We start from the raw sequence: 55,400 nt of genomic DNA, 5'->3' as shown, positions 1-55,400 counted from the left end.
GCCGCAGCGCTCCATCACGCTCATCGCCGCCGTGCTGATGCTCGCCGTCGGCTTCTATGGCGGCTATTTCGGCGCCGGCATGGGCTTCATGCTGCTTGCCGTGCTGGCAGCGACGTTCGGCGGCCAGCTGCACCAGGCGAATGCCCGCAAGAATCTGTTCGCCGTCTGCATCAACACTGTCGCCGTCGTGCCGCTCCTGATGTCCGGCTACGTCGACCTGCTCGCCGCGCCGCTGGTTCTCATCGGCGGCCTGGTGGGCGGCTATGCCGGCGGCCACGTCATCCGGAGGGTGCCCGACTGGCTGCTGCGCCTCGTCGTCGCCGGGCTCGGTCTCGTGCTGACCGCCGTCTTCCTGCTCCGCTGAACCAAGACCAACGACCCGCCCGCAAAGGGCCGGGCGCCCAGACTGGAACCGAAAGGGGGAACCGACCATGGCAGAGGCCGAACCCACGCGCCTGATCCTCAACGGCACGCCCGTCGAGGTGCGGGCCGATCCGGAAACACCGCTCCTCTACGTGCTGCGTGGCGAACTCGACGCGAAGGCGGCCCGCTACGGGTGCGGCGCGGGTCTGTGCGGCGCCTGCACCGTGGTGGTGGACGGCAAGGCCGCGTTCTCCTGCGACGTGCCGCTGCACGTGGTGGCGGGGGCCAGCATCGAGACGGTGGAAGGCCTTGCGGCGCAGCAGCCGCCGCACCCGCTGGTGACGTCGGTCATCGAGCGCCAGGCGGCGCAGTGTGGCTACTGCCTGCCGGGCATTGTCATGGCGGCGAAAGCCTTTCTCGACGAAAGCCCGAACGCCAGCCGGGCCGAGATCGCCGCGGCGCTGGACGGCAATCTCTGCCGCTGCGGCACCCACCACCGCATCCTCGACGCCATAGAGGATGCCGCCGCCCGGATGACGGAGGCCGCCCGATGAAGACCCCGCCGCCGCTTGCCAAGGCCCCGCTGATTTCCGACTGGGTGCGGTTTGCGCCCGACCGCCGGCTGCAGGTCTTCTCCGGCCGGGTGGAGCTGGGCCAGGGCAACATGACCGCGCTCGCCCAGATCGCCGCCGACGAGCTGGACGTGGATCCGGCATGCGTCGCCATCACCGGTGCCGATACCACCCGCACGCCGGACGAGGGCTTCACGTCGGGCAGCATGTCCATCGTCCAGGGGGGCATGGCGATCCGCTTCGCCGCGTCCGCCGCCCGCGCCGTGCTGCTCGCCGAGGCGGCGAAGCTGTTGCAGCAGGACGTCGAGACGCTCTCCATCGAGGCGGGAACGGTGCGCCGCGACGGGCCGGACGCCGATCTCGATCTCTGGGACCTTGCCGCCGGCGCCGATCTGGACGTGCCGGTGCTCGATCACGCCCGGCCGAAGCCGCCGGAGGCGCGCCGGATTGCGGGCGCCTCGCTGCCGCGCATCGACATCGCCGAACGCGTCACCGGGCATCCGTTCGTGCACGATCTCGCGCCCGACGGCCTGCTCCACGGCCGGCCGGTGCATCCGCCGGCGCTGTCCGCGCGGCTCGTCGCCCTCGACCTCGACGGGCTGAAGGCCCGGCCGGGCGTGGTGGCGGTGGTGCGCGACGGCTCCTTCGTGGGGGTGGTCGCGGAGACCGAGCACGCCGCCATCCTGGCGGCGCGCTGGGCCGCCAACCGGGCCGAATGGGCGCTGGACGGCGACGCGCCGGCCGATCCGGTCGCCGCCATCGGGGCCTCCGACGAGCCCGCCGAGACCGTCCACGAGGCCGGGGCGGATCCGGGATCGGTCGCCGGCACCGTCTACGAGACGGCCGTCACCCGCCAGTATCTGAGCCACGGCTCCATCGGGCCGTCGGCGGCGCTGGCGGAGTGGAGCGGCGACCGGCTCACCATCTGGTCCCATACCCAGGGGCCGTACCCGCTCAAGGAGGCGATCGCCATGGCGCTCGACCTCGATGCGGGCGCGATCGACGTGATCCATCATCCGGGCTCGGGCTGCTATGGCCACAACGGCGCCGACGACGTGGCGCTGGATGCGGCGCTGATGGCGCGGGCGGTGCCCGGCCGGCCGGTGCTGGTGGTTTGGAGCCGGGCCGACGAGTTCCGTTCGTCGCCGCTGGGACCGGGCATGCAGACCCGGGTGCGCGCGGTCGTCGGCGAGGACCGCCGGATCGCGGCGATGGATGTGGTCGCCAACTCGGCGCCGCATGGCAACCGGCCCGGCCGCAACGGTTCGCCGAACCTGCGCGCCGCCGCCTACCTCGAACACCCCAAGCCGCCGGCGCGTTCGCGCGACGTGCCGCTCGCCAACGGCGGCGGGACCGACCGCAACGCGGTGCCGGGCTACGCGATCCCGAATCTCCGGATCGCCAAGCGGGTCGTGCACGCGGTGCCGTACCGGACCTCGTCGATGCGGGCGCTCGGCGGCCATCTGAACGTCTATGCGCTGGAAACGCTGATGGACGACATCGCCGCGGAGATCGGCGAGGACCCGGTCGCCTTCCGCCTGGCGCACCTGGACGACGCAAGGGCCCGGGCGGTGGTGGAGGCGGCGGTCGCGGAGACCGGCGGCGCGTTCGGATCCGAGGCGGGCGAGGGAGCCGGCTGGGGGCTCGGCTACGCCCGCTACAAGAACACCGCCGCCTACTGCGCCATCGCCACGCGGGTGGAGGTGGAGGAGGACGTGCGGGTGACCGACGTGTTCGCGGCCATCGATCCCGGCGAGGCCATCAACCCGGACGGCATCATCAACCAGACGGAGGGCGGCATCATCCAGGCGGCGAGCTGGACGCTGAAGGAGGCGCTGCGCTTCGACGGGCTGGCGGTGGCGACGGAGACCTGGCTCGACTACCCGATCCTCACCTTTTCCGAGGTGCCGAGGATCACGGTGCGGGTCATCCCGCGGCCCGAGGAGCCGCCGCTCGGCTGTGCCGAGGCGGCCCAGGGGCCGATGGCGGCGGCCCTCGGCAACGCCGTCTTCCAGGCGCTGGGGGCACGGGTGCGCGACCTGCCGCTCACCCGCGACGCCATCGTCACTGCGCTGTCTAGCTAGGGAGACCCGGATGGACCTCAAGATCCTCAGCGGCGGCGCCGCCAACGGGCTGGTGACCCGGCTCACCCCCGCCTTCACCGAGGCGACCGGCATGGGCATCGGCGGCGACTTTGGCGCCGTCGGCGGCATGCGTGACCGGGTCGTCGCGGGCGAGCCGGTCGATGCCATCATCCTGACGCGCACGATCGTCGACGCGCTCGCCCTCGGGGGGCACGTCGATCCGGCGACCATCGCCGATGTGGGCCGGGTGGCGACGGCGATCGCCGTGCGCGAGGGCGACACAGTGCCGGACGTCGCCAGCCCGGAGGCGCTGAAGGCGGCGCTTCTCGCGGCGGACGCGGTCTACGTTCCGGACACGGTGAAATCCACCGCCGGCATCCACTTCGCCGGGGTGCTGGACGCCCTCGGTGTCGCGGATGTCCTGGCCGACCGCATCCGGGGCTTTCCCAACGGCCAGACGGCCATGGCCGCCATGGCGGCGGGAGAGGACCGCAATCCGATCGGCTGCACCCAGATCACCGAGATCGTGAACACGCCAGGGGTGGTGTCATGCGGCGCGCTGCCGGAGCCGCACGGGCTGGCGACAGTCTACACCGCGGCCGTTGCGCTGCGGGGCGAGGCGGGCGATGCGGCGCGAACCCTGATCGCGCTGCTCACCGCTCCGGAGAACGCCAACGCCCGCTCCGCCGCCGGCTTCGCCTGACGGCGCGCGCCGTCCGTTCCCTCGGCTCAGGCGATCTGGACGTCGATGCCGGCGCGCGCGACCGATTCGCCGAGCGTTCCTGAGGGCTTGCGGTCGCAGACGATGCCGGCCAATGCGCCAAGCGGTTCGACGGTCGCCACCAGGTGGCGGTCGAACTTGGAGTGGTCGATCAGCAGGAAGGTCTCGCGGGACTGTCCGATCATCCGGCGCTTCACAGCGACCGCCGACCGGTTCGCGTCCGAGATGCCCTGAACGCTCAGGCCGCTGGCCCCGATGAAGGCGCGATTGGCGTTGTACCGCGACAGGAAGTCCAGCGTTTCCGGTCCGTAGACCGCTGCTTCCAGAGGCTGGAAATCCCCCGGGCAGAGGATGATCTGGATCGAGCCGTTCTGCCCCAGTGTGGCGGCGATGGCGACGCTGTTGGTGAGAACGGTGAGGTCTTGACCGGCGACGGCGAGCGCCATCGCGAACTGGTGGGTCGTCGAGCCCGCGTCGACCATCAGGACCTCGCCGGGCCGGACCATCGCGGCGGCGCGTTCGCCTATCCGTGCACGCTCCTCGATGTAGGCCTGGTTGCGCTCGCTGAACGGGGCCTGCGCGCCCATCGGAATGGCCGATGCGCCGCCGTAGGCGCGGCTGATCAGCCCCTCGCTGCTCAACGCCTCAACGTCTCGGCGCACGGTTTCCGTCGAGACGCCGAAGTTCGCGGCCAGCTCGGAGATGCGGACGTGCGGGTGGCGTTCGAGCTCCCGCAGGATCCGTTCGCGGCGCGCCGCCTTGCCGAGCCGCGGCATCACGCGCCCTTCGCCCGGAGGATCGCTTCCGCGACCGTCGCGAAGCCCTGGCCGCCGCTCTGCACGGTTATCCATTTCGGCTGATCCGGCGAGAGGTGGGCAAAGTCAGCAAAGTTGGCGACCGCTATGCTGTTGTCGAAGTAGGCGAACATGGGCGCATCGTTCGGACTGTCGCCAACGAAGGCGATGCGGTCGGAGGCCGTGTCCATGACGACGCCGTACCGGTCCGCGAGAAGCCGACGCGTCATCACCAGCTTGTCGTACTGGCCATACCAACCATTCACATGGATGGATGACACTTTGGCGACAGCACCGGCTGCCTCGAAACACGCCACGATGCGGGTGATCTCCGCCTCGGTCAGGAGGTCGCCGTCCTCTGCGAAGTCGATGGCGAGATCTGCCTCCCGGAAGGGCTGGTCGGCCGAGATCCGGGCCCGGGGCACCCGCTCGAGGATCGTCCGCGAAAGGCCGTCGAGCCGCATTCGGTCCGTACGCCGGTCCGCATCGGGCTTGTGAAAGACCCGTGTCATGCCGCCTGCCGGCTCGCAGGCGAAGTAGAAGGCGCCGTTCTCGCCGACCACGGCATCCACCGGCCAGAGCCGGGCAATCAGGTCGCACCAGCCGGCGGGCCGGCCGGTGATCGGAATGACCTTGAGGCCGGCCGCCTGCAGCCGCTCCAGGGCCTCGTAGGCAACGGCAGGAAGGCGGCCGGACGTGGTCAGTGTGTCGTCGATGTCGGTAAGCACGAAATCGAGCCGGGCCAGCCGCTCCAGTTCGATCCGGTCGAACGAGCGGGGGGCGCCCCGAATATCCGTGTCCCCGGCCGAAGCCGCCGTCTGGATATCCGAAATCGACACGCGCGCCTCCCAGGATCGGTCTGTCTTGTTGTGTGTGTAATCCCACATTTCGGGAGGGAGTGACAACTTTTTCGAGGTGATTTTATTGCTAAGTGCCACAAAACATGGCTACGGTCGGTTGAGGTCACGGACGGGCAACGTCCCGGATCGGAATGGGCCAACGACGGCCTTGAAGCGGAGGAAAACCGATGACAGCTGAGACAATCGACACCCGAATTGCGCGCGCGCTCGCCGGCACGGCGATCGGTCTTGCCACGGCCCTGGCCGTTTCCACCTCGGCGTTCGCCCAGGCTGCGGACTGTGCCCAGCGCGGCGATCTCGACCAGATGTTTTGTGATGCCAACGGCGACCTGGTGGCCGACACGCCGACCGATCCCGACAAGCTGGTCGATCCCGACACGCTCGTGTTCGCCTACACGCCCGTCGAGGATCCGGCGATCTATGCCGACATCTGGGAGCCCTTCATCGAGCACCTGCAGGACGTGACCGGCAAGAAGGTCCAGTTCTTCGCGGTGCAGTCAAACTCGGCCGAGGTCGAGGCCATGCGCTCCGGCCGGCTGCATATCGCCGGCTTCTCCACCGGCCCGACGCCGTTCGCCGTCAACCTGGCCGGCGCGGTGCCGTTCGCCATCATGGGTTCCGAGGATGGAACCTTCGGCTACAAGCTGCAGGTCTACACCCGCAAGGATTCCGGCATCGACGAGATGGCCGACCTGAAGGGCAAGCGCATCGCGCACACCTCGCCGACCTCAAACTCGGGCAACCTGGCGCCGCGCGCGCTGTTCCCGAAGCTCGGTGTCACGCCCGAGGAGGATTACGAAGTCACCTATTCGGGTTCGCACGACCAGTCGATGCTGGGCGTGGTGGCCGGCGACTACGATGCGGCCCCGGTCGCGTCCGAGGTGGTCGACCGGATGGCCGAGCGTGATCTCTACGATCCGGAAGAGGTGAAGATCGTCTGGGAGTCGGATCCGTTCCCGACCACCTCCTACACCTACGCCTACAACCTGGATCCGGAGCTGGCGGAGAAGATCAAGGAAGCCTTCTTCACATTCGACTTCGCCGGCACCGCGCTTGGCGAGGAATTCAGCGGGGTCAGCAAGTTCGTGCCGGTGACCTACCAGAAGGACTGGGCGGTGATCCGCGACATCCAGGAAGCCAACGGCGTTGAGTACACGCCGCAGGGCCTGGCGAAGGAATAGCCCCCCAACAGACTGCGCGGCGCGGCGAATTCGCCGCGCCGACGCGGACCTGGAGTTCTTGCCGATGTTGAAGATCTCGAAGCTCGTGAAGCGCTACGGGAACGGGGATCCCGTTCTCAAGGAACTCGATCTGGAGGTGCCGGGCGAAAGCGTGGTCTCCATCATCGGGGCCTCCGGCGCCGGCAAGAGCACCCTTCTGCGCTGTATCAACCGACTGGTGGAGCCGACGTCCGGCACCATCGAGCTGAACGGCGTGGAGCTGACTCGCTTGCGCGGCCGCGAGCTGCGCATGGCGCGCCGGCGGATCGGCATGATCTTCCAGAGCTTCAACCTGGTCGACCGCCTGACCGTTATGGAGAACGTCCAGTCCGGCCGCCTCGGCTATCTGCCGCTGTGGCGCGCCGCCTTCCGTCGCTACCCGCGCGAGGACATCCGCCGCGCCTACGAGCTGATGGAACGCGTCGGCATCGCGCATTACGCCAACAAGCGGGCCGACGAACTTTCCGGTGGCGAGCGCCAGCGCGTCGGCGTGGTCCGCGCGCTTATGCAGAATCCGGAAATCCTGCTTGCCGACGAGCCGACCGCGTCGCTGGACCCGAAGACGTCGGAGCAGATCATGGATCTCCTGCGCGCCCTGTCGCGGGAGTACGAGTTGCCGGTTCTCATCAACATCCACAATGTCACCGAAGCCAAGCAGTACACCGACCGCATCGTCGGCATGCGCTACGGCCGGATCATGTTCGACGACGTGCCGGACGCGCTGGATGCCGACGCGATGGAGCAGATCTACGCCGGCGTGCCGGCGGAAGAGCGCGGCGAAGGCGCCGATCCCCAGATGATGGCGGCGGCGGGATGAGCGCGACACCCGACACCTGGCGCAAGCCGCCGATGATCGCCAACCCGCTGCTGCGGTACGGGTTGCTCCTTGCGGTCGTGGTCTACGTCGTCTGGGCGGTCTCCATCATGCCGTTCGACTGGGAACGCGTGTCCCAGGGGCTGGTGCGCGCCCAGCGCATCTTCTCCGGCGCTTTCCCGCCCAGCTTCGCCCGCAGCGGCCTGCTCATCGACGGTTTCCTGGAAAGCCTGAAAATCGCCATCCTGGCAACGGTCGGCGGCGTGCTGCTGTCGGTCCCGATCGCCTTCATGGCGGCGAAAAACCTCGCCCCGGTACCGATTTTCATGCTGGGCCGCGGCATCATCATCGTGGCGCGCAGCTTCCACCCGGTGATCGTGGCGATCATCTTCGTGAAGGCGGTCGGTTTCGGCCCGTTTGCCGGCGTGCTGACGCTGATCGTCTATTCCATCGGCTTCGTGGCGAAGATGCTCGCGGAGCGCATCGAGGAGATCGATCGCGGCCAGGTCGAGGCGATGCGCTCGGTCGGCGCGCGCTACCTGCCGACGCTGATCTACGGTGTGTTCCCCCAGATCATGCCGCGGCTGGTCGGTCTCGGCATCTACCAGCTCGACAGCAACCTGCGCGCCTCCGCCGTCGTCGGCATCGTCGGCGCCGGCGGCATCGGAGCGACGCTCGCCAACGCCTTCGGCCGATACGACTACGACTTCGCTCTCGCCATCACCATCGTCATCGTCGCGGTCATCCTCGTCAGCGAAGGCATCAGCGGCCAGATCAGGAAGCGGGTATGGTAAGTCTCGACACCACCCCCGAGGATTGGGCCCGCTACACCCCGCGCCAGCGCCTGCAACGCTTCGCGATCTTCCTGATCTGCGGCCTCGCCGTGTTCTGGTCGCTGGCCTCCATCGACGTGATCTGGGCCTGGGTCTGGACCGCGCCGCAACAGATGGGTGACCTGTTCGGTCGGATGATTCCGCCCGACACCCGTAACCTGGGCACGATTCTGTGGGTGCTGGTGGAGACGGTGAACATCGCGACGCTGGCTACTGCCGTGGCGGTCATCCTGTCGCTGCCGGTCGCCTACATCTCGGCGCAAAACACCACTCCCAATCGGGCAACGCTCTGGCTGGGCCGGTTTATTCTCGTCTCCAGCCGGTCGGTGAACACGATCATCTGGGCTCTGCTGTTCGTGGCCATTTTCGGCCCGGGCATCGTCGCCGGCATCGTCGCCATCATGTTCCGCTCCATCGGCTTCATCGGGAAGCTGCTGGGCGAGGCGATCGAGGAAATCGACCGCCGTCCGGTGGAGGCGCTGGAAGCCACCGGCGCGTCACGTTTCAAGGTTATCCTGTATGCGATCGTGCCTCAGGTCATGCCGACCTTCTGGGCGGTGAGCATTCTGCGCTGGGACATCAACCTGCGGGAATCGACCGTTCTCGGCCTGGTCGGGGCCGGTGGCATCGGCATCATCCTCCAGGGGGCGATCGACACGTTCAACTGGCCGGAGGCCGCGACCGTCCTTCTCGCGATCCTGGCTCTGGTCATCGTGGGCGAAGTCGTCTCCGCCTTCCTGCGCAAACGCATCATCTGACGAACCGGGCCCTCATGACGGACACAGCGACACGTCCGACCCCCGATGTCGACATCCTCGTGATCGGGGGCGGGATCAACGGCTGCGGTATCGCGCGCGACGCGGCGGGGCGCGGCTGGTCGGTGCTCCTGTGCGAGATGAACGATCTCGCCAGCGGCACCTCCTCCTGGTCGACGAAGCTCATCCATGGCGGGCTGCGCTACCTGGAATATTACGAGTTCCGGCTGGTGCGCGAGGCGCTGATGGAGCGCGAGGTGCTGTGGGCCGTGGCGCCGCACATCATCCGGCCGCTGCGCTTCGTGCTGCCGCACCACGCCGGCCTGCGCCCGAGCTGGCTCTTGCGCCTGGGCCTGTTCCTCTACGATCATCTCGGCGGGCGGAAGAAGCTGCCGGCGACCCGCACGCTCAACCTGCGGGCCGACCCGGTCGGCAAGCCGCTGAAGGGCGACTACGCAAAGGGGTTTGAATATTCCGACTGCTGGGTGGACGACGCCCGGCTGGTGGTGCTCAACGCCCGCTCCGCCCGGGAGAAGGGCGCGGAGATCCGCACCAGGACCCGCGTCACCGGCCTGCACCGCCGCGACGGGCTCTGGGACGTGGAGCTCGTCAACGCCGACGGCACGCAGGAAACGGTCACCGCGCGGCTCGTCGTCAATGCCGGCGGGCCATGGGTCGACCGGGTGATCGCGTCGTCCTCCCATGCCGAGGCGCACAACGTCCGGCTGGTCCAGGGCAGCCACATCGTGGTGCCGAAGCTTTACGAGCACGACCGCTGCTACATCTTCCAGAATGCCGACGGGCGGATCATCTTCGCCATTCCCTACGAGGGCGAGTTCACGCTGATCGGCACCACCGACCGGGACTATTCGGGCGACCCGGCCAAGGTGGCCATCACCGAGGAAGAGACGGCCTATCTCTGCGAAGCGGCGGGCGAGTATTTCACACGGACGATCACGCCGGACGACGTGGTGTGGACCTATTCGGGCGTCCGGCCGCTCTATGACGACGGGGCCAGCGAGGCCCAGGCGGCGACCCGCGACTACGTGCTGAAGGTGGATGGCGGCGACGGTGTGCCGCCGCTCATCAACATCTTCGGCGGCAAGATCACGACCTATCGGCGGCTGGCGGAATCGGCGCTGGAGAAGGTCGGGGAAGCCCTTGGCGAGACGCGCGGCGCCCCTTGGACGGAGGGTGCGACGCTGCCGGGCGGCGACTTCCCGGTGGACGGGATCGAGGCGCTGACCGACGCGATCTGCCGCGAGCATGCCGCACTGCCGCGCGCGCTGGTCTCCCGGCTGGTGCACGCCTACGGCACCGACACCCGCGCCATCCTGGACGGGGTGCGCACGGTCGACGATCTGGGGCGACTGTTCGGCGCGGGACTGAGCGCGCGCGAAATCGCCTGGCTGCGGGAAGAGGAATGGGCGGTGAGCGCCGAGGACATCGCCTGGCGCCGCTCCAAGCTCGGCCTGCACATGACGGCGGACGAGCTGGCCGAGCTCAGGGCGGCGATGGACCAGGCTGCTCCGGCGGCGACACGGTCGGCGGGCTGAGGGCGACGGCGATCAGCCGGCGACCGGCAGGTTCTCCCGGAAGATGATGTCCATGGCGACAGCCGGCTGGACCTCGCCCGCGTCGCCGGTGCCGTCCGGCCCGGCGAGCAACGCCAGAACCGCCGACAGGACGGCGTCCGGGCTGGAGTTGATGACGGCATCCATGGTGCCGTCGACCAGCCGGGCGCGGGTGTCCGGCGTGAAGCCGTGGCCGATGAAGATGACATCGCTGGCCCGGCCCTTTTCCCTCAGCGCCCGGGCGATGCCGTCCGACGAGCCACCGACATTGTAGATGCCGACCAGGTCGGGGGTCTGGTCGATGATCGACACGGTGTGGCGGTAGTTCTCGTCGCGGTCGTCGTGACCCTCGCGCACGCCGACCACCGACAGCTGCGGGAACTGCTCCTGGACGAGGCTGAGGAAGCCGACCTCGCGTTCGAAATGGGCGCGGTAGCGGCGGCTGCCGGCCACGAGCGCGACGCTGCCCTTCGCGCCGCCCGCGAAGCGGCCCATGAGATAGCCCGCCGTCCGGCCCGCCGCCTGGTTGTCGAGACCGACATAGGCGACCCGGCTGGTGCTGGAGATGTCGGAGACGATGGTCACGACGCGCTTGCCGGCGGCGCTCACCTCTTCCACCGCCTCGCGCACGATCGGGTGTTCGATGGCCATGAAGGCGATGCCGTCGGCCCAGGCGGCATGGCGGCGCAGGGCGGCCGCAAGCGCCTCGGCGTCGAAGGACTCGATGAAGTAGCAGCGGATCTTCGCCTGGTCGCGGGAGCGGCCGTCGGACAGCGCGCGGGCCTTGTCGCCGAGAAGCCGGAGATAGGGGTTGGTGCCGGTGGGCAGCAGCAGCACGATGTTGGCCGGCCGTGGCTGGGCGATGCGCCGGTACTCGGCATCGGTCAGGTAGCCGAGGGCGCGGGCCTCGTCGAGCACCCGGCTGACGGTGGTGTCCTTCACGCCCTTGCGCCGGTTGAGAACGCGATCCACGGTCGCCGGCGACACGCCGGCCGCCGCAGCGATGTCGGCCATCAGGGGGCGATTGTGCGCCGCACTGTCGCGGAGGCTTCCGCCATTTCGTGATGACACGTCAAAACCCATCATAAAATCGACTTTGACGGATCAAAGGGCGGTTCGTAGCCTTATGTCAACCGGGCTTTCGCTCAGAGGTGCCCGTGGACGGAAAATCAAAAACCATCATGGGAGGATCCGAGATGATCGATCGTTCGAAGGCCGGTTCCCTGGCCGCCCTGACCCGTCGTGCCGCCCTGTCGCTGGGGGTCGCGGCCGCTGCCCTCGTGGCACTGCCGGCGCTGTCGGAGGCCCAGTCGCTGACGCTGCGCTACGGCCACAACAACGAGCCGGCCAGCGTCGCCGGCGCCCAGGCCGACTGGTTCGCCGAGGCGGTGGCCAAGCATTCCAACGGCGACATCAAGGTCGAGGTCTTCCCGAATTCGCAGCTCGGCAAGCTGCAGGAGCTGGCCCAGGCGGTCTCGCTCGGCACCATCGCGATCTCGCACAACACCGCCGGTGCGCTCGGCTCGCTCTACGAGCCCTTCGCCGCCCTCGACACCCCGTATCTCTACCGCGACGTCGACCATCTGATGAAGGTGATGGACGTGAACTCGCCGGTCATGCAGGAGCTCAACGAGGGCCTGATCGACGCGGCCAACGTGCGGGTTCTCTACGCCCACTATTTCGGCACCCGCCAGCTTACCGCCAACCAGGAGGTGAAGTCGCCGGAGGACCTCGCCGGCGTGAAGATCCGCGCGGTGCCGTTCCCGATCTACACCACCGCCGTTGAAGGCATGGGCGCCGTCGCCGTGCCCGTCGACTGGTCGGAAGTGCCGACCGCGCTGGCCACCGGCGTCGTCGCCGGCCAGGAGAACCCGGTCAACGTCATCCTGTCGGTGAAGCTCTACGAGGTTCAGGACTACCTCATGCAGACGGGCCACATGTCCAATGCCGAGGTGATCGTCATGAACGAGGACACCTGGCAGAGCCTGACCGACGAGCAGCGGGCGGCCATCGAGGCGGCGGCCCAGGAGACCCGCGAGCGGGCGACCAAGGCGATCCTGGACAACGAGGCGGCTGAGACGGACGCGCTGCGCGAGAAGGGCATGACGGTCATCGGTCCCGACGAGGGGCTCGACATCGCCGCGTTCCGCGCCTCGGTCGACGAACTGGTGGACGAGCGCTTCGGCGAGAAGTACGGCGAGCTCTACGAGCAGATCCGGGCCGTCAAGTAAGGCCCCCGCCACCGCTTCCAGACCGGAACCTCCCATGTCGACACGCACCGGCCGTCAGGCGGCGAGGACACTCCTCGACCGCCTGGCCACTCTCTGCCTGATCGCCGCGATCGTCTTCCTGGCGATGACGGCGGGACTGATCGTGCTGCAGGTCGTGTGCCGCAACTTCTTCGACATGGGGCTGCCCTGGGCGGACGAGCTCGCCCGGTTCAGCGGGGTTTCGCTGGTCTATCTGGCCGTGCCGACCCTCGCCCTTCGCGGCAGGCACATCTCCGTGGACCTCGTGCCCAACGCGCTGCCGCGTCTGCCGCGGCGCGTTGTGCTCGCGGTCAACGAGCTCGCCGTCTTCGCGTTCTGCGCGCTCACCCTCTACGGCTTCCACGGCTTCCTGGAGCGAGCCGCGAAGTTCACAACATCGGCCATGGGCATGCCCAACTGGATCTTCTATGCGCCGCCGCTGATCGGGATCGTGCTGCTTTCGGCGGCATCGATCGCGCGGTTCATCGATTGCGTGTCCGGACGCATGCCGGAGATCGGCGGGAGCGCCCAGCCATGAGCGTCATTCTCCTGGTCTGCTTCGCGGTGACGCTGGTCATGGGCGTGCCGGTGGCGGTGAGCCTCGGCCTGTCCTCGGCGATCGTCATCGTGACCTACGGGCTGCCGGTGTCGGTGCTGGCGCAGCGGGCCGTCAACTCGCTGGATTCCACGCCGCTGCTGGCGGTGCCGCTGTTCATCCTGGCGGCCAATCTCCTCAACGCCACGGGCGTGACCACGCACCTGTTCGACCTTGTCCGGCTGCTGTTCGGCCGCATCCGGGGCGGCGTGGCGCAGGTGAGCGTTCTCGTCAGCCTGGTGTTCTCGGGCATCTCCGGCGCGGCGCTCGCCGACATCGGCGCGCTGGGCGCGGTGCAGATCAACCAGATGAAGGCACAGGGCTACCGCGAGGATTTCGCCGCCGGCGTGACCATGGCCGCGGCCACCATCGGGCCGATCTTCCCGCCCTCCATCCCGATCATCATCTATGCCAGCGTCGCCAACGTCTCGGCGGTGAAGCTGCTCATCGCCGGCATCGTGCCCGCGCTGGTCATCACCGCGCTGCTGATGCTGCAGATCGCGGTGCTGGCGCGGATCAACAACCTGCCGCGCGACACCGTCACCCCCTCGGCCGGCGCCATCGCGCGCAAGTTCGCCATCTCGCTGCCGGCCCTTCTGGCGCCGGTGCTCCTGATCGGCGGGCTGATGAGCGGCTATTTCGGCCCCACCGAGGTGGCCGGCGTCACCGTCGCCTACGCGCTCTTCATCGGGATCTTCGTCTATCGCACCCTGACGGTGCCGGGCCTGTGGACGGCGCTGAAGGACACGGTGGAAGCGACGGCCAGCGTTCTCTTCATCGTGGCGTCGGCGGCACTGTTCGCCTGGGTGCTGACGCTCGACCGGGTGCCCGTCGCGGCGAGCGGCTTCCTGCTCGGCCTGTCGGAGAACCCGCTGGTCCTGCTGTTCCTGGTCAACGTCATGCTGCTGGTCGTCGGCATGATCCTGGAGTCCATCGCGGCCATCCTGATCATCGCGCCGATCGTCGCGCCGGCCCTGACGGCGGCGGGCGTCGACCCGCTGCAGCTCGGCATCGTCTTCGTGCTGAACCTGATGATCGGCCTGCTCACGCCGCCGGTCGGCATGAGCCTCTACATGGTGTCGATCATCGCCAAGATGCCGCTGCCGACGGTGATCCGTGGCGTGGCACCTTTCCTGTTGCCGCTTCTCCTGTCCCTGGTCGTGGTGTCCGCCGTTCCGGCCGTGGCGACCTGGCTTCCCAATCTCATCCTTCAGTGAGGCATTCGTGAGCAGATTTCTCGGCGAGATCCGCCAGCTCGGTTACGTGGTCGACGACATCGAGGCCTCCATGGCGCACTGGTCGGACGTCATGGGCGTCGGCCCGTGGTTCTACAATCCGCAGGTGCCGATCGAGGACTACGTCTACGAGGGCCGGCGCTACGAGCCGCACAACTCCGTCGCGCTCGCCAATTCCGGCTTCGTCCAGGTGGAGTTGATCCAGATCCGCAACGACGTGCCGTCCATGTACCGGGACTTCATGCAGGCCGGCCATCGCGGGCTGCAGCACGTGGCCTACTGGACCGAGCAGTTCGACGCGGACCTCGCCCGGATGGAGGCGGAGGGCTTTCGCGTGAAGATGAGCGGCACGGTCGGAGAGAACGGCCGCTTCGTCTATTTCGACCGCGAGGCGCATCCCGGCACCGTCATCGAGCTGTCGGAGGTGGTGGGGCCGAAGGGGCGGATGTTCCAGATGATCCACGCCGCTTCCCTCGACTGGGACGGCAGCGATCCCGTGCGCCCGTTCCCTGCCTTCGAGGATCTCTGAGCGATGAGCGAGGCTGCGGCATTCGTCGAGGCGGAGTACCTGGTCGAGACGCCCCTCGATCCGGCCGAGGTGGCCGGCATCATGGCCGGCGAGCAGAGCTGCGGCACCTTCGTGCGCGTGGCCGGCGAGACAGACGAACTGCGCGACCGCGCCGCCGCGCACATTCTCGCGGTAGAGGAGCTCGACGCCCGTCCGGAACCGAGCCTCGCGAGCGCCTGGCAAGAGCGGAAGGGCTTTCCCGGCCCGTGGCGCCGCGCGCGGGTGCAGATCGCCTATCCGGTCGCCAACATGGGCGCCAACCTGCCGACGCTCGCCTCCACCGTTGCCGGCAATCTCTACGATCTCGGCGAGGTGTCGGGCCTGCGCCTCGTCGACGTGCGCGTGCCGGAGGCCTACCGCAACCGCTATCCGCGTCCCGCGCTGGGCGTTGCCGGGACGCGGGAGCGGCTGGGCGTGCAGGGCCGGCCCTTCTTCGGGACGATCATCAAGCCGAATGTCGGGCTGTCGTCGGAAGAGATCGCGGCGCTGGTGGAGACGCTGTGCGAGGCCGGGGTCGACTTCATCAAGGACGACGAGATCTGCGCCAATCCCGACCATGCCCCGATCGCGGAGCGGGTTCCGGCGGTGATGCGGCGGGTTCGGGCCTATCGCGAGCGCACCGGGCGCGACGTGATGATCGCCTTCAACGTCACCGACGAGACGGACGCCATGCGCCGTCACGCCGAGCTGATCGAGCGGGAAGGCGGCTCCTGCGCCATGGCGAGCCTCAACTGGTGCGGGCTCTCGGCGGTGGAGACGTTGCGCCGCTCCACGCCGCTCGCGCTGCACGGCCATCGCAACGGGTTCGGCGCGTTCGCCCGACATCCGGCCCTGGGCATCGGCTTCGACGCCTACCAGGCGCTCTACCGGCTCGCCGGCATCGACCACATGCACGTCCACGGCATCGGCGGGAAGTTCTCCGACCAGCCGGCGGAAGTGGAGGCCGCGGCGCGCCGCTCGCTGGCGCCGCTTGCCTTCGACGCGACGGAGCCTGACCCGGTGCTGCCGGTGTTCTCGTCCGGCCAGTGGGCCGGGACGCTGAAGACGACGGCCGACGCCGTCGGCTCCGCCGACTTCATGTTCCTTGCCGGCGGCGGCATCCTCGCCCACCCGGACGGACCGTCGGCCGGCGTCGCCAGCCTGCGCCAGGCCTACGAGGCCGTGGCGGAGGGGCGCACGATCGAGGCGCACGGGGAGAGCCGGCCGGAGCTGAAGGCCGCCATCGATTTCTTCGGCAGCCGCTGACATGGCCCGTCCGGCGCCCGAGATCGCCTTTATCGGCGACGACTTCACCGGCGCGTCGGACACGTTGGCGACGCTGGCCCGCACGGGCAGGCAGGCGCGTCTGTTCCTCGACGTGCCTGATCCCGACGCGGTCGGCTCCGACGACGCGGTAGGGGTGGCGACCGGGCTGCGGGCGATGCCGGCAGCAGAGATTTCCACGCAGGTGGCCGCCCTGGCGCCGCGGCTGGCGAGGCTCGGCGCCCGCTTCTACCATCTGAAGGTCTGCTCCACCTTCGATTCCAGCCCGGACACCGGCAGCATCGGCGCGGCCGTCTCGGCGCTCGCCCGGACGCTCGATCCGGCGCTGGTGGTGGTCATCGGTGGCCAGCCGAGCCTCGGCCGCTACTGCCTGTTCGGCACGCTGTTCGCGCGGGCCGCCGATGGCGCCGTCCACCGGATCGACCGGCATCCGGTGATGGCGCAGCATCCGGTGACGCCCATGGGCGAGGCGGATCTGCGCCAGCATCTGGCGGCGCAGGGGCTGGACGGGCTTCAATTGATCGACCGGCCCACGCTGCGGGCCGGGAGCGTCGACGACCTGGCGAGGCATCTCCAGGGCTGCCTCGACGGGGGGATGACACGGCTGCTGGTGGACGCGGTCGAGACCGGCGACCTCGGAATGCTCGGCGCGGCGCTGCGACGGCTCGAAACCGACCGGCCGGTGCTGATGGTGGGCGCCAGCAGCGTGGCGGAAGCGTTGCGCGATCCGGCATCAAGCGTCGCGCATCTGGGCGCCTTCGGCGTGCCGCCGCTGGACGGGGCGACGTTCGTCTTCGCCGGCAGCCGGTCCTCGGTGACGGAGGCGCAGATCGCGGCGGCGGAACGGTTCCGGAAGATCCCGCTGCCGGCCAGCGTCATGTCGAACGCCGCGGCGCGGCAGCGGGCGCTAGAGACCTGCGTGGCGGCGCTGGGCGAGGGCGACGACGTGCTGGCCCACCTGGTGGCGAGCGAGCGCTATGCGGAGAGCGGGGCGGTACTGGCAGACCTCTCGGCGGATTTCGTCGGCGCAGTGGTCGGCAGCGTTGCCTTGCGGCGTCTCGGGGTGGCCGGCGGCGATACGTCGAGCGCGGTCTGCCGGGCCGTCGGACTGACCAGCATCGAGTACCTTACCGATCTGGATCCCGGGGTGGCGCTGTGCGCAGGCCGCGCCGATTCGCCCCGGCTCGACGGTATCCGGCTGATGCTCAAGGGTGGGCAGATGGGCGGACCGTCGCTCTATGACCGCTTCGCCACCTCGGTGCTCTGATCCGGCCGGGCTGTGATTCCCTCTCGATCCGATCGCGATCGCCTGTAGTCTGGACCGGCAATCCGGCCGGCGACCGAGCCCGGTCGCCCACCAAGACCGGATGCGGCATGACCGGGAGGACGCATGGATTTCACCATCCCCGCGGAAATCGAGGATCTGCGCGCGCAGATCGCCGCCTTCGTCGCCGATGAGCTGATCCCGCTGGAGGCGGACCGGGCCTCATACGACGACTACGGCAACATCCGGCTCGACCTTTTGGACCGGTGCCGGGCAAAGGCCCGGGCGCAGGGGCTGTGGACGCTGCAGCTCTCGCGCGACGAGGGCGGGCGAGGGCTGAACCGGCAGGCGATGGCGATCTGCTACGAGGCGATGAACCGGTCGATCTTCGGCCCGGTCGTCTTCAACTCCGCCGCGCCCGACGACGGCAACATGATGATGCTCGACATGCTCGGCACGCCCGAGCAGAAGGCGCGCTGGCTCACGCCCATCGCCGACGGATCGGTGCGTTCGGCTTTCGCCATGACCGAGCCGCATCCCGGCGGCGGCTCCGATCCCTCAATGATCCGCACCCGTGCCGAGCGCCGCGGCGACGTCTACGTGGTGACGGGACGCAAATGGTTCATCACCGGCGCGGAGGAGGCGGCGCACTTCACCCTGATCGCGCGCACCTCCGACGATCCGCGCGCCGGCCTGACCGCCTTCCTCTTCCATCGCGACCAGCCCGGCTGGCGCATCGTCCGGCGCATCGGGATCATGGGTCCGGAAGAGCATGGCGGCCACTGCGAGCTGGAGTTCGACGGGCTGGAAATCCCGGCGGAGAACGTGCTGGTCGGCGAAGGACGGGGCCTCAAGGTCACCCAGACCCGGCTGGGGCCGGCGCGGCTCACCCACTGCATGCGCTGGCTGGGCCTCGCCAAGCGCTGTGTGGAGGTGGCGCGCGCCTATGCGGAGACGCGGGAGGGGTTCGGCATGCGGCTTGCCGAGCGCGAGACCGTGCAGGTGATGCTCGGCGATCTCGCCATGCAGATCGAGATCGGCCGGCTTCTGGTGATGAAGGCCGCCTGGGAGCTCGACCGGGGCGGCTTCGCCCGCAAGGAGATCTCCATGGCCAAGATCCACGTGGCCAACGTGCTGCACAAGGCGGCGGACGTGGCGATCCAGATCAATGGCGCGCGCGGCTATTCCACCGACACGCCGCTGGAATGGATCTACCGCTACGCGCGCCAGGCGCGGTTGGTGGACGGGGCGGACGAGGTCCACAAGATGGTGCTGAACCGCCACCTGGCGGAGGAGGGGACGGATTTCTGGTCGTGGGACGTGGCGGAGGCATGAGCAGGGCGCCCGACGCGCGGGTCACCGGCGCCGCCGACTTCGACCCGGCGCGGCTGAAGGACTTCCTCGACGACCGGTTCGGGCCGTCCGGCGATCTCGTCCTGGAGCGGATCGGCGGAGGCCAGTCCAACCCGACCTATTTCGTGGAGCATGGCGGCCGGCGGATGGTGCTGCGCAAGAAGCCGGCGGGACCGATCCTGAAGGGCGCGCACGCCATCGAGCGGGAGTATCGCGTGCTGAGCGCCCTGCGCTCCACCCACGTTCCGGTGCCGGCAACGATCCTGCTCGAAGAGGACGGCGGCCTGCTCGGCACGCCGTTTTACCTGATGGAGCGGGTGGAGGGGCGTGTGTTTTCCGACTGCGCACTGCCGGGCGTCGATCCGACCGAGCGCCGCGCGCTCTACGAGGCGATGGCGGAGACGATGGCGCGGATGCACGCCGTCGACCCGCCGGCGGTCGGCCTCGGCAATTATGGCCGCCCCGGCAGCTACTTCGAACGGCAGGTGGCGCGCTGGACACGGCAGCTGGAGGGCTTCGCCGGCGAGCCGATCCGGGAACTGGAACGGGTTGCCGTCTGGCTGGGTGAGCACATGCCGGAGGATGACGGCCGTGCGGCGATCGCCCACGGCGATTTCCGGCTCGGCAACCTCATGTTCCATCCGAGCGAGCCGAAGGTGGTGGCGATCCTCGACTGGGAGCTCTCCACCATCGGCCATCCGCTGGCCGATCTCGGCTTCTGCTGCATCCCGTGGGTGACGGCACCGGACGAGTATGGCGGGCTCGCAGGCCTGGACATCGACGCGCTCGGGATCCCGTCGATGGCTGAGTTCGTGGCGTATTACAGGGCGAGCGCGCCGTCCGGCACGCCGGAGCTCGCGCCCTTCCACGTGGCGTTCGCGCTGTTCCGCTTCGGGGTGATCTTCGCGGGCATCGCCGACCGGGTGCGCGCCGGCAACGCCGCCGGCGAGAATGCCGGCGACCTGGAGCCCATCGCGCGGCGGCTGGGGGTGCGGGCGCTGGAGGTCATCGAACGCGGGCTCTGAGAGGCGGTCGCGGCCTAAGCGGGGACTCAGCCCGTGGCGACGCGGAAGGCGTCCCAGGCCCGCTCGAGCCGGGCCAGATTGTCGTCGGTGTAGGCGGCGAAGTCGAAATCGACCGACGAATTCAGCTCCGACACCATGCTCCACAGGGTCTCGCGCAGCAGCGAGGCCGTCTTCATCGCCGCAAGCTGCCGGCGCAGGTCGGTGTCTGGCGCGCGGTCGAAATAGAGGCCGAGAAGCTCGTCGTCCCGGTCGGCGTCGAACTGGCTGTTGGAGGACAGCCCGCCCAGATCGAAGAAGGGCGAGTTGAAGCCGGCATAGTCCCAGTCGATCAGCCAGAGCCGCTCGCCGTCGTCGATGAAGTTGGCCGGCAGCAGGTCGTTGTGGCCGAAGCCCATCTCGATCTCGCCGACGGCCGCTTCCAGCACGTCGCACCGCTCCATCAGCTCGTGCAGGCGCTCCAGATGATGGCTGCCGCCGTCGCTGAGGACACGGGCATAGTGGCGGCAGATGTGGAACACCCAGAAGACCAGCGCCGGAGCGGCCACGGTGCGGGCCATGTCGCGGTGGCAGCGCTTCAGGAGCGGCACGATCCGGCGCAGCATGGCCGGGTCGCGGATGTCCGCCTCGGCCAGCGTCCGGCCCTCGACGAAATCGAGGACGAGCACGCCCGGCTCGGCATGCAGCACCGGCGGCGAGATGCCGAGCTCGGCGGCGGCGCGCGAGGCGGCCAGCTCGTTGAAGCGCATCACGCCGTGGACCGGGATGTCCTCGCCGACGCGCACGAAGCAGCGGCGGCCGCCGTCCTCGACCAGGAAGTTGGTGTTGGTGATGCCGCCGGTCACTGGCTGCGGATCGACCGGGCCGGTCCAGATGTCGAGGCGCGCGGCGCGCGCGGCGGCGGTGGCGGAAAAGGCCATTGTGTCTCCCCGAAATGCTGAAGCCGGTGCCGGTGTCGAGGCGGTCAGGATCGACCGGCCCGCTTCATAGGTTGTGTGGCCGCGATTTTGGACGCCGAACCGGCCCCACTTCGCCTGGAAAAGCGTCAGTCCAGCTGCAGCTGGCGCTTGCGGTTCTCCGCCCAGGCGTTGATGAGCCGGTCCGCGATCATCGCGATGAAGGCGACGCACAGGCCAGCCACCACACCGTGACCGATGTCGGCCCGGGTCAGCGCGATATAGACCTCCTGGCCGAGATCGTTGGTGCCAACGAGGGCTGTGATGACCAGCATCGAGAGCGCCATCATGATGGTCTGGTTCAGGCCGAGCATCAGCTCCGGCATGGCCAGCGGGAGCTGTACCTTCCACAGAAGCTGCGACGGGCGGCAGCCCGCCATCGTCCCGGCTTCCATGATGTTGGCCGGGACCCGGCGGATGCCATGGTCGGCGTAGCGCACCGCCGGCGCCAGGGCGTAGAGCACGATGGCGATCATGGCGGAGAAGTCGCCGACGGCGAACAGCATCACGACGGGGATCAGGTAGACGAAGCTTGGCAGCGTCTGGAGCGTGTCGATGGTCGTCCGGGCGACCCGGCGAAACCCGTCGTGCCGGGCTGACAGGATGCCGATCGGGATGCCGATCAGGCTGGCGATGATCACCGACAGGCCACAGAGATAGACGGAGATCATCGCCTTCTCCCAGTTGCCGGTGAGGGCGATGAAGGCCGCCATCAGCGAAACGGCGATGGCAAGCCGGACGCCGCCGAGGCGCATGCCGGCAACGGCGAGGATCACGACCACGCCGAGCCAGGGCGCGTCCACCATGAACCGCTTCAGCGGCACCAGGACGTTGATCAGCAGGAACGCCTTGATGGCATCCAGATACTCGTAGAGGTGGACGTTCACGAATTCCACCAGCCCGTCCCAGAACGGCGCGGTGCTGAGCATCATCGATTTCGGATAGAGCGCGATGGACGGCTCGAACGCGGCGACGAGCAGGCTGGCGACGACCACGCCGAAAAACACGCTCAGCGTGGCGTGGCGGACGAGGAAGCCCATGCCCTGCTCCAGATGGAGCGGCTGCTTCTGGCGGTAGACGAAGGCCTGGCTGAGCCGGTCGAGCGAAATGGCGAGCAGGGTGATGGCGATGCCGGCCTCCAGGCCGTCGCCGATGGCGAGGCGGCGCAGCGAGGTCAGGACGTCGCGGCCCAGCCCGCCGGCGCCGATCATCGAGGCAATGATGACCATGTTGAGGGACAGCATGATCACCTGGTTGACGCCCACCATCAGGCTCGGCCGGGCGGCCGGCAGCAGGATCCGCCACAGCATCTGCCGCGGCGTGCAGCCGGCCATGTGGCCGAACTCGACGACTTCCGGCGGCACGCTCTTCAGCGCCAGCATGGTGACGCGGACCATCGGCGGCATGGCGTAGATGATCGTCGCGATCATCGCGGAGACCGGGCCGAAGCCGAACAGGAAGAGGACCGGAACGAGGTAGGCGAAGACCGGCACCGTCTGCATCAGGTCGAGCAGCGGCCTGATCAGGGCTGCCAGCGTTTCGCTGCGGTGGGCGACGATGCCCAGCGCGATGCCGACGACGACGCCCACCGGCACGGCGACCAGGATCGACGACAGGGTGATCATGGCGCTCGCCCACTGGCCGAAGACGGCGAGGTAGAGAAAGCAGAGGGCGACGAGGATGGCGAGGCTGCGGCCGCCGAGGCGCCAGCCGAGCCAGGTCACCGCCGCCACCACGCCGAACCACGGCACCGGCGGGACGAACACGCCGTCGGCGCCGATCGGCAGGTGCCAGCCCTTCGACAGGACCGCGATGCAGGCCTTGAGCGGCAGGCCGAGGAGCCAGGCGATGGCCCGGGTGAGTTCCTTGAAGGTGAAGAGGCCGAAGGACAGGTCGTCGACCAGCCAGTCCATGGCCGAGGAGATCCAGCCCTGCAGCGGCAGGATGTAGACCGAGGCGGGATCGCCGATCCACGCGACGCTCGGCGCGATCTGCCAGAGCACGACCAGCACGGCGATGGCGGCGAGCCAGACGAGCCGGCCGGCGAACGGGCGCGCAGCCGGGGCAGGGGAGGTTGCGGTGGCGAGGCTCATGCCGACTCCGCCAGCAGCGTGACGACCGCCTCCCTGTCGATCCGGCCGATGGTTTCGCCGCGCCGGTTGACCACCGCGAACGGCTTGCCGGAGGCGACGAGCGGAGCGGCGAAGGCCGACACCCGGTCAGCGGGCTTCACCTCGCCGCCATAGTCGGTGCCGGGCGCCGGCGGGCTCATGATGGAGCGCGCCGAGAGCACCTTGGAGCGGGCCACGTCGCGGGTGAACTCTTCCACGTAGGCCGTCGCCGGGCGCACCACGAGGTCTTCCGGCGTGCCCACCTGGACGATCTCGCCGTGGTTCATGATGGCGATGCGGTCGGCGAGGCGGATGGCCTCGTCGAAATCGTGGGTGATGAAGACGATGGATTTGTGCAGCAGCCGCTGCAGGCGGAGAAATTCGTCCTGCATTTCGCGGCGGATCAGCGGATCGAGCGCCGAGAACGGCTCGTCGAGAAACCAGAGCTCGGGCTCCGTGGCCAGCGAGCGGGCGATGCCGACGCGCTGCTGCTGTCCGCCGGACAGGGCGCGGGGAAAGTCGAGCTCGCGGCCGCCCAGGCCCACCAGCTCGATGACCTCCATGGCGCGCTGCTCGCGGGTGGCGCGGTCGACGCCCTGGATTTCCAGCGGGAAGGTGACGTTGCCGAGAACGGTGAGGTACGGCAGCAGGGCGAAGTGCTGGAACACCATGCCCATCTTGTGCCGGCGGATGTCGATGAGCTCCTTGCGCGAGCAGGCAAGCAGGTCCTGCCCCTCGAAAACGAGCTCGCCGGCGGTGGGCTCGAGAAGCTGCGACAGGCAGCGGATGATGGTGGACTTGCCGGAGCCCGACAGGCCCATGATGACGAAGATCTCGCCCTCGTGGACGTCGAGGGAGGCGTTGCGGACGGCAGGCGTCAGGCCGGCCTTGTCGAGGGCCTCGGTCGTCGGGGTGCCGCCGTGACGCTCCAGAAACCTGCGCGCATCGTCCGTGTCGTCGCCGAAGATCTTCCAGAGCCCCCTGCAGGAGAGCTTTACGCTGCGCTCCTCGTCGCCGTCTGCGGACGGGGCGTTCGCGGGGGTGGCGGAGGCGGATGCGGCGGCGGTGTCGGACATGTACTCGGGCAGCTGTTGATGGACGGGTCGATCAGGATCGCAGCAGGGAGTTCGCGGACGGGGCGGCGATGGCCCCGTCCGCGATGGTGCATCAGCCCTTCGGGATCCAGCTCTTCCAGGTGTCCTGGTTGGCGTCGATCCATTCGTCGACCACAACCTGCAGCGGCATGCCGTCGACGTCGACCTTGCCGATCATCTCGCCCATGTCCTCGTTGGTCATGGTGAAGTTGCGGATGGCCTGGTAGGCGGCCGGCCACTTCTCCTCGCCGCCGGCCCAGCCGACAGCCTTGATCCAGCCGTACGGCTTGCCGCAGTCGTAGGCCTTCTCTTCGTTCACGCCCCAGCTCGCGTCCTCGTAGCAGGCGTCCTCATATTCCGGGAACTTGACCCACTCGCCCTCGAACTGGATCGGGGCCCAGTGCGGCGCGTAGATCCAGGCGAGGATCGGCTTCTTGCGCTGGTAGGCCGACTGAACCTCGGCGAGCAGCGCGGCATCGGTGCCGGCGTGGATCACCTCGAAGTCCAGGCCGAGCGCCTCGATGCGCTCCTCGTCATGACCGCCCCAGGTCACCGGGCCACCGAGATAGCGGCCCTTCGGGCTGGTCTCGGGAGAGGCGAACAGCTCGGCGCACTCGTTGAGCGCCTTCCAGTCCGGCAGGCCCGGGCAGTCTTCCTTGACGTAGGCCGGGTACCACCACTCTTCCTTGGCTTCCATGCCCGTCTCGCCGAGATCGACGGTGTCGCCGGTCTCCAGCGACTTGGTCAGCGCGTCCTTGCCGGTGGTCTCCCAGATCTCCATGGCCACGTCGAGGTCGCCGCTCTCCAGCCCGGCGAACTGGGCGAGGTAGTCGGCCTGAACATACTCGACGTTGTAGCCCATCTCCTCGAGCACGCCGCCCATGACACGGGTGGTGATCTCCTGGCCGGTCCAGTCGTTGACCGTCATCTTGATGGGATCTTCGGATTCCGGAACGCTCTGGGCGAAGGCGCTGCCGGCCGCGGCCGCCAGGATGGTGCCGCCGAGCAGAAGGCGGGCACCGGCAGTCGTGATCGAGTGTCGGCTGGTCATGGAAGTCTCCCCTTGCAGTGTCGTCTGAAGGTGTCGCGCCGGGCCGGACGGCCGCGGAGCCACCGGTGTCGGAAGGGTGGGTGACCGCCATTCGTGGTCGGCCTTCCGAAACCGGGACGAGCGAAGCCGACCCCCCTTCCGGAAGGCCGCCCGAACTCGCCGACTTTGAAATCCAACACATCTTGCGGCTCAAAAACCACAACTGTCAACCGAAAGGCCACAAAAAGCCACAAAATCCCAGTGCAACCGGGCAGGGACTCGTGGTAAATCTGCGTGTCTGCTGACTGTTCGGCGCGCCGCCCGCGACAGGTTAGGTCGCCGGGTTCGCCAGGCGAGGAGCACACGGTGCACAAGACCGCCCGCTACAATGCGATCATGCGAGAGCTGGAAACGTCCGGCTCGTGTTCGGTGGCCGACCTGACGCGCAGCCTCGGCGTCTCCGACGAGACCGTCCGACGCGACATCAAGGCGCTGGCCGCGCGCGGCCTGGTGGAGCGCGTTCACGGTGCGGTGCTCCTGCCGGAGCGCACCGGCGAGGCGGAGTTCGAGAAGCGCATGGCGCTGAACGCCGCGGCAAAGACGGCGATTGCCCAGCGCGCGCTGGAGGAGATCGAGGACGGCGACGCGGTGATGATCGACAACGGCGCCACCACGGCCTACGTGGCGCGGGCGCTGCTCGCCCGCCGCGATCTGTTCGTGGTGACGAACGGCACGGAGATCGCGCGCACGCTGGTGCGGGGCAAGGGCAACCGGGTGCATCTGGCCGGCGGCGAGATCCGCGCCAGCGACAACGCCGCCTTCGGCGAGACCACGATCCAGTTCATCCGCAACTTCCGGGCGCGGCACGCGATCCTGTCGATCGGCGCCGTGCACCCGGAGGGCGGGTTCATGGACTTCCATCTTCAGGAAGCGGAGCTGGCACGCGCCATGATCGAGCAGTCGACCCAGTCGATGGTGGTGGCCGATCACACCAAGTTCCGCAACCAGGCGCCGGTGAAGGTCTGCGGCCTCGACGGCATCGGCACGCTGGTCTGCGATCGTCCGCCGCCGCACGCGCTGGCGGCGGCGCTCGCTCATCACGAGGCGCGGATCCTCAGCGTGGAGAGCGAGCCGGAGCCGGACGACGTGGCCGACGCCGAACTCGCGTGACACCGGACCGTCGCCGCGCCAATCCGGCCGCTCCGAACGGCCGACAGGGCGCGCTTGCGGTCACCGGGCCGGTTTCTCCCACGGCAGAAGCCGGTCAGCCCTTGCGGACGGCATCCAGGTGGCCGGCAAAGTCCGGGCTGGCCATCAGCGCCTTGCAGCGCTCGAAACGCTCCACCGAATAGGCCCAGAAGTCCTCCACCGGGTTGCCGTCGGCGTGCTGGATCAGGCCCCAGAGCGTCCACAGCAGGTCGCACATGGCCTTGTAGATGACCATCCGCCCGAAGGTCGCGTCGTCGACCGAGCCGCCGCAGTAGGCTTCCATCATCTCGCGGTCGTGCTCGGGGCCGAACCCGGCTTCCACCGACAGGTCGCCCAGATCCCACAGCGGATCGTTCATGCCGGAATATTCCCAGTCGACGATCCACATCCGGTCGCCGGTATCCAGGAAGTTCTCGCACAGCGGATCGCAATGGCACGGCGCCAGCGCGGCGGGATGGGCGTCGAGCGCCTCGCGCACCGCGGCCGCCTCCGCGACCACGTCGTGATAGCCCTGAGGCAGCTCTGCCTTCTTGTCGGCGAGCACCTTCAGATAGCCGTCGATCATGGAAAAGAGCTCGAAGCGGAATTCGAAGGTCTGGCCGCTCCGGTGCAGCGTGCGGAAGGCGTTCGCGGCGCGGGTGGGCGCGCCCGGCGTCGAGCGGAAGAGCTCCGGCGACATGGTCGGCGCGTCGATGTAGTCGGCGAGCATCAGCCCGCTTTCCTTGTCGAAGTGGAAGACCTCGGGCGAGACGCCCGCACGAGCGGCGGCGACGGCGTTGTGCGCCTCCACCGTGCGGTCGATGTAGCTTTCGGTGCCGGCGCCGGGGATGCGCAGAAGGTAGGTCCGGCCGGCGCGGGTCACCTTGAAGACCACGTTGGTCAGCCCGCCCAGGCGCTCGATCGTCACGTCGCCGTCGGAGACGGTTTCGAAGCCGGGAACCTGCCGGAGGCGGGTCAGGGCGGTCTGGGTGTCCATGCGCTCTTCTCCTTCCAGGGCGGTCCGCCAGGGGCGGCCACCGTCATCGTTGTGTTGGAATTCGTTGGATATCTATGGCGTGAAGCCTCGATATCCGTCAAACTTCCAAAAATACCCACAAAGCGTTATCATCGCCCCATCCCGCGTTTCAAGCGCATGCCCCGGCGACGACGTGATCGCGGATTCGGCGCGCGCATCTGACGAACTTCCAGAAGAGAGTTTTCATGAGCAACGACCCCGCCAAAAGCCTCGACGTCGTCTATTCCGCCGAAAGCACCGCGGACGTGGCGAAGAAATACGACGACTGGGCCAAGCGCTACGACACGGAGATGGCGACCCTCGGCTACCGCCATCCCAACATCTGCCTGGCAATGCTGACGCGCTACCTGCCACGCGGCGAAGGGCCGGTCCTGGATGCCGGCGCCGGGACGGGACTGCTGGGCGAATGGATGGACATCGTCGGTTACAAGCAGGCGGAAGCGCTCGACATTTCCGAGGGCATGCTGGAAGTGGCGCGCTCCAAGAACGTCTACTCTGCCTTTCACATCGCGGCGCTGGGCGAGACGCTGCCGATGGCCGATGACACCTATGCCGCCATCGTGGCTGCAGGTGTCTTCACGGTCGGGCACGTGGGCGAGGAAGGCTTCGACGAGCTGGTCCGCATCACCCGTCCCGGTGGCTTCCTGGTCGTGACCATCAAGGATTCCCTCTACAAGGAGGGGCTGGGCGACTACCTGAAGGCGCAGCAGACCAAGGGCGTCTGGACGGTTATGGAAGAGACGCCGTCCTATGTCTCCATGCCGGGCCGGCCGGACACGGTGCCGAGCCGCGCGGTGGTCCTGAAGATTTCCTGACGGGACGAACGGCGCGGCGCACGCCGCCGCCGCTGCTGCCTGAGAATTTCGGCCCGGCCGGATCCACCGCGATCCGGCCGGGCCTTTTTCATGCCGGCCAGGCCTCCAGCCGATCGAACAGCGCCTCCAGCATGTCGATGCCGCTGATGACATGGTCGGCCTCGGCTTCCAGTTCCTCGCGGCTTGCGGTGCCGGTGAGGACGCCGATGGCGAGGGCGCAGCCGGCAGCGCGGCCCATGTGGATGTCGTGCAGATTGTCGCCCACCACGGCGACCTCGGACGCGTCCAGTCCGTTGTCCCGGCAGAAGGCGTTGACCATGCCCGGCTGGGGCTTGCCGCCGTGGCCGCTGTCGTAGCCGGCCACGAAGAAGGTCTGCCCGTCGAGGCCCACCGATTTCAGCGTCGCGCGCGCGCCGGCCGCGCTGTCGCTGGTGGCCACGCCCACCGCAACGCCTCGGTCCACCAGCCGCCGGAAGAGGGCGGCAAGGTCGGTGACGGCAACGGAGCCGGCCGCGCCCTCGGTGAAGATCGCGTCCAGCGCATCGACCAGCGTGGCGTGCTTGTGCGGGGCGCCGGCCTCGATCCAGGCCTCGGCGATTTCGCCGGTGTGGCCGGCCGCGAGCAGGCTGCCGCCGGCGACCACGTTGTCGTCGGGATGGTGGCCTCCGACGTCCAGAAGACGGCGGGCGAGATCGGCGTCACCGGCCGCGGCATGCTCGGCGGCGCGGATGTTGATGGGCACCCAGGTGCGGGCGTAGTCGATCAGCGTTCCGTCCTTGTCGAAGACGATTCCCTTGATGTGCACGCTTTTCCTCGCGGGATTGGTCCGGGTCGGGGTTAGCGGGCGGTGTGGGCCGGCCCGCCCGGTGATGCAACCCCCCGAGACGAGGAAGATGACGCTCCCGGTCAGCCCGGGCCGACGCGCGTGTGGGACGAGTGCGGTCCCTGATACTGGGAGCGGAAATAGTCGCGGAACAGGCGCATGGCGGGGGTGAGCTGGGCGCCCTTGCGCCAGGCGAGCCCGACATCCATGGAGGGCACCGGCTGGGCCGGGATGATGGTCTCCAGCCGCTTTCCTTCCAGCGACCACGGCCGGTAGACCATGTCGGAGAGGATCGCGATGCCCTGGCCGTTGGCGACGATGGAGCGTACCGCCTCGATGGAGGTGGTCCGCAGGCGGATCTGCGGCTGGTGTTCGGTGTTGCTCCAGTAGCGCAGCGCGGTGTGCGCGGCCTCGTCCACGGTGAGCATGATGTAGGGCTCTTCAGCGATTTCCCTGAAGCTGACCATTTCCATTTGCAGAAAACGATGCCCCGAAGGGACCCAGAGGCGTCGCTGCGAGGAGAGCAGCGTCTCGGTGGAGAGTTCCGGATTGTCGACGTTGGAGGTCAAGAGCACCGCCATGTCGAAGCGGTTGGTGATGAGCCCGTCCTCGATCATTTCCCGGGTCAACTCGTAGAGCCGGATGGTCAGGTTCGGGTAGCGCCGCTCCAGCCTCTCCAGGTGTTGCGGCAGGAAATAGCCGATCACCGTGTAGGTCGCCGCGACCGAGATCGTCCCCGAGATCTCCTCGTTTTCCGTGCCGGAATGCAGCGCCTCCTCGACGGTGGCCAAGAGCCGGTAGGCGGCATCGAGAAAGCGGCGGCCCGCCTGCGTCAGCTCCATCCCCTGGGCGGTTCGCGCGAACAGCCGCGTGTCCATCTCCGCCTCGAGGTCCTTGATGGCGGTGGTGATGGTCGACTGGGAAATCGACAGTTCCATTGCAGCGCGGGAGACCTGGCCCAGCTCGGCCGTGGCCACAAAATACTTAACCTGCCGAAAGTTCATGCATTCCCTGCCAGCGCAACAATCAGCCGATAATGGAGTATCGGATTTTCCGATACGATGAACGTCTTTGCGGCGTCAATATTGGCTGATTTCCGGGAAGAAGTCGATGCTGCGCTGCGATGAAGGCGTCGTCAAAATCGATGACGCTGATTTCCGTCTTTCGAAAAAACGAATTTGATACCGGAAGCGGCGTGCGGAAGGCTTGAGCAGACGATCTGAGGAGGAACACCGGTCCGACCGGGGCCGAAGCAGGGAGGCTCAAGCGTGCCCAAGAGTATCGTCGACCTGAACTGCGATCTCGGAGAGTCGTTCGGCCAGTGGGCGAACGCGGAGGCCTCCGACGAAGACCTGATGGATCTCATCACCTCGGCCAACGTCGCCACCGGCTTCCATGCCGGCGACCCGAACATCATGAATGCCGTGGTGCAGGGCGCGGTGGCGCGCGGAATCGGGATCGGTGCGCATCCCGGCTACGACGACATCCAGGGCTTCGGGCGGCGGCGCATCGACGCCAAGGCCGAGGAGCTCGTCAACGACATCCTCTACCAGGTGGGAGCGCTGCGCGAGTTCACCCGCCGCTACGGCGGCACGCTGCAGCACGTGAAGCCGCACGGCGCGCTCTACATGGAGGCGGCCCGCAACGCCGAGCTGTCGAGCCTGCTGGTGGAAGCGCTCGGCCGGTCGAGCCCCAACACCCCGATCTTCTGCATGGGCGCTTCGGAGACGTTCCGCGTCTGCAAGGCGGCGGGGCACCCGGTGATCCGCGAGTTCTATTCCGACCGCGACTACGCCGAGGACGGCACCATCGTCTTCACCCGCCACATGCGGGTCCTCGACCCGAAGGAGGTGGCCGAGCGCTGCGTCCGAGCCTGCACCACGGGCAAGGTGATGACCGCCTCCGGCGTCGACATCGACATCGAGTTCGAATCGATCTGCTTCCATTCCGACACGCCCGGAGCGCTCGCCATCGGAACGGCGATCCGCGACGCGCTCATCGAGAACGGGATCCGCATCATGCCGGCCGCGGAGGTGATGTCCGCCGCCGCCTGATCTGGCCGACCCGCACACCCCGCTTCCAGGAGGAAACCCAATGGCTGAAATCCGCTCCCCCATCCCCGGAACCTTCTATCGGCGGCCCTCGCCGGATGAGGCGCCCTACAAGGAGGTCGGTGACACGGTCGCCGTGGGCGAGGTGGTCGGGCTCGTTGAGGTGATGAAGTCCTTCATCGAGGTGAAGGCCGACACCGCCGGAACCATCACCGCGTTCAAGGTGGAGAACGAGGAACCCGTCACCGCCGGCGCCGTGCTGGCCGAGCTGGACGGCTGATCCCATGGCGCTCAGCCGCGTCTTTGTCGCCAACCGGGGCGAAATCGCCGTTCGCGTCGTGCACGCCGCCCATGCGCTCGGCATGGAGGCGGTGCAGGCCTACTCCGAGGCCGACGCCGACATGCTGGCCGTGCGGCTCGCCGATGCCTCCGTCTGTGTCGGCCCGCCCCAGGCGGCGAAATCCTACCTCAACGGCGAGGCCCTGATCGCCGCCGCCAAGGAGGCAGGCTGCGACGCGATCCATCCCGGCTACGGCTTCCTGTCGGAGAATGCCGCCTTCGCCGACGCGGTGGAGGCCGCCGGGCTCGTCTTCGTCGGACCGTCCGGCAAGACCATCTCCCGCATGGGCGACAAGGCGGCGGCCCGCGAGGCGGCCAAGGAGGCCGGCGTCCCGGTGGTCCCGGGCTCCGAAGGCCTGGTCGCCGACGAAGAGGCAGCCCTCGCCGCGGCCGAGACCGTCGGCTACCCGGTGATGGTCAAGGCCGCCGCCGGCGGTGGCGGGCGCGGCATCCGCATCGCGGCGGACGCCGACGAACTCAAGCGCATCGCCCCCCAGGCCCGCGCCGAGGCGAAGGCCGCCTTCGGCGACGGCAGCCTCTACCTGGAGCGGGTCATCACCGCGCCGCGCCACATCGAGGTGCAGGTGCTGGCCGACGGAACCAACGCCATCCACTGCTTCGAGCGCGAGTGCTCGCTGCAGCGCCGCCGCCAGAAGGTCTGGGAGGAGGCGCCCGCCGCCTGCCTCGACCAGGCCACTCGCGAGCGCATCTGCACGGCTGCCGCCGATCTGGCCCGCAGCGTCGGCTATCGCGGTGCCGGGACGGTGGAGTTCCTCTACGACGAGGCGGCCGGCGAATTCTACTTCATCGAGATGAACACCCGCATCCAGGTGGAGCACCCGGTGACCGAGATGGTCACCGGCATCGACCTGGTCGCCTGGATGCTCAGGATCGCCGGCGGCGAGAGCCTGTCGCTGTCGCAGGACGACGTGACGCTCGACGGCCACGCCATCGAGGTGCGCATCAACGCCGAAGACCCGGCGATGCAGTTCATGCCGTCGCCGGGCGTGGTGGAGACGGTGTCGGTGCCGCCGTCCGACGCGGTGCGCTTCGACACCATGCTCTACGACGGCTACGCGATCCCGCCCTTCTACGACTCGCTGCTCGGCAAGCTGATCGTCCATGCTGCGACCCGGGACGCGGCCATCGACGCGATGGCCGAGGCGCTGGAGGGGCTGACCATCGTCGGGCCGAAGACCACGATCCCGCTTCACAAGGCGCTCGCCCGCGACGCCTCGGTGCGGTCGGGCAAGGTGCACACCCAGTTCCTCGAGCCGTGGCTCGAAGCGTCGCCGCTTACGGCGGATTGAGGACAACAGAGGGAGGGGAGATGAAGACCCGGTATTCCTTCGGAGGAGACGAGCACATCTTCGTCGAAATGGACGAGGAGATGTCGCTCGACGCCTTCTTCAAGTCGCTCTCGATCAGCAACGCCGTGCGCGCTGCCAACATCGACGGCGTCACGGAGATCTGTCCGGCCAATGCCAGCTTCCAGGTCAAGTTCGACCCGGACCGGATCAAGCCGGACGACATGATGGCCGAGCTGAAGGCGCTGGAGTCCCACGCGGAGACGGCGGAGAAGCGGCTCACCACGCGCATCGTGGAGTTCCCGGTCTACTACCAGGATCCCTGGACCCACGAGACGCTCATGCGGTTCCGCGACCGGCACCAGGACTCGTCCGGGTCGGATCTCGATTACGCGGCGCGCATCAACGGCTTCGACACGGTGGAGGACTTCATCAAGGCGCACCATTCCGCGCCCTGGTTCGTGTCGATGGTCGGTTTCGTCTCCGGCCTGCCGTTCCTCTACCAGCTGGTGGAACGCGAGAAGCAGCTCGAGGTGCCGAAATATGTGCGGCCCCGGACCGACACGCCGAAGCAGACGGTCGGCTACGGCGGCTGCTTCTCCTGCATCTACTCGGTGCGCGGCGCCGGCGGCTACCAGATGTTCGGCATCACGCCGGTCACCATCTTCGATCCGAAGCAGGAGACCAGCTACCTGAAGGACTTCATGGTCTTCTTCAAGCCCGGCGACATCGTGAAGTTCTCGCCGATCGGGCGCGAGGAATACGACCACATCCTCGGCGAGGTCGAGGCGAACCGCTACACGCCGAAGATCAGGGAAGTCGACTTCGATCTGGCCGCCTTCGAGGCCGATCCGGAGGGGACCAACGCCAAGCTGATGGGGGCGCTCAATGTCGGTTAAGGTCGTCAACCCGGGCCTCTTCACCACGATCCAGGACCTCGGCCGGCCGGGCTATTTCCACCTCGGCATTCCGATCTCCGGCGGCATGGACCGCTACGCGGTGCGTGCCGCGAACCTGCTCGTCGGCAACGACGAGGGCGCGGCCGTGCTGGAAAGCGCCTTCATGGGGCCAACGCTGGAGTTCGAGTCCGATGCCACCGTCGCCGTCACCGGCGGCGAGATCCCGCCGAAGGTCGACGGCGAGGAGCGCGACTGCTGGACCGCCTTCAAGGTGAAGGCCGGGCAGGTGGTCTCCTTCGACTATCTGCGCCGCGGCGCACGCGCCTACATCGCCATTTCCGGCGGCATCGCGACGCCGAAATATCTCGACAGCCGGTCGACCTACCTGATCGGCGCGCTGGGCGGTGTCGAGGGCCGCGCGGTGGGCGTCGGCGACATGCTGCCGCTGGGCGAAAGCGCGGGGGCGCCGGAAGGCCGCACCGTTCCGGAGAAGCTCCGCCGCCTGCCGGGCTCCCCGGCGGAGCTGCGGGTGCTGCCGGGCCTCTACTGGCGGCTCATCACCGAGGAGGCGGGCCGCAACTTCTTCGAGGACGAGTGGAAGGTCGCGCCCGAGGCCGACCGGATGGGCGTGCGCTTCCGCGGCGGCCGGCCACTCTCCTTCAAGGAGCGCGAGCAGCCGTTCGGAGCGGGCTCCGATCCCTCCAACATCGTCGACGGCTGCTACAGCTACGGCTCCGTCCAGGTCCCCGGCGGCACCGAGCCGATCATCCTGCACCGCGACGCGGTGTCGGGCGGCGGCTACTTCACGCTGGGCGCGGTGATCTCCGCCGACATGGACCTGATCGGCCAGCTCCAGCCGCACACACCGACGCGCTTCGTCAGCGTCACCATGGACGAAGCCCTGACGGCGCGGGCCGACCGCGCCCGTCTCTACCAAGAGCTGAAGTCTGAGCTCGCCTGAACCAACAACAACCTTGCTGACCGGAGAGTGGAAATGAAGATGACGAGGATGAGCACCGTGCTGCTTGCCGGCGTCGCCATGATGGCGACCCCGGCCTTCGCGGCGGACGCCTGGTACCCGTACGACGCGCAGGAGGTCACCCCGGCGTTCTCGACCGACGGCGAGACGACCGACATGACCTACGAGGCTCTCGACAAGGCCGAGAAGCCCTGGAACATCTGCGTGTCCTTCCCGCACATGAAGGACGCCTACTGGCTCGGCGTCGACTACGGCGTCGTGGAGGAGGCCAAGCGGCTGGGCGTCAAGCTCAACGTGGTGGAAGCCGGCGGCTACACCGAGCTCAACAACCAGATCAACCAGATCGAGGACTGCGTGTCCGGCGGCGCCGACGCGGTCATCATCGGCGCGATCTCCTATGACGGCCTCAACAACGTCGTTTCCGAGCTGAAGGGCAAGGACGTCCCGGTGATCGACGTGATCAACGGCATGTCGTCGCCGGACCTGGCGGCCAAGTCGCTGGTGTCGTTCTACACGATGGGCGCGGAGACCGGTAAGTACCTGGCCGAGAAGCACCCGTCCGGCAGCGAGACGGTGAAGGTCGGCTGGTTCCCCGGACCGGCAGGCGCCGGCTGGGTGGAAGCCGCGCACAAGGGCTTCATGGAGGCCGTCGAGGGCTCCGCTGTCGAGGTGCTGGAGCCGCGCTACGGCGACACCGGCAAGGAAGCCCAGCAGCGCCTCGTAGAAGACGTGCTGCAGGCCGACCCGGACGTGAAGTACATCGCCGGCACCGCGGTGACGGCGGAGGCCGCCCAGGGGCTGCTGCGCGAGCGCGGGCTGATGGGCGACGTCGGCATCCTGTCCTTCTACATGACGCCGGGCGTCTACCAGGGCATCGAGCGCGGCTTCATCTCCGCCGCCCCGGCCGACTCCATGGTCATCCAGGGCCGCATCGCGGTCGACCAGGCCGTGCGCGTCCTCGAGGGCAAGGACTACGTCAAGCACGTGGGTCCGAAGATCTTCGTGGTCGACGAGGCCAACATCAAGGACGTGGCGCGCGACAACATCCTGCCGCCGGCCAACTTCAGCCCGGTGTTCTCGGTCAACTAGACCGGTTGCCAGCCTTGCCTGCCGGGGGCCGTGTGCTCCCGGCGGGCGGTCTTCCGGTTCGCCGGTCTCAGGGCCTGACCCTTCTCCTCTGCGGGATCGTTCGACGATGACCGAGGCTTCCGATCCAGTCCTGATCCGCACCCGCGGCCTGACCAAGCGCTATCCCGGCGTGGTCGCGCTCGACGCCGTCGACTTCGAGCTGCGCGCCGGTGAGGTGCACGTCCTCTTCGGCGAGAACGGGGCAGGAAAATCCACCCTCATCTCCATGGTTGCCGGCGCGTCGGAGCCCAGCGACGGCGTCATCGAGGTGCGCGGCGAGCCGGTCCAGTTCCGCAGCGTCGCCGACGCGCGGGAGAAAGGCATTTCCGCCGTCTTCCAGGAATTCTCGCTCGTGCCGACCATGTCGGTGGCGGAAAACATCTTCCTCGGCGACGAACCGGGACGCGGCATCTTCACCGACCGCGGCGCCATGCGGCGGCGTGCGCGGGAGCTGTTCGCCGAGCTCGACTTCGACATCGACCCCTACGCGAGCGTCGCGCGCCTCAGCCGCGCCCAGCAGCAGATGGTCGAGATCGCCAAGGCGTTCCACAGCGACGTCTCGATCCTCATCCTCGACGAGCCGACAGCCTCGCTGACCAACCACGAGGTCGATCATCTTTTCCGGGTGATCGAGAAGATGAAGGCCCGGGGCGTCGGCATCATCTACATCTCCCACCGGGTGCAGGAATTCGCCCGCATCGCCGAGCGCGTCACCGTGCTGCGCGACGGCGCGAAGATCGGCACCGTGGACATCGCCGACACCAGCGAAAGCCAGCTCGTGGAGATGATGACCGGCCGCGCCATCGCCGAGATCTATCCGGTCATCAAGCGCTCGCCGGCCGAACCGGTGCTTTCGGTGCGCAACCTGAGCGCGCCGGGGATCGATGACGTCAGCTTCGTTGTCCGGCCCGGAGAGGTGCTGGGCGTGGCCGGCCTCGTCGGCTCCGGCAAGTCGCGCTGCTTCCGCGCGCTGATGGGGCTGATCCCCACCGAGGGCGGCTCCGTCACGCTGAACGGATCCGACGTCACCGGCCGCTCCACCCGGCAGATGATGCGCGGCGGCGTCTACTATCTCACCGCAAACCGGAAGGCGGAGGGGCTGCAGCTGGCCTTCTCCGTTCGCAACAATCTCAGCCAGGGCGTGATGCCGGCGATGCCGTCGCGAGCGGGCCTCCTGCCGTGGGGCCGGATCGCGGCGAAGGTCGAGGCCATCGCCGAACAGGTGGCGCTGCCCGTGCCCTACCGCTCGCGCCTCGCCGCGCAACTGTCCGGCGGCAACCAGCAGAAGACGCTGTTCGGCCGCGGCCTCGGCTGGGACTACGACGTCTATATCCTCGACGAGCCGACCGTCGGCGTCGACATGGGCGCCCGCTCCGAGATCTACCGGCTGATCCGCGACCTCGCCGAGGCGGGCAAGGCGGTCATCGCGATTTCCTCCGACCTGCCGGAGGCCATGAACCTCGCTCACCGCCTGCTCGTCTTTTCCAAGGGGCGCATCGCGGCGGAGCTCGAGGGCGACGACATCAACGAGGCGAGCGTGCTCGCTCACTTTTTCGACGACGAGGGGAAGGCCGCATGAGCGATACCGTGTCTGCCGAGGGGAGGGGGAAGGGCCGGTCCGGCCTCGTCGCCATCCTGCGCTCCATCTTTCTCCGGCTGGGCGTGCTGCCCTTTTTCCTCGTCATCGCCATCGTGACGTTCTCGCTCTTGTCCGACCGCTTCCTCGCTGTCGGCAACTTCATGAACGTCTTCCGCCAGTCGGTGTACCTGCTGCTTGTCTCCATGGGACAGATGCTGGCGCTCCTGACGGGCGGCTTCGACCTTTCCGTCGGCGCGGTGATCGCGCTGACCTCGGTCACCGCCGCGCTGGTCATGGTGGCGCTGGCCGGGATCATGCCGGACGCGGTGTGGCTGGTGATAGCGCTGGGCTGTCTCGCGGGCCTGTTCGCCGCCTCCCTCGTGGGCGTCGTCAACGGCATCGGCGTGGCCTATTTCGGCGTCTCGCCGTTCATCATGACCCTCGGCGTGTCGTCCGTGGTGGCCGGCATCTCGCTGTTCCTCACCGGCGGCGTTCCGGTCTCCGGCATGCCGTTCGAGTTCGGCAACATCTTCGGCTTCGGCCGCTTGTTCGGGGTTCCGGTGCCGGTGCTGGTGGCGCTCGTCGTCATCGTCGCCATGTGGATCCTCATGGCGCGGACCCGGCTCGGCGCGCACATCTATGCCGTCGGCGGCAACGAGAAGGCGGCGAAGCTCTCCGCCATCGACACCAAGGCGACGCTGATGACCGCCTACGGGCTGTGCGCGCTGATCGCTTCGCTCACCGGCCTGCTGCTCACCGCGCGGGTGGAAAGCGGCGAAGCGAACCTCGGCGGCACTGTGGCGCTTGAATCGATCGCGGCTTGCGTGATTGCCGGCGTGTCGCTGCGCGGTGGCATCGGCCGGGTGGAGAACGTGGTGCTTGGCGCCATCTTCATCACGCTGGCCCAGAACGGCATGAACCTCGCCCAGGTCAGCTCCTACATGCAGATGGTGCTGCTCGGCGGCGTGCTGATCCTGGCCGTGGTGTTCGATCAGATCCGCTACCGGATGCTGATGGGGCGGGCCTGATCATGGTCGCCGCTCACGAGGCTCGACTGCACGTCGCCACATCGGTGGACGATGCGGTGGCGGTGCTGACAGAGGCCGGTGGCGACGCCGTTCCGATGGCCGGGGCCACCTGGCTGATGCGGGCCGAATTGCGCGACGAGCCGATCCGCCCGCTCTACGTGGCGCTCGGCCGGATCGAGGCGCTGAAGGGCGTCGAGATCGCCGCCGACGCCGTCTCCATCGGCGCCTGCGTTACCCATGCCGAGCTCGCCGGTGGGCTCGCCGGCCTGCCGGAGATGCGCGGCCTTGCCCAGGCGGCCGGCCACGCCGCAACGCCTGCGGTGCGCGCCGTGGCCACCGTCGGCGGCAATCTCGCCGCCTCCGGCTTCGCCGCCGCCGATCTTGCGCCGGCGCTTCTGGCGGCTGATGCCGAGGTTGAGGTCGCCGGGTCGAATGGCACCGAACGCCTGCCGCTTGCCGGCTATCTCGCCACCCGCGACCAGGCCGCCGCCGGCTCGCTCATCGTCCGCGTGATCGTCCCCCGCGGCGACTGCGTCAGCGCCCATACCCGCCTGCCGCTGCGGGTGGCCGGAGACTACCCGGTCGCCATCGTGTCGATGAACGTCGCCGTGTCGCCCGACGGCACCATCGCCGATCTCCGCATCGGTGTTGGCTCCGTCGAGCCGGTGGCGGCGCGCTGGACGGCGCTGGAAGAGGCGCTTGCGAGCCAGCCGCTCGATCCCGAGGCGGCGGCAACCGCTGCCCGGGAGCACGCCGGCGTCTTCGCGCCCCGTGATGGGGTCGAGGCCTCCGGCGCCTACCGCGTGCGGGTGCTGCCGGCGCTGGTACGCCGCGCCATTGAGGCGCTTGCCGCCTCCCGTTGAACGCCCTGTTGGGAGTGGAAGCCATGCCGGTGAATCTGGTCGTCAACGGAGAGGAGCGCGCCGTCGCGGCGCCGCCTCTCACGCCGCTCGCGGACGTGCTGCGCGACACCTTCTTCCTGACCGGCGCCAAGCACGTCTGCGGCGAGGGCTTCTGCGGCGCCTGCACCGTCCTGGTCGACGGCAAGCCCGCCGTCTCCTGCCTGACGCCCGTCGGGCTGCTGGAGGGGAGCGAGATCCGCACCGTGGAATTGCTGGCTGATCCCTCCGGCGATCTTTCGCCGCTGCAGGCCGCCATGGAACGCCACGACGCCGTCCAGTGCGGCATGTGCTTTCCCGGCATCCTGATGAGCCTCACCGCGCTCTTCGAGACCGACGCCGCGCCCTCGCGCGACACCGTGCGCACGGCACTGGCCGGCAATATCTGCCGCTGCACCGGCTATGAACGCATCGTCGAGGCGGCGCTGTCGGTCTGCCAGCCGGAGGCCGCGCAATGAACGCTCCCGTCATCGGCGCCGACCTCGCCCGCCGCGATGCCGGCGACAAGCTGCGCGGCCGCACCCGCTTCACCATCGACCGCGCCGCCGCCGGGATGCTGCATGCCGCCGTGCGCCGCGCCGACGTGGCGTCGGCCCGCATCGTCTCCATCGACACCGCCGCCGCCCGCGCCATGCCGGGCGTCCGCGCCGTCGTCACCGCCGAAGACGCGCCGGGCCGCTACGGCGTCGCCATCGCCGACCATCCGCTGTTCGCCGTCGACCGGATCCGTTTCCACGGCGAGCCGCTCGCCGCCGTCGCCGCCGACACCTTCGCCCAGGCCCGCGCCGCGGCCGACGCCATCGTCGTGGAGCTGGAGGAGCTGCCGGCCGCCGTCACCATGGCCGAGGCGCTCGCGCCCGATGCGCCGGAGATCCATCCCGGCTGGGCCGACTACGAGGAGCTGTTTCCAGGCGGCAAGCGGGCCGGAAACGTGGCCTGGGAGGCGACGGTGGAGCGCGGCGACACCGATGCGGCCTTCGCCCGCGACGACGTCACCGTGGTGGAGAGCACCTTCCGGGTCGGCCGGCAGAACCAGACGCCGCTGGAGCCGCGTGCCTGCGTCGCCTCCTTCGAGGACGGCCGCTTCCACATCGAGACCTCCACCCAGGTGCCCTGGGCGGTGCGCGACACCACCGCCAAGCTGCTCGGCATCGCGCCCTCCGACGTGCGCGTCACGGTGCCGGCGGTGGGCGGCGGTTTCGGCCTGAAGTTCGAGTTCGCCGTGGAGCCGTTCGCGGCGCTGCTGGCGCGCGCCTCGGGGCGTCCCGTCCGCCTCGTCAACACCCGGCGCGACGAGATGCAGACGGCGCTCTGCCGCGAGAACGCGGAGATCCGCATCCGCTCGGCGGTGACGGACGAGGGCGAGATCGTCGGCCGCGAGGCCGTGGTGCTGATGGACTGCGGCGCCTATGGCGGCGAGACGCCGTTCCTGACGACGATGACGGCGCACACGCTGGGCGGCAACTACCGGCTCGGCTCGGTGAAGCTGCTCTCCACCGCAGTCTACACCAACACCGCGCCGACCGGCGCCTTCCGCGCCTGCAACGGCACCTACAACACCTTCGCGCTGGAGCGCCACACCGACGAGATCTGCGCCGCCATCGGCATGGATCCGCTGGAGTTCCGCCGTCGGGCCGTCATCGGCAACCGGTCCCTCGGCTCCACCGGCCAGGTCTTCGAGGGCGACGTGCTCGCCCCGATGCTCGACCGGATGGCGGCGCTGAAGGCCCGCACGCCCTCACGCGAGGCGGACGCCGACGGCCGCCTCTACGGCCGCGCCACCGTCGTCGGCACCTGGTTCATCTTCGTCGGACCGTCCGCCGCGACCGTCAATCTGAACCCGGACGGCCGGGTGACGCTGGTAACCTCGGGCGTCGAGATCGGCTCTGGCTCGATGATGCAGGCGCTGCCGCAGATCGTTTCCGACGCCCTCGGCCTGCAGCCCGCCGACGTCACCGTCCGGGCCGCCGACACGGACGCCGCCGGCTACGACGTGGGCATCGGCGGCGGCCGCCAGACCGTCTCCCTCGGCGCCGCCAGCACCGCCGCCTGCGCGGAGGTGAAGAAGAAGATCCTCAACATCGCCTCCGACATGCTGGAGGCCGATCCGGGCGACCTGGAACTGGCCGACGGCCACGTCTCCATCGCCGGCATTCCCGATCGAAAGGTCTCGGTCGCGGCGGTCGCGGCCCGAGCCCAGGTGTCCACGGGCCCGATCTCCGGCAACGGCGCCTTCACCGGCCCCGGCACCGCCGCCATGCCCGGCTGCGCCGCCGGCCACATGATCGAGGCCCTCGACCTGCCGGTCTTCGCCGTCCACGACTGCGAGGTCGCCGTCGATCCAGATACCGGCCACGTGGAGATCCTGAGCTATGCGGTGGTGCAGGACGTCGGCCGGGCCATCAATCCCCGGGCGATCTTCGGCCAGATCCAGGGCGGGGTGGTGCAGGGCCTCGGCTATGCGCTGCACGAGGAAATCACAATCGATGCGCAAGGCCGCATCCGCCAGCAGGGCTTCGAGACCTACCACGTGCCACTCGCGCCCGACGTGGTGCCGGTGGAGATCGACCTCTACGAGGGCGCGCCGTCCATCGGCCCGCTCGGCACCAAGGGGGCGGGCGAGGTGCCCATCCTCAACGTCGCCGCCGCCGTCGCCTGCGCGGTGTCGAATGCCACCGGCGCACGGGTGCAGCAGATCCCGCTGACGCCGCCGCGCGTGCTCGGGCTCATCGACGGCACCGAGCCGGCGCCCGATCTCTCTCACATCGATCCGGACTGGTCCGCCAACCGGCTGGGCTGACGCAACCCGCCGGTTGCCGCCCGGAGGAACAAAAGCGGGCGCATTGCCGTTCTGATCGCGCCGAGATTGTCCGTAGCCGGCTCCGGCTGCGGCGACCCGGCGTCGTCGGATGTTGCGGATCGCCCCATGTCAGCCAATCGCCGCAGCGCGCGGGACGCGCGCGCATGACCGCCCATTGCCCGTCGGTGTTCCCCGCCGACCCGATCCTGCTTCTCGACCTGCCTCCGTTCACCGGCAGCCGCGCGCTGTCGCCTCCAGCGATGGCCCGCTGGGCCGCCGGGTGCCGCTATGCCGTTGCCATTCCCGCACGCAACGAGGAGGAGGCCATCGGCCCCTGCCTGCAGGCGGTCGTCGGCAGCATGCGCGCCGCGCGCCGCGCCGGCGGCGTGGTGGTTCTGGTCAACAATTCCACGGACGACACTTATGCCCGGGCCTGCCGCATCCTCTCCGAGAGCGGGCTCGCGCACCTGGTGCTGTCGGTTGGCTTTCCCGAGCCGCTCGCCAATGCGGGGACGGCGCGGCGGCTGGCGCTGGACCTCGCGTCGGCTCTGATCGATCCGCGCGGCACGCTGATGACCACCGATGCCGACACCCGGGTCGGCCGGGGCTGGGTCGATGCGAACCTCGCCGGCATCGATCGCGGTGCCGACCTGGTGTGCGGGGCGATCGACATCGATCCGGTGGAAGCCGGGCCGGTGCTGGCGCTGATGGGGCCGGGCTATCGCTCGGAAGCCGAGTATGTCGACCTCAGCATCGAACTCGGTGCGCGGCTCGACCCGCGCGCCCACGATCCGCTGCCGCGGCATCGCTGCGCCGGCGGCGCCAGCCTCGCCGTGCGCCGGTCCGTTTACAGCGAGATCGGCGGCATGCCGACACTGGCCTGCGGCGAGGACAGGGCCTTCGTGGCCGCGGCCGAGGCGCGCGATTTGTTCGTCACCTACTCTTCGGACGCCCGGGTGACGACCTCGTTCCGGCTCGACGGTCGCGCATCCGGCGGCATGGCCACGACGCTGGCCGAACGCCTCGCCGGCGATCACGCGCCCGCCGACGACACGGTGGAGCCGGCGTCGCGGGCGGCGCTGAGGGCATGGGCGCGGGGCAGGCTGCGCGGCTGTTTCGAGGCGCGGCTGCCGTTCGGCGCGGAGGTGCTGCGGGCGCTCGGGGTGACCCCGGGGAACGAAGCGTCGGCATCGGGGCTTTTCTTCGGAGAGGTCTGGCGAAGGATCGAGGAGCGAAGCCCGCTGCTCGAGCGTCAGCGCATCAGCCTCGCGCGGGTGGCCGACGAACTGCCGGCCATGCGGCGTTTGGTGACATCGCTGCGGGGAGGCGGACCGGTCCCGGCCACGCCGAACGAAGCCCGACGCTGGATCGCGCATTGCTGCGCAAGGGAGACTGAACATGGGTGAACCCATCGCGATTCTGCGCGAAGCCGCGCGAGCAACACCGGGTCGCGCGGTCGAGGCGGATGCCTTCGCCGAGATCGAGACCCATGCCGCCGCTGCCGACCGCGGCGAGGAGGATCTCGCCCCGTCCATCGCCGTTCTGCGCCGCGCCGGGATCCTCGCCCGGCTCGCAACCTATGCCGATCCGTGGCCGGATGCCGCCCTCGTCGACGGGATCGTCAGCCTCCTGCGCCGGATCGGCCGTGCCAACCTCTCCGTTGGTCGGCTCGTCGAAGGCCATCTCAACGCGCTGCGCCTCGTGGCGCTCTATGCCAGCCCGCTGCAGCGCGCGTCGGTGAAGGCCGCAGTTGCGGATGGCGCGATCCTGGGTGTCTGGGGCGCTGACGGGGCGCGGCCGCTCACCGTCACGCAGGAGGCGGGCACGCTGGTCCTGTCGGGCGAAAAGCGGTTCGCGTCCGGGCTCGGCGTCGTGTCTCCGGCCATCGTCTCCGTGCGCACCGACGACGGTCCGCAGCTCTATCTCGTGGCGACCGATTTGCGCGACCGGATGGACATGACCTCGTGGACCACTTCGGGCATGAAGGCGACGCTCTCCGGCACCTACACCTTCGATGGCGTCGCCCTCGACGCGCAGGCCCGCCTCGGGGACCCCGGGGACTGGCTGCGCGAGCCGCATTTCGAGGGCGGGGTCTGGCGCTACTGCGCGCTGCACGTCGGCGGCATGGAATCGCTGGCGGAATGCGCGCGCCAGCACGCGAAGGCCGGCGGATTTGCCGACGAGCCGATCACCGCCGCCCGCCTGGCCGACCTGGCGATGGTCTGCGAAACCGGCCGGCTGTGGGTGGAGGCGGCAGCGCGCCGGGTGGAACGCCCCGGCGCCGGCGACACGGAGGTCGCGTACGTCCTGCTCGCCCGCGAGGCGGTGGAGCGCGCCTGCCTGACGGTCATGGAGACCGTGGACCGGCTGATCGGCGCGGCGTCCTTCTTCGAGGGTCACCCGGCCGACCGCATCCGGCGCGACCTCGGCTTCTTCCTGCGCCAGGCCAATCTCGACGGGAAGCGCGCCAAGGCCGCCGCACGGATCGCCGCGAGCGACGCGCCGATGGGAGAGATCTGGTGAGGGCGGCGCGCGGTCCGCTTCTCGATCTCGCGGCCGAGGCCCCGTGGGTGGCGGGCGAGGATCTGACCGGCCCGGGGACAGTGCTGGTGCTTGCGCCGCATCCCGACGACGAGGCGCTGGGCTGCGGCGCGGCCATCGTGCAGGCGCGCGCGGCGGGCCACCGGGTGGTGGTGGCGGTGATGACCGACGGGCGCCGCTCGCATCCCAACTCGCAAACACATGGGCCCGAGGCGCTTGCCGCACTGCGGCGCTCGGAGGTGGAGCGGTCGGTGGAGATCCTCACCGGCACCGCGGACGCGATGCTGTGGCTGGGCGTTCCCGATTGCGCGTTGCCCAAGGCGGAGGGCGAGATCGCGCCGCTGGTCGATGCGCTGGCCGGACTGGTGGACCATGTCGGCGCGACCGCGCTGTGGTCGGCCTGGGGCGGCGATCCCCATTGCGATCACGAGGCGACGGCGTCGATCGCCGCCAGCCTGTGCCGCCGCCGGCCCGACCTGCAGCATTTCAGCTACCCGGTCTGGGGACGGTTCGCGGACGCGGTGCCGGACCGGCTGAGCCGCGCCGGCACCCTCGTGAGGCTGGAGACATCCGGCGAGCGGGACCGCAAGCAGGCGGCGGTGGCGGCGCACCGCTCGCAGATGACGGGACTGATCGACGACGATCCGGACGGGTTCCTGATGGAGCCCGCGTTGCAGCACCACTTCATCGAGGCGCCGGAGATCTTCATCCGGGAGGGGCGCCCGTGAGCGACCGACGTGAGGTCTTCGACGGTCTGTACCGGACCGATCCCGACCCGTGGGGCTACGAGACCAGCCTCTACGAGCGCGACAAATACCGCACCACGCTCGCGGCGTTGCCGAACGAGCATTATCTCAGCACCCTCGAGATCGGCTGTTCGATTGCCGTCCTCGGTGAGCTGCTCGCTCTGCGCAGCGGCCGGTACGTGGGTGTCGACGTGTCACCGGTGGCGGCGGACGTCGCGGCGCGCCGCCTGGCCGACGTGCCCGGCGCGGAGATCGTCGTGGGCGAGGTGCCGGAGGATTGGCCGGACGGGCGTTACGATCTCATCGTGCTGTCGGAGGTCCTGTACTTCCTGTCGGCGCCCGAGATCGCGGAGCTTGCGAAGCACGTTGCCCGGGACCTGGTGCCGGGGGGCGATTGCGTGATCGTCAACTGGCTGGGCGAATGCGACACAGACCTGGACGGTGACGAGGCCGGGCAGCTGTTCCTGGACGAGTTGCGGCTGCACGGGCTCGTGCAGCTGAAGCACGACTATCTGCATCCGCGCTACCGGCTCACCGTGGTGCGGCTGGGATAGCGATCTCTGCGCCTCAGAAGATCGCGAAATACTCGCTCTGTTCCCACTCCGAGACGGTCATGAGGTAACGGTCCCACTCGGCCCGCTTGATGGTGGCGAGATAGCGGACGACGTCCTCGCCGAGAGCCTGCTTGTAGAAATCGCTCGTCTCGAAGCGTTCGATGGCCGCGATCAGGCTCTTCGGCAGGGCCTTCGCATTGCTGGTGTAGGGATTCTCGACCGGGGCGGGCGCGGTGAGGCCGCTTTCGATGCCGTCGAGGCCGCCGAGGATCTGCGAGGCGAAGAAAAGGTAGGGATTGGCGGCCGGCTCGGCGACCCGGTTCTCGATGCGGCTCGCCTTGTCGCCCGGCGCCATCAGCGCACGGATCATGGCGCCCTTGTTGTCGCGGCCCCACTGAACCCTGTCCGGCGCCAGAAGGTTCGGCTGGTAGCGCTTGTAGCCGTTTACCGTCGGCGTGGTGAGCAGACAGCTTTCCTCTGCGTGGGCGAGAAGCCCGGCGATCCAGGCACTCGCCGTGGGCGACAGGCTGCCGTCGTCGGCGGGCATGAACAGGTTGCCGCCGGATGCGGTATCGACGATCGACTGGTGCAGGTGCCAGCCGCTGGGGACGGCGTTCTCGAGCTTGGGCCGGCACATGAAGGTCGCGTGCAGGCCCTTGCGGCGGCACACCTCTTTCACCATCGAGCGGAACACCACCATGGCATCGGCATGGGCCAGCGGACCGTCCGGCTCGAAGGTGAACTCGAACTGGCTCGGGCCGAACTCCGCCTCCATGGAGCGCACCGGCAGGTCCAGCCCCTGGGCCGCCCGGCGCAGGTCGTCCATGACGTCCTCGAGGACGTCGTAGCGGGATTCCGTCAGGTACTGGTAGCCGTGGGAAAGGAGGCTCGTCGACGGCGGAGCGGCCGGCATGCCGGCGTCGGAGTGGGCGAGGCGTGGATCCTCGACCCTGAGGACGTGGAACTCTACCTCCAGGCCGCAGACCATCGTCTTGCCGGCGTCTGCCAGCCGGGCGCTGGCCGATTTCAGAATCGAGCGCGAGGAGAAGGGCAGCGGCGCGCCGTCCTTGTAGGCCACGTCGCAAAGGATGGAGGCGGAGTGCGGCGACCAGGGCAGCACCCGGAAGGTGGTGGGGTCCGGCACCATGAGCACGTCGCCGGCGCCGGTAAGCGTGCCCGCACCGAAGCCGATGTCGTCGCTCCAGACGGGGAATACTGTGCGGTGGGAGGTGTCCTTGAGGAGCAATGTCGAGGTGATCGCCACGCCGTTCCTGAAGGCGGAGGCGAGCCCGGAGGCGACGATCGCCTTGCCGCGCAGGATGCCGTGCTGATCGACGAAGGCGAGGCGGATCGTCTCCAGCCCGAGATTGTCGACCTTCTCAAGCACCGAGCGGGCGGCATCAAACCCTGCCCCGTCGAGAAGGCCGCAGCCGCCCACCAGTCCGTCGTCGAGCGTGACCCCGCCGGAACGCGCCATCTCAAATCCTCAAGGCTTGGTGCGGCGGCTGGCCGCGAAACGGGACCCGCAACGGGGCATACGGGTGGTTCCGACCGACCTCCGGTTCGGGCGACGGCCGGACGGTCATCGATCCCTCAGGACTGGGCTGTGGCCCAGTCGCTGGCAGACCGGCGCTGGGACTCGGCCTTCAGCCAGACCTCTTCCCACTCGTCGGTGAGGCCGATGGCATCGATGGAGCCGGGGCCGCGGATCGCCTCGATCTCGCCCTCGCCGTACATGGGCAGGGCGGAGAGGTCTCCCTGCTCCACGGACTTGATGGCGGCGAGGAGCTTGCGCCGGTTGCGGCTGATGCCGACATCGGTGCGGCCGAGATGCTCGATGGTCCGGTCCTGGATCCGGCCCATGGACTCCACCGCCCACTGGTCGTGGACGTTGATGTCGAGGCCCATGCCCGTATAGGTCAGGCTCTCCTGCTCGTCAGGGTCGTAGCCGTAATTGTTACGCTTGTTCTTCAGCGGCGCGTAGTCGGGAAGCCGGTGCTCCTTGAGCCGCTGCTCGCGCATCACGGCCTTGTCGACGGGTTTCCCGAAGCTCGTGAACATCGAGTACCAGTAGCAGGTCTCGTCATCGATCGGCACGTGCCACTGGGTGATCGTCATCTCGTTCGACATCGGGATGCAGATCGCCTCGGGGAAGATCTGGTTGGTGACGCGCACGTGGCTGCGGCCGTCGTCCATGTGGCGCAGCGCGATGAGGCGCAGGCCGAACTCCGTGTCCTCGACCTTGATCTCCGGGCGCGGATATTCGCGCAGGAGCTGGGTCATCGGGATCTCGGTGTTGGCCGCCTTGTCGCGGAACTGCTTGCCGTAGCCCTCGTTCGGATCCTCGTCCTGGAGGAAGCGGTGCAGGAAGGAAGCGTGGGCGGGGTCGATGCCCACCTCCATCGCCTGCAGCCAGTTGCACTCCCACAGTCCCTTGAAGGCAAAGACGTGGGTGTCCGGCGCGGCGAAGCAGTCGAAGGCCGGGAAGGGCGGCGGATCGCCTTCGCCCATGAAGGCGAAGATGATGCCGTTCTTCTCCAACACCGGGTAGGAGGTGGTGCGGATGTTCTTGTACATCTGGCTGCCTTCCGGCTCGCCGGGCTGCTCGACGCACTGGCCGGTGATATCGAAATGCCAGCCGTGGAAGGGGCAGCGCAGGCCGTTGTCCTCGCGCCGGCCGAAGCAGAGGTCGACGCCGCGGTGCGGGCAGCGTCGGTCGATCAGGCCCAGATTGCCGGAGTTGTCGCGGAACAGGACCAGATCCTCGCCGAGCAGCCGCACCGGCACCACCGGCCGCGAGGTGACGAGCTCCTCGGCGAGCGCGGCCGGCTGCCAGTACTGGCGCAACACTGCGCCGGCCCCGGTTCCCGGCCCGATCCGGCTCAGCAACTCGTTCTGCTGTTCGCTCATCATGGCGCGACACGTCCCCTCTCAACGCGCGGGCCGTGGTTCCCTGGCGGGCGACCCCCGATCCGTGGCGCACCCGGCTCGGCGCGCGCAGTCCGGATCTATTCTCACTCCAGACAAACTAGCCCGTCCGCCGGAGGGGACGAAACCGATTTCAAGTTGGATTCTACATTTTTCATGCCCCCTGGGCCTCAGGCCGCGTCAGTCGTGAAAGGCGGCCCGGATGGCCGCCTTCATGGCCTGGATGGCAGGCGTCTCCTCCGTCCGTGCCGTTGCGAGCACCAGGATCGAGTCCGGGGTCGGGCCGAATCCCTGATCCTCGCCAAGGATCGCCAGGTCGTCGCCGATGGCGGTCCGGCCCAGCAGGCCAACGCCGACGCCGGTCTCCACCGCCGCCAGCACGCCGGCGACGCTGTGGCTGGAAAAGACGATGCGAAACGGCCTGTCGCGCTGGCGCAGCGACGCGAGTGCCACGTCCCGCCACCAGCAGGCGGGGTCGAACAGGGCCACCGGCAACGGATCGATATTGACGATATTTCGATGGCGCGCGCTGACCCAGACAGTCGGCTCCCGGGTCAGGCGTTCCTCGCCAGGACCGGGCGTCTCGACCTCGTAGACGGCAATGTCGAGGCGCCCCCTGGCGAGATCATCGGAGAAAGACTTGCTCAGCGCGCACGTGACCTCCAGCTCCAGCAGCGGATGGGAGCGGGCGACAGTCGCGATGATCCGGGCAAGGCGGGTGCGCCCCTGATCGTCGGGGATGCCGAGGCGCAGCCGGCCGCGCAGGCCGCCGGGTGCAAGGTCGCGCAACGCGCCATCGAGGCGCTCGGTCACCTCGCGGGCGACCGGCAGCAGCCTGCGACCGGCATCGGTGAGGGTGACGCCGCGTCCGTGGCGCTCGAACAGGGGTTGGGCAACGGTGGCCTCGAGCCGCTTGAGCTGCAGGCTGGCCGCAGACTGGGAGCGGAAGACGCGCGCAGCTCCCTCGGTCACGCTGCCTGCTTCTGCCACCGCAAGAAAGGTCCGCAGGAGGTCGCTTTCCAGCTGCGCCATCAGTTTTCTCAATGCCTATCATTGGAGCTATTCGTTTCAATCATGATCTGGCTGCGCCTAGGGTTCAAGCGATCTTGGGGAGACGCCGATGTTCAGCAGAGCGCGAGTGACCACCGTTCCGGACTGGAAGACCGCACTGCTGGCGCTGGCCGTCGCGGTGTTGGCGATGCTTTCCGTCCTCTGGCCAGGCCACGCCGTCGGTGCCCTCGTGTTCGCCGTTGTGAGCCTGATCGACGTCGCGCCGCTGATCGTGCCCGGGATCGTGGTGGCGGCCTGGATCATCGCCAGCCGTGCCGATGCTCACATTGCCCGGGCCTTCGAGGGCCGGACAACCACCTCGGTGTTGGCCGCCTCGGCGATCGGAGCGATTACCCCTGTCTGCGGAGTGACGGTCCTTCCACTGATGGCCGGGCTTCTGGTGGCGGGCGTTCCGCTTGCCCCGATCATGGCGTTCTGGCTGGCTTCCCCTGTCACCGACCCGGCGATACTGGCGGCCACGGTGGCAACGCTGGGGGTCAATTTCGCCGTGGGCAAGACGCTTGCCGCCGCAGCCCTCGGCGTCGCCGGTGGGCTTGTGACGGCGGTCGTAGCGCAACGGAACTGGGTGCTGCGACCGCTGCGCGACAGCCGGCTGGCGCAAGCGCTGGGCGAGACAAGCTGCGGCGGCAGACTGCCGTTCGAGCCGCGCATCTGGCGGACGCCCCAGCGTCGTCGAGCCTTCGCCCGGCAGGCGCTGGCGACCAGCCGGCTGATCGTCGTCTGCCTGATCCCGGCCTTCGCCGCCGAATATGTGCTCAACGCGACGCTGACGCCCGGGGCGATGGCCGCGCATGTGGGCGAAGACAGCTGGTGGGCGATCCCCGCGGCGGTGTTCGTCGGGGCACCGGCCTATATCGATGGCTACGCCGCCTTGCCGTTGGTTCGGGCGCTGATCGATAACGGCATGTCGAAGGGCGCGGCGATGGCCTTTCTCGTGTCCGGCGGGGTGGTCAGCATCTGGGGCGCGATGGCCATCGCACCGGTTCTGAAGCTGAAGCCGTTCCTGTTGTACCTGGCGCTGGCCCTGCTCGGCTCGCTCGCCGCCGGGTACACGTTCGAGTGGCTCGGCTGATCGCTTAACCAGGCGCGGCGCGCGGGCTCCGTCCCAGGTCGGGCAGCAGCGCGGCGACGATGCCGATGGCCGGCAGAAACGCGCAGACCTGGTAAACGACCTGGATGCTGGTGTGGTCGGCGAGCACGCCCATGAGCGCCGCGCCGATGCCGCCAATGCCGAAGGCGAGACCGAAGAACAGGCCGGACACCATGCCGACTCGGCCGGGCATCAGTTCCTGCGCGTAGACCACCATGGCGGAGAAGGCCGAGGCGATCACCACGCCAATGACGACGCTCAGGGCCACCGTCAGGCCGAGCCCGGCATAGGGCAGGGCGAGGGAGAAGGGCAGCACGCCGACAATCGACCAGCGGATTACGGTCTTGCGGCCGATCCGGTCGCCGACCGGGCCGCCGACCAGCGTGCCCACGGCGACGGCGGCGAGGAAGACGAACAGGAAGATCTGGGCTTCGCCCTCATCGAGCCCGAAGCGCTGCATGAGAAAGAAGACATAGAAGCTCGTGAAGCTCGCGAGATAGAACCACTTGGAGACGAGCAGCGCGATCAGGATCGCCATGGTGGTGCGCACCGTGCCAGGCGGCAGGTGGCTGCGCTGCAGTGGCGTTCCGCGCGGGCGGGGCCGCGCGTGACCCGTGCGGGCGTACCAGTGGCCGAGGCCGGTGAGCACGATGATGCCGGCAAGCGCGGCCAGCGCGAACCAGGCGATGCTCTCCTGGCCACGCGGCAACACGAAGAAGGCGACGAGCAGCGGTCCCAGCGCCGATCCGGCGTTGCCACCGACCTGGAATAGCGACTGCGCCAGCCCGTGAGCCCCGCCGGAGGCAAGCCGGGCGAGCCGCGAGGCTTCCGGGTGGAACACCGACGAGCCGACGCCAAGCAGGACCGCGCCCGCCAGAAGCATTGCGTAAGACTGGGCGTAGGCGAGGGTCAGCAGGCCGGCGAGCGACGAGGCCATGCCGAACGGCAACGAATAGGGCAGCGGCCGGCGGTCGGTGTAGAGGCCGACCAGCGGCTGCAGCAGCGAGCCGGTCGCCTGGTAGGTGAGGGTCAGGAGGCCGATCTGCGCGAAGGAGAGGTCGAAGTTGCCCTTGAAGATCGGATAGGCGGCGATGAAGACCGACTGCATCGTGTCGTTGAGCATGTGGCAAAAGCCGGCGGCGCCCAGCACCGGGTATACCGTCGGCGCGGGGGCCTCCCGGCGGATCGTTGCCTCGCTCATGGCCGTCGGTCCCTCCCGTGCGCGCGGGTTCGATTTCCGCGTCGTGCGCCCATCATGGCGGCTGGACGGCGGCCCGCCACCCGCCTAGGGTCAATTGTTTACGAGAGTGGGCCATGCAGCTCGTCGGTGAGATCCGCCAGTCCTACACGGAGGCGCCGCGCCCGGTGGTGGCGCTCGGCGTCGACTATCCCGACGGCCACCTGATCGAGCCGCACTATCACCGGCGCGACCAGCTTCTCTACGGCTCCACGGGGGCGGTGCTGGTGGCGACCTCGGAAGGCGCCTGGATGATGCCGCCGCAGCGCGGCATGTGGATTCCGGCCGGCGTCGTGCACGAGGTGCGGATGCTGGGCGACGTGCGCATGCGCAGCCTCTACCTGACACCCGGCGCGGTGGCGGACATGGTGCGTGGCTGCGAGGTGGTGGGGATTTCGCCGCTGATGCGGCGGCTTTTGGCGGCGGCGGCGGAGATTCCGGCGGAGTACGATCCCGACGGACGCGACGGAGCGCTGATGGCGCTGATCCTCCACGAGATCCGGCTTGCGCCGCCGCTGCCCCTGTCACTGCCGCTGCCACTGGACGGACCGCTCGCGGAGCGCTGCCGGGCCTTCCTGGCCGACCCGACGCCGCACGATACGATCGACTACTGGAGCCGGGCGCTGGGGTGTTCGCGGAGGACCTTCACGCGCCGCTTTCGTCGGGAGACGGGGTTGAGTTTCGTCGCCTGGCGCCAGCAGGCCTGCCTGATGGCGGCGCTGCCGCGGCTGGCAGCGGGGGTACCGGTCACGACGGTGGCGCTGGATCTCGGCTACGATAACCCGGCGGCGTTCACGGCCATGTTCCGGCGGATGCTGGGGGTGTCGCCGCGCACCTATTTCGAGCGCGGGTGACGGGACGGCGAGGACGAGGGGAGACTGGTCGTGCGGATTGCGGTGTTGGCGGACATTCACGGCAATGTCCTGGCGCTCGAGGCGGTGCTGGCCGATCTGGAGGCGCGGGGAGGCGCCGACTTTATCGTCGATCTCGGCGACCGGGCTTCCGGGCCGCTGTGGCCGCGCGAGACGCTGGACCGGCTGGCGCAGGTGGAGTGCGTTGCGGTGCGCGGTAACCACGACCGGCAGGTGGCGACGCTTGCGGCCGAACTCATGAACGCCTCCGACCGCTACACGCTGGACGAGATCACGGACGAGCAGCGCCAGGCGCTGGGCGGGTTGCCGGAAGAGGCGTGGATCGGGGAGGGCATCCTGGCGCTGCACGCCTCGCCGGCCTCCGACACGGCCTATCTCCTTGACCGGGTCGACAAGGGACGGCTGGTGCGCGACCGGCTCGACGACATCGAAGTGAGGCTGGCGAAGAGCGACGACGCACGCATCGTGCTGACCGCCCACAGCCACCGGCCGGACATGGTGCGGCTTCCGGGCGGGCCGGTGATCGTGAACCCCGGCTCGGTCGGCTGTCCGGCCTATGACGACGACGCACCGCCGCACGTCTCCGAATCCGGCTCGCCGCACGCCCGCTACGCCATTGTCACGCCGGGCGCCGGGGAGGACCTGCCCGAAGTGCTCTTCGTGGGGCTTCGCTACGATCACGAGGCGGCGGCCCAGCGGGCGGAGGCGAACGCGCGGGCGGACTGGGCGCATGCCCTGCGCACAGGCTTCATGCCGCCGGCTTGAAACCGGACCTCAGGCGAGGGAGAAGCGGTAGAAGTCGCAGGGCTGGGTGAGGCGGCCGCGGCCGCCGGCAAGCGGTTCGGCCAACCGGGCATAGCGGGCGGCGACCTCCGCCGCGATCTCGGGCCGTGCCGCGCGCTCCGCCCGGGCCGCGTCCACATCGACCGCGTCGCGGATGAACTCCTCAGCGCCGTTGAAGGCCCGCGCGATGGCGTAGCGCGCGACCTCCTCCAGGACGAACGGGGCCGGCGGATCGGCGAGCAGCCCCTGGGAGTTGGTGCGCACCTCGGTCTCGTCCTCGATCGGAGTGATGACCTCGGTCATGTCGCCGGCCGGCAGCGGCTCGATGGCCACCAGCGTACCGCCGGGCCTGAGGACGCGAGCCGCCTCGGCAAGCACGGTGCGCTGGGCTTCGGCCGGCACATGATGGAACGAGAAGACGAAGGTGGCGCAGTCGAAGTGGCCGTCCGGGAAGGGCAGGGTCGAGCCGTCTCCCAGCGCAATGCGGTCGCGGTCGATGCCGGCCGCGACGGCCCGGTCGACGGTCTCCTGCGCCACCTCGAAGCCGTGCGCGTCGGCGCCGCTCCGCAACAGCTGGCGCATGAAGCCGCCGGAGCCGCAGCCGATGTCGAGGATGCGCAACCCGGCCACGGGAAGCCTGGCGTTCAGCGCCGCGAAATGGGTCTCGGGGGGCGTGGCGTCCGGCAGGCGTTCGCGCGTTTCGGTCAAGGCACAGCCTCCGTTCCAGCCAAGGGATGATTGCGGGTCGCGACAGCCTAGCGCATTCGGTCCGACCGGTCGGCGGGACGTCGTGTCCCAGGCCATGCATCGCGGATGACGACACCGCCGATGTGGGCCATTCTGGCCCGAGCGCGTGCGAGAATGCGTGCGGGCGAGGGGCAACGACCCCGGCGGCGCCGGCCACGACCCGGCCAAGGAACCGCTTGACCACGGACGAGGGTGGAACGCGATGGACTTTTCCTACAGCGAGGAGCAGGCGGCGATCCGCGAGATGGCGGCGGGGTTCGCGGCGGAGGAACTGGCCCCGTTCGCAGTCCAGTGGGATCACGAGAAGCATTTTCCCGTCGAGACGCTGCGAAAGGCCGCCGCGCTCGGCATGGCCGGGATCTATATCGGCGAGGACGTCGGCGGCTCTGGCCTGTCGCGGCTCGACGCGGCGCTGATCTTCGAGGCGCTGGCCACCGGTTGCCCGTCGGTGGCCGCCTATCTCTCCATCCACAACATGGCCGCCTGGATGATCGACCGGTTCGGCGACGACGATCAGCGCCGCCGGTTCCTGCCGCAGCTGTGCTCGATGGAGGCGCTGGCCAGCTACTGCCTGACGGAGCCGGGCGCGGGATCGGACGCGGCGGCGCTGCGCACGAAGGCGGTGCGCGA

General features: G+C 68.9%; 53 protein-coding genes (2 of these 53 cut by a window edge). 38 read left to right on the top strand and 15 right to left on the bottom strand.

From position 1 onward, the window contains the following. The 4 genes from C507_RS0104585 to C507_RS0104570 all read left to right on the top strand — a co-directional run. Positions 1 to 364 carry the 3' end of a sulfite exporter TauE/SafE family protein gene (locus C507_RS0104585; RefSeq protein ID WP_026318848.1) on the top strand. Its footprint begins 383 nt before the window's first position, so the window shows 364 of its 747 coding nt (coding positions 384–747); the start codon falls outside the window, past its left edge; the stop codon is at positions 362 to 364. Between the two features lie 67 nt (positions 365 to 431). Beyond that, positions 432 to 917 (top strand): (2Fe-2S)-binding protein, encoded by a 486-nt coding sequence (locus C507_RS0104580; protein WP_018698484.1) that lies wholly within the window; start codon positions 432 to 434, stop codon positions 915 to 917. Beyond that, positions 914 to 3,019, top strand: a complete 2,106-nt coding sequence (locus C507_RS0104575; RefSeq protein WP_018698483.1) for a xanthine dehydrogenase family protein molybdopterin-binding subunit — start codon at positions 914 to 916, stop codon at positions 3,017 to 3,019. The genes C507_RS0104580 and C507_RS0104575 overlap by 4 nt, the downstream gene beginning before the upstream one ends. Positions 3,020 to 3,029: 10 nt before the next feature. Further along, positions 3,030 to 3,722 carry a molybdate ABC transporter substrate-binding protein gene (locus tag C507_RS0104570; RefSeq protein WP_018698482.1) on the top strand — a complete coding sequence of 231 codons (693 nt, stop codon included), beginning with the start codon at positions 3,030 to 3,032 and terminating at the stop codon, positions 3,720 to 3,722. Positions 3,723 to 3,748: 26 nt separating this feature from the next. Here the strand turns inward: C507_RS0104570 and C507_RS0104565 are convergent, their stop codons facing one another. Together C507_RS0104565 and C507_RS0104560 are read right to left on the bottom strand one after the other, a co-directional pair. Continuing rightward, positions 3,749 to 4,516 carry a DeoR/GlpR family DNA-binding transcription regulator gene (locus tag C507_RS0104565; RefSeq protein ID WP_018698481.1) on the bottom strand — a complete coding sequence of 256 codons (768 nt, stop codon included), beginning with the start codon at positions 4,514 to 4,516 and terminating at the stop codon, positions 3,749 to 3,751. Further along, a complete protein-coding gene (locus tag C507_RS0104560; RefSeq protein WP_018698480.1) occupies positions 4,516 to 5,421 on the bottom strand; it encodes an HAD family hydrolase in 906 nt (301 codons plus the stop codon). Before C507_RS0104560 ends, C507_RS0104565 begins: the two co-directional genes overlap by 1 nt. A 140-nt stretch (positions 5,422 to 5,561) precedes the next feature. Here C507_RS0104560 and phnD point away from each other — a divergent pair, with 140 nt between their 5' ends. The 5 genes from phnD (at position 5,562) to glpD (ending at position 10,572) form a co-directional block, all read left to right on the top strand. Then, entirely contained in the window at positions 5,562 to 6,575 is a 1,014-nt protein-coding gene (gene phnD / locus C507_RS0104555; protein WP_018698479.1) for a phosphate/phosphite/phosphonate ABC transporter substrate-binding protein, read from the top strand. A gap of 64 nt (positions 6,576 to 6,639) precedes the next feature. Continuing rightward, the gene (gene phnC / locus C507_RS0104550) at positions 6,640 to 7,431 is read left to right on the top strand and encodes a phosphonate ABC transporter ATP-binding protein (RefSeq protein ID WP_018698478.1); all 792 of its coding nucleotides are present in this window, start codon (positions 6,640 to 6,642) and stop codon (positions 7,429 to 7,431) included. Then, positions 7,428 to 8,222, top strand: a complete 795-nt coding sequence (phnE, locus tag C507_RS0104545) for a phosphonate ABC transporter, permease protein PhnE (protein ID WP_018698477.1) — start codon at positions 7,428 to 7,430, stop codon at positions 8,220 to 8,222. The genes phnC and phnE (C507_RS0104545) overlap by 4 nt, the downstream gene beginning before the upstream one ends. Further along, positions 8,216 to 9,019: a phosphonate ABC transporter, permease protein PhnE gene (gene phnE, locus C507_RS0104540; RefSeq protein ID WP_018698476.1), complete on the top strand. Its 804-nt coding sequence runs from the start codon at positions 8,216 to 8,218 to the stop codon at positions 9,017 to 9,019. Before phnE (C507_RS0104545) ends, phnE (C507_RS0104540) begins: the two co-directional genes overlap by 7 nt. Before the next feature lie 14 nt (positions 9,020 to 9,033). Then, complete coding sequence (glpD, locus tag C507_RS0104535; protein WP_018698475.1) at positions 9,034 to 10,572, top strand: glycerol-3-phosphate dehydrogenase; 1,539 nt, start codon at positions 9,034 to 9,036, stop codon at positions 10,570 to 10,572. Positions 10,573 to 10,584: 12 nt separating this feature from the next. Here glpD and C507_RS0104530 read toward each other — a convergent pair whose 3' ends face one another. Continuing rightward, on the bottom strand, positions 10,585 to 11,604 hold the full coding sequence (locus tag C507_RS0104530; protein WP_018698474.1) for a LacI family DNA-binding transcriptional regulator: 1,020 nt from the start codon (positions 11,602 to 11,604) through the stop codon (positions 10,585 to 10,587). Positions 11,605 to 11,786: 182 nt separating this feature from the next. Between C507_RS0104530 and C507_RS0104525 the strand changes: the two genes are divergently transcribed. The 8 genes from C507_RS0104525 (at position 11,787) to C507_RS0104490 (ending at position 20,142) form a co-directional block, all read left to right on the top strand. Next, positions 11,787 to 12,821, top strand: a complete 1,035-nt coding sequence (locus tag C507_RS0104525) for a TRAP transporter substrate-binding protein (RefSeq protein ID WP_018698473.1) — start codon at positions 11,787 to 11,789, stop codon at positions 12,819 to 12,821. Positions 12,822 to 12,855: 34 nt separating this feature from the next. After that, positions 12,856 to 13,377: a TRAP transporter small permease gene (locus tag C507_RS0104520; protein WP_018698472.1), complete on the top strand. Its 522-nt coding sequence runs from the start codon at positions 12,856 to 12,858 to the stop codon at positions 13,375 to 13,377. Next, the gene (locus tag C507_RS22255; RefSeq protein ID WP_018698471.1) at positions 13,374 to 14,651 is read left to right on the top strand and encodes a TRAP transporter large permease; all 1,278 of its coding nucleotides are present in this window, start codon (positions 13,374 to 13,376) and stop codon (positions 14,649 to 14,651) included. Before C507_RS0104520 ends, C507_RS22255 begins: the two co-directional genes overlap by 4 nt. A 7-nt stretch (positions 14,652 to 14,658) precedes the next feature. Next, on the top strand, positions 14,659 to 15,198 hold the full coding sequence (locus C507_RS0104510; RefSeq protein ID WP_018698470.1) for a VOC family protein: 540 nt from the start codon (positions 14,659 to 14,661) through the stop codon (positions 15,196 to 15,198). A gap of 3 nt (positions 15,199 to 15,201) precedes the next feature. Next, complete coding sequence (locus tag C507_RS0104505; protein WP_018698469.1) at positions 15,202 to 16,482, top strand: RuBisCO large subunit C-terminal-like domain-containing protein; 1,281 nt, start codon at positions 15,202 to 15,204, stop codon at positions 16,480 to 16,482. Position 16,483: 1 nt separating this feature from the next. Beyond that, positions 16,484 to 17,767, top strand: a complete 1,284-nt coding sequence (locus C507_RS0104500; RefSeq protein WP_018698468.1) for a four-carbon acid sugar kinase family protein — start codon at positions 16,484 to 16,486, stop codon at positions 17,765 to 17,767. Positions 17,768 to 17,890: 123 nt separating this feature from the next. Continuing rightward, positions 17,891 to 19,099, top strand: a complete 1,209-nt coding sequence (locus C507_RS0104495; protein WP_018698467.1) for an acyl-CoA dehydrogenase family protein — start codon at positions 17,891 to 17,893, stop codon at positions 19,097 to 19,099. After that, positions 19,096 to 20,142 carry a phosphotransferase family protein gene (locus tag C507_RS0104490; RefSeq protein ID WP_018698466.1) on the top strand — a complete coding sequence of 349 codons (1,047 nt, stop codon included), beginning with the start codon at positions 19,096 to 19,098 and terminating at the stop codon, positions 20,140 to 20,142. Before C507_RS0104495 ends, C507_RS0104490 begins: the two co-directional genes overlap by 4 nt. Before the next feature lie 26 nt (positions 20,143 to 20,168). Here the strand turns inward: C507_RS0104490 and C507_RS0104485 are convergent, their stop codons facing one another. From C507_RS0104485 to C507_RS0104470, 4 genes are all read right to left on the bottom strand, one after another. Next, positions 20,169 to 21,059 (bottom strand): choline/ethanolamine kinase family protein, encoded by an 891-nt coding sequence (locus tag C507_RS0104485; protein ID WP_018698465.1) that lies wholly within the window; start codon positions 21,057 to 21,059, stop codon positions 20,169 to 20,171. Positions 21,060 to 21,184: 125 nt separating this feature from the next. Then, positions 21,185 to 23,188, bottom strand: coding sequence for an ABC transporter permease (locus C507_RS0104480; RefSeq protein ID WP_018698464.1), 2,004 nt, complete (start codon positions 23,186 to 23,188; stop codon positions 21,185 to 21,187). Then, positions 23,185 to 24,282, bottom strand: coding sequence for a quaternary amine ABC transporter ATP-binding protein (locus tag C507_RS0104475; RefSeq protein WP_018698463.1), 1,098 nt, complete (start codon positions 24,280 to 24,282; stop codon positions 23,185 to 23,187). Before C507_RS0104475 ends, C507_RS0104480 begins: the two co-directional genes overlap by 4 nt. Before the next feature lie 91 nt (positions 24,283 to 24,373). Then, positions 24,374 to 25,351: an ABC transporter substrate-binding protein gene (locus C507_RS0104470; protein WP_018698462.1), complete on the bottom strand. Its 978-nt coding sequence runs from the start codon at positions 25,349 to 25,351 to the stop codon at positions 24,374 to 24,376. 345 nt (positions 25,352 to 25,696) lie between these two features. Between C507_RS0104470 and C507_RS0104465 the strand changes: the two genes are divergently transcribed. After that, positions 25,697 to 26,500: a DeoR/GlpR family DNA-binding transcription regulator gene (locus tag C507_RS0104465; protein WP_018698461.1), complete on the top strand. Its 804-nt coding sequence runs from the start codon at positions 25,697 to 25,699 to the stop codon at positions 26,498 to 26,500. 94 nt (positions 26,501 to 26,594) lie between these two features. Here C507_RS0104465 and C507_RS0104460 read toward each other — a convergent pair whose 3' ends face one another. Then, complete coding sequence (locus C507_RS0104460) at positions 26,595 to 27,515, bottom strand: choline/ethanolamine kinase family protein (protein WP_018698460.1); 921 nt, start codon at positions 27,513 to 27,515, stop codon at positions 26,595 to 26,597. 224 nt (positions 27,516 to 27,739) lie between these two features. Here C507_RS0104460 and C507_RS0104455 point away from each other — a divergent pair, with 224 nt between their 5' ends. Continuing rightward, entirely contained in the window at positions 27,740 to 28,369 is a 630-nt protein-coding gene (locus C507_RS0104455) for a class I SAM-dependent DNA methyltransferase (protein ID WP_018698459.1), read from the top strand. An 88-nt stretch (positions 28,370 to 28,457) separates the two neighbouring features. Here C507_RS0104455 and C507_RS0104450 read toward each other — a convergent pair whose 3' ends face one another. Together C507_RS0104450 and C507_RS0104445 are read right to left on the bottom strand one after the other, a co-directional pair. Beyond that, complete coding sequence (locus C507_RS0104450; protein WP_018698458.1) at positions 28,458 to 29,174, bottom strand: HAD family hydrolase; 717 nt, start codon at positions 29,172 to 29,174, stop codon at positions 28,458 to 28,460. Positions 29,175 to 29,275: 101 nt separating this feature from the next. Further along, positions 29,276 to 30,196, bottom strand: coding sequence for a LysR family transcriptional regulator (locus tag C507_RS0104445; RefSeq protein WP_018698457.1), 921 nt, complete (start codon positions 30,194 to 30,196; stop codon positions 29,276 to 29,278). Between the two features lie 264 nt (positions 30,197 to 30,460). Here C507_RS0104445 and C507_RS0104440 point away from each other — a divergent pair, with 264 nt between their 5' ends. From C507_RS0104440 to C507_RS23225, 15 genes are all read left to right on the top strand, one after another. After that, on the top strand, positions 30,461 to 31,246 hold the full coding sequence (locus C507_RS0104440) for a 5-oxoprolinase subunit PxpA (RefSeq protein WP_018698456.1): 786 nt from the start codon (positions 30,461 to 30,463) through the stop codon (positions 31,244 to 31,246). Positions 31,247 to 31,286: 40 nt separating this feature from the next. Continuing rightward, positions 31,287 to 31,523 carry an acetyl-CoA carboxylase gene (locus tag C507_RS0104435; protein ID WP_018698455.1) on the top strand — a complete coding sequence of 79 codons (237 nt, stop codon included), beginning with the start codon at positions 31,287 to 31,289 and terminating at the stop codon, positions 31,521 to 31,523. Between the two features lie 4 nt (positions 31,524 to 31,527). Continuing rightward, positions 31,528 to 32,892: an acetyl-CoA carboxylase biotin carboxylase subunit gene (locus tag C507_RS0104430; RefSeq protein WP_018698454.1), complete on the top strand. Its 1,365-nt coding sequence runs from the start codon at positions 31,528 to 31,530 to the stop codon at positions 32,890 to 32,892. Between the two features lie 20 nt (positions 32,893 to 32,912). Beyond that, entirely contained in the window at positions 32,913 to 33,788 is an 876-nt protein-coding gene (locus C507_RS0104425; RefSeq protein WP_018698453.1) for a 5-oxoprolinase subunit B family protein, read from the top strand. Then, positions 33,778 to 34,749: a 5-oxoprolinase subunit C family protein gene (locus tag C507_RS0104420; RefSeq protein WP_018698452.1), complete on the top strand. Its 972-nt coding sequence runs from the start codon at positions 33,778 to 33,780 to the stop codon at positions 34,747 to 34,749. Before C507_RS0104425 ends, C507_RS0104420 begins: the two co-directional genes overlap by 11 nt. 39 nt (positions 34,750 to 34,788) lie before the next feature. Continuing rightward, the gene (gene torT / locus C507_RS0104415; protein WP_210162106.1) at positions 34,789 to 35,856 is read left to right on the top strand and encodes a TMAO reductase system periplasmic protein TorT; all 1,068 of its coding nucleotides are present in this window, start codon (positions 34,789 to 34,791) and stop codon (positions 35,854 to 35,856) included. Positions 35,857 to 35,962: 106 nt separating this feature from the next. Next, on the top strand, positions 35,963 to 37,474 hold the full coding sequence (locus tag C507_RS0104410; protein WP_018698450.1) for a sugar ABC transporter ATP-binding protein: 1,512 nt from the start codon (positions 35,963 to 35,965) through the stop codon (positions 37,472 to 37,474). Continuing rightward, entirely contained in the window at positions 37,471 to 38,502 is a 1,032-nt protein-coding gene (locus C507_RS0104405) for an ABC transporter permease (RefSeq protein WP_018698449.1), read from the top strand. The genes C507_RS0104410 and C507_RS0104405 overlap by 4 nt, the downstream gene beginning before the upstream one ends. 2 nt (positions 38,503 to 38,504) lie before the next feature. Then, the gene (locus C507_RS0104400; RefSeq protein WP_018698448.1) at positions 38,505 to 39,365 is read left to right on the top strand and encodes an FAD binding domain-containing protein; all 861 of its coding nucleotides are present in this window, start codon (positions 38,505 to 38,507) and stop codon (positions 39,363 to 39,365) included. A 23-nt stretch (positions 39,366 to 39,388) separates the two neighbouring features. Next, positions 39,389 to 39,859 (top strand): (2Fe-2S)-binding protein, encoded by a 471-nt coding sequence (locus C507_RS0104395; RefSeq protein WP_018698447.1) that lies wholly within the window; start codon positions 39,389 to 39,391, stop codon positions 39,857 to 39,859. Further along, positions 39,856 to 42,201, top strand: a complete 2,346-nt coding sequence (locus C507_RS0104390; protein ID WP_018698446.1) for a xanthine dehydrogenase family protein molybdopterin-binding subunit — start codon at positions 39,856 to 39,858, stop codon at positions 42,199 to 42,201. The genes C507_RS0104395 and C507_RS0104390 overlap by 4 nt, the downstream gene beginning before the upstream one ends. A gap of 164 nt (positions 42,202 to 42,365) precedes the next feature. After that, complete coding sequence (locus tag C507_RS20335) at positions 42,366 to 43,607, top strand: glycosyltransferase family protein (RefSeq protein ID WP_018698445.1); 1,242 nt, start codon at positions 42,366 to 42,368, stop codon at positions 43,605 to 43,607. Next, the gene (locus C507_RS0104380; protein WP_018698444.1) at positions 43,600 to 44,724 is read left to right on the top strand and encodes an acyl-CoA dehydrogenase family protein; all 1,125 of its coding nucleotides are present in this window, start codon (positions 43,600 to 43,602) and stop codon (positions 44,722 to 44,724) included. The genes C507_RS20335 and C507_RS0104380 overlap by 8 nt, the downstream gene beginning before the upstream one ends. Then, the gene (locus C507_RS20330; protein ID WP_018698443.1) at positions 44,721 to 45,470 is read left to right on the top strand and encodes a PIG-L deacetylase family protein; all 750 of its coding nucleotides are present in this window, start codon (positions 44,721 to 44,723) and stop codon (positions 45,468 to 45,470) included. Before C507_RS0104380 ends, C507_RS20330 begins: the two co-directional genes overlap by 4 nt. Further along, a complete protein-coding gene (locus tag C507_RS23225) occupies positions 45,467 to 46,042 on the top strand; it encodes a class I SAM-dependent DNA methyltransferase (RefSeq protein ID WP_018698442.1) in 576 nt (191 codons plus the stop codon). The genes C507_RS20330 and C507_RS23225 overlap by 4 nt, the downstream gene beginning before the upstream one ends. Before the next feature lie 13 nt (positions 46,043 to 46,055). Here C507_RS23225 and C507_RS0104365 read toward each other — a convergent pair whose 3' ends face one another. From C507_RS0104365 to C507_RS0104355, 3 genes are all read right to left on the bottom strand, one after another. Further along, positions 46,056 to 47,519: a glutamine synthetase family protein gene (locus C507_RS0104365; protein WP_018698441.1), complete on the bottom strand. Its 1,464-nt coding sequence runs from the start codon at positions 47,517 to 47,519 to the stop codon at positions 46,056 to 46,058. A 116-nt stretch (positions 47,520 to 47,635) separates the two neighbouring features. Beyond that, on the bottom strand, positions 47,636 to 48,955 hold the full coding sequence (locus C507_RS0104360; RefSeq protein WP_018698440.1) for an aromatic ring-hydroxylating dioxygenase subunit alpha: 1,320 nt from the start codon (positions 48,953 to 48,955) through the stop codon (positions 47,636 to 47,638). Positions 48,956 to 49,150: 195 nt separating this feature from the next. Further along, positions 49,151 to 50,002: a LysR substrate-binding domain-containing protein gene (locus C507_RS0104355; protein ID WP_018698439.1), complete on the bottom strand. Its 852-nt coding sequence runs from the start codon at positions 50,000 to 50,002 to the stop codon at positions 49,151 to 49,153. A gap of 88 nt (positions 50,003 to 50,090) precedes the next feature. On the opposite strand from C507_RS0104355, the gene C507_RS0104350 reads away from it, so the two are divergent. Beyond that, the gene (locus C507_RS0104350) at positions 50,091 to 51,113 is read left to right on the top strand and encodes a permease (protein WP_051089699.1); all 1,023 of its coding nucleotides are present in this window, start codon (positions 50,091 to 50,093) and stop codon (positions 51,111 to 51,113) included. A gap of 4 nt (positions 51,114 to 51,117) precedes the next feature. Here the strand turns inward: C507_RS0104350 and C507_RS0104345 are convergent, their stop codons facing one another. After that, positions 51,118 to 52,332 (bottom strand): MFS transporter, encoded by a 1,215-nt coding sequence (locus C507_RS0104345; protein ID WP_018698437.1) that lies wholly within the window; start codon positions 52,330 to 52,332, stop codon positions 51,118 to 51,120. A gap of 113 nt (positions 52,333 to 52,445) precedes the next feature. Here C507_RS0104345 and C507_RS0104340 point away from each other — a divergent pair, with 113 nt between their 5' ends. Continuing rightward, complete coding sequence (locus tag C507_RS0104340; RefSeq protein ID WP_018698436.1) at positions 52,446 to 53,222, top strand: AraC family transcriptional regulator; 777 nt, start codon at positions 52,446 to 52,448, stop codon at positions 53,220 to 53,222. A 42-nt stretch (positions 53,223 to 53,264) separates the two neighbouring features. After that, the gene (locus C507_RS0104335) at positions 53,265 to 54,005 is read left to right on the top strand and encodes a metallophosphoesterase family protein (protein WP_245559661.1); all 741 of its coding nucleotides are present in this window, start codon (positions 53,265 to 53,267) and stop codon (positions 54,003 to 54,005) included. 9 nt (positions 54,006 to 54,014) lie between these two features. Here C507_RS0104335 and C507_RS22250 read toward each other — a convergent pair whose 3' ends face one another. Continuing rightward, positions 54,015 to 54,731 (bottom strand): class I SAM-dependent methyltransferase, encoded by a 717-nt coding sequence (locus C507_RS22250; RefSeq protein ID WP_018698434.1) that lies wholly within the window; start codon positions 54,729 to 54,731, stop codon positions 54,015 to 54,017. A gap of 241 nt (positions 54,732 to 54,972) precedes the next feature. On the opposite strand from C507_RS22250, the gene C507_RS0104325 reads away from it, so the two are divergent. Continuing rightward, positions 54,973 to 55,400, top strand: partial view of an isobutyryl-CoA dehydrogenase gene (locus C507_RS0104325; RefSeq protein ID WP_018698433.1) — the beginning only. 715 nt of this gene lie beyond the right edge of the window; the window shows 428 of its 1,143 coding nt (coding positions 1–428); the start codon lies at positions 54,973 to 54,975; the stop codon falls past the right edge of the window.

This window comes from Amorphus coralli DSM 19760, from assembly GCF_000374525.1.
Lineage (GTDB): Bacteria > Pseudomonadota > Alphaproteobacteria > Rhizobiales > Amorphaceae > Amorphus > Amorphus coralli.
This window is presented reverse-complemented; position numbering and strand designations above follow the sequence as displayed.

Excerpts from the sequence above, each read along its gene's own strand:
- phnC (WP_018698478.1), top strand. The coding sequence starts at position 6,640 with ATGTTGAAGATCTCGAAGCTCGTGAAGCGCTACGGGAACGGGGATCCC.
- C507_RS0104565 (WP_018698481.1), bottom strand. The coding sequence starts at position 4,516 with ATGCCGCGGCTCGGCAAGGCGGCGCGCCGCGAACGGATCCTGCGGGAG.
- phnE (WP_018698477.1), top strand. The coding sequence starts at position 7,428 with ATGAGCGCGACACCCGACACCTGGCGCAAGCCGCCGATGATCGCCAAC.
- C507_RS0104490 (WP_018698466.1), top strand. The coding sequence starts at position 19,096 with ATGAGCAGGGCGCCCGACGCGCGGGTCACCGGCGCCGCCGACTTCGAC.
- C507_RS0104495 (WP_018698467.1), top strand. The coding sequence starts at position 17,891 with ATGGATTTCACCATCCCCGCGGAAATCGAGGATCTGCGCGCGCAGATC.
- C507_RS0104570 (WP_018698482.1), top strand. The coding sequence starts at position 3,030 with ATGGACCTCAAGATCCTCAGCGGCGGCGCCGCCAACGGGCTGGTGACC.
- C507_RS0104365 (WP_018698441.1), bottom strand. The coding sequence starts at position 47,519 with ATGGCGCGTTCCGGCGGGGTCACGCTCGACGACGGACTGGTGGGCGGC.
- C507_RS0104575 (WP_018698483.1), top strand. The coding sequence starts at position 914 with ATGAAGACCCCGCCGCCGCTTGCCAAGGCCCCGCTGATTTCCGACTGG.
- C507_RS0104340 (WP_018698436.1), top strand. The coding sequence starts at position 52,446 with ATGCAGCTCGTCGGTGAGATCCGCCAGTCCTACACGGAGGCGCCGCGC.
- torT (WP_210162106.1), top strand. The coding sequence starts at position 34,789 with ATGACGAGGATGAGCACCGTGCTGCTTGCCGGCGTCGCCATGATGGCG.
- phnE (WP_018698476.1), top strand. The coding sequence starts at position 8,216 with ATGGTAAGTCTCGACACCACCCCCGAGGATTGGGCCCGCTACACCCCG.
- C507_RS0104460 (WP_018698460.1), bottom strand. The coding sequence starts at position 27,515 with ATGGACACCCAGACCGCCCTGACCCGCCTCCGGCAGGTTCCCGGCTTC.
- glpD (WP_018698475.1), top strand. The coding sequence starts at position 9,034 with ATGACGGACACAGCGACACGTCCGACCCCCGATGTCGACATCCTCGTG.
- C507_RS0104350 (WP_051089699.1), top strand. The coding sequence starts at position 50,091 with ATGTTCAGCAGAGCGCGAGTGACCACCGTTCCGGACTGGAAGACCGCA.
- C507_RS0104360 (WP_018698440.1), bottom strand. The coding sequence starts at position 48,955 with ATGATGAGCGAACAGCAGAACGAGTTGCTGAGCCGGATCGGGCCGGGA.
- C507_RS0104425 (WP_018698453.1), top strand. The coding sequence starts at position 32,913 with ATGAAGACCCGGTATTCCTTCGGAGGAGACGAGCACATCTTCGTCGAA.
- C507_RS0104520 (WP_018698472.1), top strand. The coding sequence starts at position 12,856 with ATGTCGACACGCACCGGCCGTCAGGCGGCGAGGACACTCCTCGACCGC.
- C507_RS0104500 (WP_018698468.1), top strand. The coding sequence starts at position 16,484 with ATGGCCCGTCCGGCGCCCGAGATCGCCTTTATCGGCGACGACTTCACC.
- C507_RS0104395 (WP_018698447.1), top strand. The coding sequence starts at position 39,389 with ATGCCGGTGAATCTGGTCGTCAACGGAGAGGAGCGCGCCGTCGCGGCG.
- C507_RS0104560 (WP_018698480.1), bottom strand. The coding sequence starts at position 5,421 with ATGTGGGATTACACACACAACAAGACAGACCGATCCTGGGAGGCGCGC.
- C507_RS0104580 (WP_018698484.1), top strand. The coding sequence starts at position 432 with ATGGCAGAGGCCGAACCCACGCGCCTGATCCTCAACGGCACGCCCGTC.
- C507_RS0104485 (WP_018698465.1), bottom strand. The coding sequence starts at position 21,059 with ATGGCCTTTTCCGCCACCGCCGCCGCGCGCGCCGCGCGCCTCGACATC.
- C507_RS0104405 (WP_018698449.1), top strand. The coding sequence starts at position 37,471 with ATGAGCGATACCGTGTCTGCCGAGGGGAGGGGGAAGGGCCGGTCCGGC.
- C507_RS0104525 (WP_018698473.1), top strand. The coding sequence starts at position 11,787 with ATGATCGATCGTTCGAAGGCCGGTTCCCTGGCCGCCCTGACCCGTCGT.
- C507_RS0104345 (WP_018698437.1), bottom strand. The coding sequence starts at position 52,332 with ATGAGCGAGGCAACGATCCGCCGGGAGGCCCCCGCGCCGACGGTATAC.
- C507_RS22255 (WP_018698471.1), top strand. The coding sequence starts at position 13,374 with ATGAGCGTCATTCTCCTGGTCTGCTTCGCGGTGACGCTGGTCATGGGC.
- C507_RS0104445 (WP_018698457.1), bottom strand. The coding sequence starts at position 30,196 with ATGAACTTTCGGCAGGTTAAGTATTTTGTGGCCACGGCCGAGCTGGGC.
- C507_RS0104380 (WP_018698444.1), top strand. The coding sequence starts at position 43,600 with ATGGGTGAACCCATCGCGATTCTGCGCGAAGCCGCGCGAGCAACACCG.
- phnD (WP_018698479.1), top strand. The coding sequence starts at position 5,562 with ATGACAGCTGAGACAATCGACACCCGAATTGCGCGCGCGCTCGCCGGC.
- C507_RS0104480 (WP_018698464.1), bottom strand. The coding sequence starts at position 23,188 with ATGAGCCTCGCCACCGCAACCTCCCCTGCCCCGGCTGCGCGCCCGTTC.
- C507_RS0104455 (WP_018698459.1), top strand. The coding sequence starts at position 27,740 with ATGAGCAACGACCCCGCCAAAAGCCTCGACGTCGTCTATTCCGCCGAA.
- C507_RS0104470 (WP_018698462.1), bottom strand. The coding sequence starts at position 25,351 with ATGACCAGCCGACACTCGATCACGACTGCCGGTGCCCGCCTTCTGCTC.
- C507_RS0104530 (WP_018698474.1), bottom strand. The coding sequence starts at position 11,604 with ATGGCCGACATCGCTGCGGCGGCCGGCGTGTCGCCGGCGACCGTGGAT.
- C507_RS0104410 (WP_018698450.1), top strand. The coding sequence starts at position 35,963 with ATGACCGAGGCTTCCGATCCAGTCCTGATCCGCACCCGCGGCCTGACC.
- C507_RS0104430 (WP_018698454.1), top strand. The coding sequence starts at position 31,528 with ATGGCGCTCAGCCGCGTCTTTGTCGCCAACCGGGGCGAAATCGCCGTT.
- C507_RS0104400 (WP_018698448.1), top strand. The coding sequence starts at position 38,505 with ATGGTCGCCGCTCACGAGGCTCGACTGCACGTCGCCACATCGGTGGAC.
- C507_RS0104435 (WP_018698455.1), top strand. The coding sequence starts at position 31,287 with ATGGCTGAAATCCGCTCCCCCATCCCCGGAACCTTCTATCGGCGGCCC.
- C507_RS20335 (WP_018698445.1), top strand. The coding sequence starts at position 42,366 with ATGACCGCCCATTGCCCGTCGGTGTTCCCCGCCGACCCGATCCTGCTT.
- C507_RS0104420 (WP_018698452.1), top strand. The coding sequence starts at position 33,778 with ATGTCGGTTAAGGTCGTCAACCCGGGCCTCTTCACCACGATCCAGGAC.
- C507_RS0104475 (WP_018698463.1), bottom strand. The coding sequence starts at position 24,282 with ATGTCCGACACCGCCGCCGCATCCGCCTCCGCCACCCCCGCGAACGCC.
- C507_RS0104355 (WP_018698439.1), bottom strand. The coding sequence starts at position 50,002 with ATGGCGCAGCTGGAAAGCGACCTCCTGCGGACCTTTCTTGCGGTGGCA.
- C507_RS0104390 (WP_018698446.1), top strand. The coding sequence starts at position 39,856 with ATGAACGCTCCCGTCATCGGCGCCGACCTCGCCCGCCGCGATGCCGGC.
- C507_RS0104505 (WP_018698469.1), top strand. The coding sequence starts at position 15,202 with ATGAGCGAGGCTGCGGCATTCGTCGAGGCGGAGTACCTGGTCGAGACG.